The following is a 57,671-nucleotide window of genomic DNA, read 5'->3' on the forward strand; positions in this document are numbered from 1 at the left end:
ATCGCAGATATAACTCAAGATACAACAATATAGCGAAACAAAAGCATAACTTTAAACCGCCCAACCAAGTTGTAGAGGATTATTTTAGAATATTAGATAGCGATTCGGCTGCATAAAGGACTATATAAAAGGAAAAAGATTTGACAACGAGCCTCCGTAAGGAGCGCACCTTGAATCACCTGCCAGGAGTAATGGCGGTGCTGGACTATCTTAAGCTCCTTACGCTCATTGTCAAATCGTAGCACGTTTTAACCATACGTTAGCTGGAACAAAATTAAACAGGGTTCTATTCGTGTAACAAATGTTTGTGGTTTCTAGAGTTTAATGCTGCTAGTTCTAACAACTATATTGAGTGGTTATCATCTTTATGTTAGAATGAGAATAAAGTTTAGGAAAGCGTAGACAATATATGAATAATCATAAAAGTGAATCATTAGAACGCTGGACAGAAGAAATCATGCAATATCATTTTCCGCGATGGGAAGATCTACCCGATATAGACTTATATATGGATCAAGTTTTAACATTGATCGATAAATATCTACATATTTTTCAAACGAATGAAGAAAAGAATATTCTTACTTCTTCTATGATCAATAATTACGTTAAACTCAAGATGATCCCAAAGCCCATTAAAAAACGCTATACAAAAAAGCATCTTGCTTATTTGATTGCCATTACTGTTTTAAAACAGGTTTTAACCATACCTGAAATAAAAAAAGGCATTCTTTTGCAAGCAAATGTCAATGGTATGCGAGAAGCCTACAATTTGTTTTGTACAGAACAAGAGTATGCATTAAAAGCTATTGCCAGCACCATCTCAGAAGAAAAAAAATGGCCTTTGATCCAAGAGGATACAAACAAAGATAATCGGATTGTACGTAATGCCGCTTTAGCGGTGGCAGCGAAAATCGTGACCGAAAAAATACTTTCCGTTATGCCTGTAGAAGAAAATGGAAAAGAAGAAAATCGGATTTAACGGAGGAGAGAAAGTTGAACAAACAAAAAATTGCTTTTTTAGTTGATTCAGGTTCAGATGTACCAGAAGAAGTAATCAAAAAATATAATATGCATGTGATCCCCTTGAAAATTATTTTTAAAGATCAAGAATATATAGATAAAGTCGATATATCTGCTCAAGGAGTTTATGATCGGTTAGATGAAGAAATCCCAAAGACTTCTCTTCCTGATGGTGAAACTATAAAAAATATGCTGTTGAAAATAAAGGAAGAAGGCTATGATAAAGTCATCGCTGTGACGATCTCCAGTGGGCTGAGCGGAACCAATAATATGGTACGCTTAATGTCAGAAGAGGTAGAAGATTTAGATGTCTTTGTCCTAGATACAAAAAATATCGGAATTGGAAGTGGCTTTTTGGCTATTCGTGCTGCTTCTTACATTGAAAAAGGTTTTAACTGGGAAGAAATTCAAGAAAAATTGAAAAAAAGTGTCGAAAAGACGAAGGTTTTTTTCCATGTTCCTACGCTTGAATACCTGCATAAAGGTGGGAGAATTGGTTTAGTGTCTTCTGTAGTCGGAAACATGTTGAACCTGAAACCTGTTATTTCATGTAATGAAGATGGGATCTATCATACGGTAGCTAAAGTACGTGGAAATAAAAAGAGTATACAAAAAACGATTGATCTTGCTGTAGCATTTGCAGGCGAAGCAAAAAAATATGATATTGCGTTAGCTTATGGAGGCAATGAAGCGGAAAAATCAATGAAATCAATACGAGAAGCTATCCAAGATAGATTACCAAAAATCCAACATATCTATGAAGGACCAATTAGTCCTGCTTTGGGTGTTCACACCGGTCCTGGCTTAATTGGGATTGGCGTTAGCATTCTTGATGACGAAGATGAAAAGAAAAGCGTTTAATACATTTCAATTGTACAATGATTAACGCTGATTAGTAAAAAGTCGCTTCTTTTTTATGCAAAAACGGATAGAAATACATTTATTTATCAATGTCAAAAGATGAAGAACCTACATTTCTTATGAGTCGAATTGATTTTCGGCTCATTTTTTTGTGGCTCTACAATATTTAACGTTAGTCAGTAAAATATCCATTTTGTTAATGCTAAACCCGTTAGAATCCTATTTATAGAAATTTCAGTAGCCCATCGATCAGAGGGAATTTCTTTATAAACATTAAAAGAGGAAGAACCTTTTTTGTGCGAATAAAGGGATATCTTGATCAAACCAAAAAAACAGAATCATTCGGTTCGCAAGAGAGACATGAACTATCTCATGAAGAGAAAATTTGCTATAATAACAGAGTTGGGAGTGAAAAAGTTGATTAAATCTCATAAAGAATGGCATTCGGCCATGGAACAATATGACGAAGAAAAAATAACTCAATTGAGTCAGCAATTACAGTATTCTCCACTTTTTATTTCTCTTTGTCTGCAAAGAGGACTAGATTCGGAAGAGAAAATTAAGCAATTTGTTTGTCCTGATGATACAAAAACAATAAATGATCCTTTTTTGATGCATGATATGCAGAATGCAGTAGAACGAATTCACCAAGCAATCGAAATGGGAGAAAGAGTGACAGTTTACGGAGATTATGACGCGGGTGCGACACGTTCGCAAGTGAAAAGCTTGCGCACCTCTTTTTAAAAAAATAGGGAGAACTGATCAAGTAAAAGCTGGAATGATGGCGTAACGTCCTGAAACAGCTTCCCTGATCCTCCGATATGCGATTGAAAGGTAAAATTCAAACGTATAAAGCTCGGTAAAGTCAGCTGAGAGAAGCCGTAAATAAAGAATACTTCTTTATACGAAAAAGATCTAGGTCTCGCTTCCTATAGGCTGGGGGTCTCATAAATTATCTAAGGCTAGTATGTTTCTTTGTAGAAACTGACGAATCTTTGAATGTACAGGTCGATAAGTAAAAGATGCAGAAATGCATGGTTGGGATCGATGAAAAAAGATCCTTTTGCACGTGGCGGAGTAAAATTGCGCGTTATGAAATGCCATATCGTTTCATGGGAGCGATCAAGTGCAACGGTCTATAGAAGAAGCCTAAGGATATATAGCAGTAGATAACTTGATTGGAACGTGGAAAGCTTGGAATGCAGATATCATTACCGATAAATGAAGCAGTTTAGACGAAAAAACCAGTAGGGTACAATAAGCTAATTGATCCAAGTGAAAGTAGAGCCACAGTACCGTTGAAGCTGTGATAATAAACAGTGGAGGGATAGGCTCGAGTCGAACCTTGATTTTATTCGAGAAATAGCTCATTTAAAAGCAAATAGATTCGATAGAACGCCGTGTGAGATGAAAGTCTCCTGCACGGTGTGGAGCGGGGGAAAATCTGGAGATTATTTCAAAAGATTACCTATCGCTATACGGTGTAACAAGTACAGCTGTCTTAGTGGAGACACTAGAAATGATGGGTGCAGACGTCCATTTTTACATTCCTAATCGTTTTACAGACGGTTATGGACCAAATATTGAAGCCTTCAAAAAAATCATTGAAGAAGGAACGAATTTAATCGTGACTTGTGATAACGGGGTTTCTGGGCATGACGCCATTCAAGAGGCGACAAAAATGGGTGTAGAAGTTATTGTGACAGATCACCACGAAATGCCCGAAGTTTTACCTGAAGCTTATGCTATTGTACATCCTCGTCATCCTGAAGGACAATATCCTTTTGGAGACCTAGCGGGAGTGGGGGTTGCTTTTAAACTAGCAACAGCTTTGTTGGGAGAAGCCCCAATCGAATGTATGGATCTCGTTGCAATTGGTACGATTGCTGACCTCGTATCACTAAGAGAAGAAAACCGTGCTTTAGTGATTCACGGATTAGAAGTGTTAAGGAATACGGAACGTGTTGGTTTGGATGCTTTATATAAATCAGCAGGAGTCAAAAAGAACGAAATAGATGAAGGGTCTATTGGTTTTGCAGTTGCTCCTAGATTAAATGCTGTAGGTAGGCTGGGAGACGCTTCCCCAGCTGTTCAATTGTTAACCACTTTTGATCAGGCGAAAGCAGAACAAACAGCTCATCTCATCGAACAAAAAAATCACGACCGAAAAAAATATGTGAAAGAAATAACAGCTGAAGTTTTGGAAATGATCGAAAAAGGACCAGAAGAACAAGCAGTATATGTTTTAGCTAAGGAAAATTGGCATGAGGGCGTTTTAGGGATCGTAGCTAGTAAAGTAGTAGAAAAAACTGGAAAGCCGGCAATCATTTTAAACATCGATAAAGAAAAAGGAGTAGCTAAAGGGTCTGGAAGAAGTGTATCATCGCTTCATCTTTATCAAGCTTTAGACTCGATCCGTTCATTAATGGAAGCTTTTGGCGGACATCACATGGCGGCAGGGCTATCTATTCAACCTGAAAATATTGATCTCTTGCGACAACAGTTAAATGAATATGCTGCTTCCAATGGAATGGCAGATCAAAGGAAAGAAGAAGTAGAAATAACGGCTTTATTAAAACCAGAAGAATGTACGATTCAAACTGTTGAAGAAATCAAAAAACTGGCTCCATTTGGAACGGATAATCCTTTTCCAAACTTTCTAATACAAGATGCAACAGTAAATGAAATAAGACAAATAGGTGCAGACCGAACGCATCTTAAGATGACACTGCAATATGGCGATAAGACATTAGACACCATTGGTTTTGGTTTTGGAAATTATGGAGAATGGATCAACCAAAATACAACCTTGTCTCTTATAGGACAATTGACGATCAACGAGTGGAGAGGCGTTAAAAAGGTTCAAATAAGGTTGGAAGATCTGAAAGTTGAAGAGTTGCAGTATTTTGATTTCAGGGGAGGACACGTTCCAGACAACATTTGGAAACTATCGCACACTGGATATTTATTTTTTGATCCAACTATTGCTCAACAATTGGCTTTTAAAATTTCTTCAGAAAACAATATGTATCTTGTTGAGAAAAATAGTGATGTCGAAACCTTGCCAATAAATGAATTTGAACGTTTCGTATTGGTCGATTGTCCGCCAACGTTGGACCTTCTTCAACAAACATTGCAGAAAATCAATGCAAATAATATTCTCTATATTTTTCATTCGCAAAAAAATGCCTATTTAGAAGGAATACCCAGCAGAGAACAATTTGCAACAGTCTATAAATTCTTGGCTTCTCATCGTAATATCGATGTACGTAATCAGCTGAAGTTACTGGCAAAAACATTAAAAGTGAAAGAAAAGCGTTTAATTTTTATTATTTCGGTGTTTTTTGAAGTGGGATTTGTTAAAATAGAAGACGGCATCTTAAACTATCGAAAGGATGCACCAAAAACAGATTTAACAACATCACATACTTATCAAAAAAGACAGCTGCAGATCGAAACAGAAGAAGCACTGCTATTTAGTCATTCCTCTGATGTAGAAGGCTGGTTAGATCATCAGATGAATGGTATGGAAAATTGAACGGAGGAAAAAAACCAAATGAATTTAAAAGATTATATCGCTGATGTGCCAGATTTTCCTGAGAAAGGGATCATTTTTCGTGATATTTCACCTTTGATGGCAGATGGCGAAGCCTATCAGCATGCGACGAATGAAATCGTTGCTTATGCTAAGGAAAAAGGGGCAGAAATGATCGTTGGCCCAGAAGCACGCGGTTTTATCGTTGGCTGTCCAGTGGCATATGAGATGGGGATCGGATTTGCTCCCGCACGAAAAAAAGGAAAACTTCCTCGTGAAACAGTTGAAGTAAACTATGGGTTAGAATATGGTAGTGACACTCTTCAGTTGCACAAAGATGCTATCAAAAAAGGGCAAAAAGTACTTGTCTGTGATGACCTATTAGCAACAGGCGGAACCATTGCTTCTACGATCAAACTTATTGAATCGTTAGGTGGAGAAGTAGTGGGGACAGCTTTTATTGTAGAATTAAAAGACTTGCATGGAAGAGATAAAATAGAAGGCTATGATATTTTAACTTTAGTTGAATATTAATTGAGTCATGCTTTAAAAGTGAAAATTTAATGCTTTAGGTTTTAAATGGTGGTTTGGTTAGGAGATAAGTTGGATCGAATCGCAAACAGATAAAAAAGGTTCTACAATATTTAACGTTGGTCTGTAAAAAATCATTTTTTTAATGCTAAGCTCGTTAGAAAACTATTTCTTTACCAACGTTAAAATAGGAAGAACCTAAAAAAACATACAAAAAGGAACTGGTTTTGAATATAACCAGTTCCTTTTTGTATGTAACTGAAAAGATCAAAAAATATGACTGCGATATAAACCGACAACTTTTCCTAAAATGGAAACTGTATCTAGGAGAATAGGTTCTAGAGCATCGTTTTCAGGCTGCAGACGAAAATAATTTTTTTCTTTATAGAATCGTTTACAGGTTGCTTCATTTTCAGCAGTCATGGCGATAACGATATCCCCGTTATTCGCACTTGATTGTTTTCGAACGATCACTTCATCGCCATCAAGAATGCCAGCATTGATCATACTTTCCCCACGAATCGTCAGCATAAAAAGACTTTCATTCTCATACTCAAAATTTGGCGGAAGTGGAAAAAAGTCCGTTGCTTCTTCAACTGCCAAAATGGGTTCTCCAGCTGTTACCGTACCTAATAAAGGAATTTTGTCTAAGCCGATTCCTAACTTTTGCAATCCTGCTGTTGTAAGTTCAATTGTTCTCGGCTTGCTTGGGTCTCGACGAATAAAACCATTCTTCTCCAGTCTTGATAAGTGACCATGTACAGTGGAAGTAGATGAAAGAGAAACTGCTTCACCGATCTCACGTACAGTTGGAGGGAAGCCATTTTCTTTGACACGGTCATAAATACACTGCAAAACTTGAATTTGTCTTGATTCATGAACCTTTTTCATAAAGGACACCTCTTAAATTATTGTTTTTTAACTCATTAAAAACAAATGCTTAGTAAATACTTTCTACACCTAAAGAATAGCATAAAAATAAAATGAATTCAAACAAACGTTCGCATTTTTTAGAAGTTTAGACTTAGAAAAATGGCTCAAAGATGTGCAAGAGAATAGCTTATCTATTTTTTTTCTTTCATTTTTGGTATATTAAGAGTGCAATCAAGAAAGGGTGAGATACATGCTATCAAAAGATAAAATTGAACGCATCAATGCTTTGGCTAAAAAATCAAAAGCTGAAGGATTGACGATGAGCGAACAAAAAGAACAAAAAGAATTAAGAGAAGCTTATTTAGCCGCTTTTCGAGGTGGAATGCGCAATCATATTGAGGGAATGAAAGTTGTAGATGAAGAAGGTAATGATGTAACACCAGAAAAATTGAAAAATATCCAAAAAGAAAAAGGACTTCATGGTCGCTAAGTTATGAATAAATAAGGGATACTTTTTGTGAAAAAAATGATATGATAGAGTGGTAATGAAAGCAGTTTATACGCTGATAAATGAAAGGATGATTTATTTGTTTGACAAGACAGATCAACTTGCAGTAGATACGATTCGTATGCTGAGTATCGAGGGCGTACAAAAAGCCAATTCTGGACATCCTGGTTTACCGATGGGCGCAGCCCCTATGGCTTATGCTTTATGGAGCAGGCAATTGAAAGCTAATCCAAAGCATTCTCATTGGTTCGATCGTGACCGTTTTGTGTTGTCTGCTGGCCACGGCTCGATGTTATTATACAGTTTACTGCATTTATCGGGTTATGACGTTTCAATCGAAGATTTAAAACATTTTCGTCAATGGGAAAGCAAAACACCTGGACACCCTGAAGTCCATTATACAGACGGTGTGGAAGCGACCACCGGACCTCTAGGACAAGGGATCGCCAACAGTGTCGGCATGGCGATGGCAGAAGCTCACTTGGCGGCTACTTACAACCGTCCAGGTCATCAAATCGTTGACCACTACACCTATGCGCTATGCGGCGACGGAGACTTGATGGAAGGGATCTCCGCTGAAGCAGCCAGCTTGGCTGGACATTTGAAGTTAGGCAAGCTGATCCTATTATATGATTCGAACGACATTTCTCTCGATGGTCCGACGTCTAAAGCCTTTACTGAAAATGTCGGCAAACGGTTCGAAGCTTATGGCTGGGAACACATCTTAGTCAAAGACGGCAACGACCTCGAAACGATCAATGAAGCGATCGAAAAAGCAAAAGCGAACACAGAACAACCGACCTTGATCGAAGTCAAAACGGTGATCGGTTTTGGTGCGCCGAATGCCGGAACGCATAAAGTCCATGGGGCTCCATTGGGCGAAGAAGGGATCACTGCGGCGAAAAAAGCTTATGGTTGGGAAAATGAAGCCTTCTTCGTACCAGAAGAAGTAGCCGAACGTTTCCGCGAAACGATGGTGGAAGCTGGCGAAAAAGCAGAAGCTGAGTGGAAAGAAGCAATGGCCGCTTACCGGGAAGCATACCCAGAATTAGCTGTTCAATTCGAATCAGCTTTAGCTGGCAAACTGCCGGTTGATTGGGACAGTGCCTTACCGACTTTTGATGTTGCAGATAAAGCAGCGGCTTCTCGTAAGACGAGCAGCCAAGTGTTGAACGCGATCGCAGCAAAAGTACCTTACTTGTGGGGCGGTTCAGCTGATTTGTCTTCTTCTAACAATACGATGATCGACGACGTCAAAGATTTTCAGCCTGGTCAATACGAAGGCCGTAATATTTGGTATGGCGTACGAGAATTCGCGATGACAGCTGCGGCCAACGGGATCGCTTTACACGGCGGTTCGAAAACGTATGTCGGTACGTTCTTTGTGTTCACGGATTACTTGCGGGCAGCTATTCGGCTAGCTGCGATCTCTCACTTGCCAGTGACGTATGTCTTTACACATGATTCCGTTGCGGTCGGAGAAGACGGTCCAACGCATGAACCAGTCGAACATTTATCCAGCTTGCGTGGGATGCCGAATCTATCGGTGATCCGTCCAGCAGATGGTAATGAAGTAGCCGCGGCTTGGGAATTGGCGTTGAATTCCGCAGATCATCCAACGATCTTAGTGTTGAGCCGTCAAGACTTGCCTGTATTACCAGGGACGAAAGAAAAAGCCAGAAGCGAAGTGCAAAAAGGGGCTTATGTTCTTTCTCCGCAAGAAGGCGAACAACCAGAAGGCATCTTGATCGCAACTGGTTCAGAAGTTCAATTAGCGATCGAAGCACAAAAAGAACTCAGGGCACAAGGCAAAGACGTTTCCGTCGTCTCTATGCCAAGTTTTGATTTGTTCGAACAGCAAGATGTGACGTACCAAGAAAGCGTATTGCCAAAAGCAGTGCGTAAACGCGTCTCGATTGAGATGGGTGCCACATTCGGTTGGGAACGCTATGTCGGTTTAGATGGTGCTATGATCGGGATCGACAAATTCGGTGCCAGCGCTCCAGGAACAGAAGTCATTGAAAACTATGGATTTACAACTGAAAAAGTGGTAGAAACGTACAATACTTTAGCTTAGTCCATTGAATCTAAATGATCCAGGCATTGAGAATACTTCTCTTGCTTGGGTCAATTTTTTTGTTGTCTTATCGAAAGGGAAAATGATAGAGGTTAAATGAAGACTGGAAACATAAAAAAGATCAGCCTTTCCTTTTCAATGATGTGAAACTAAAAGATCTTGCTGTTTATTTTTGTAAAAAACTTTAGTACAATATTGTTATGTAAGGTTTTGAAAGGAGTGAAGATAGAATGATGAGCACAGGTTTAGCTGTATTTTTAATTATTTTAGCATTATTAGCCGGTTTAGCAGGCGGTTTCTTTATTGCCAGAAAATATATGATGGACTATTTCAAAAAAAATCCACCAGTCAATGAAGACATGTTAAGAATGATGATGATGCAAATGGGACAAAAACCATCTGAAAAGAAAATCAAACAGATGATGACTTCTATGAAAGTTCAGTCTGAAAAACAAACCAAAAAGAAATAATTGTTTTTTCTAGAAAAACAGTTTTTAAAGATTTTTTTCAAAAGGCGAGCAGAAGATGTTTCTGTTCGTCTTTTTGTATAAACGCTGAATCAGGTATTTTCTTTTGTTGAAAGAAAGATCTAAAGAAGAGATCCTGAGTCAAAGAAAAACAGTTTCTATGCAGTTAGCAATAGAAACTGTTTTTCTTTGAGTTCTTTTCTTTATTTGTAATCATAATGAAAGTTAGGATCGATTTCTTGATCAAGCTGGTCGAAAGCTGATTGAATCTGATGATCGATCTTTGTTAGATTTTCTTTATTTAATTTTGTTTTGCGTTCTACATATAAAGGATCACCAAAACGAACCGATACACGTTTACGCTTTAACAAGTCTTTAACAGTGAGAGGGCCTTGGTAAACAGCTGGAATAATGGGAACGCCGCTTAATTTAGCGATCGTTGCTGCACCGCCTTTTAATTCTGAAGAATGTCTTGTTCCAGTAGGAAAAATGATCAAACTTAATTTCCCGTCTTTTAAAATTTTTACTGGTTTTTTTATTGCACTCGGTCCTGGGTTTTCCCGATCAACAGGAAAGGCATTCAAGTGTCGAATCAGCCAACTGAGAAAAGGATTTTCGAAGAGTTCTTTTTTTGCCATAAAAGAAAATTGCCTTGGCTGTGCTGCTAAAGCCAAGTAAACAGGATCGATCCAAGTTCTGTGAGGCGCTACAATAATATAATTTTGATCTTTTGGCAACTTTTCCCTATTTTGATAGTGATGATTCCCATTTAATAAAAAAAGTAAAAAGCGTACAATGGCTAATACAATGCGATAAAACAAGCCTACTCAACCTTTCTTTGCTTTTTGTTCATACTGCTCAATGTTACAAGCTCTAGTATGAGTGATTCTGTGCTATTTCGCAACCATTTTTTGACGCAAAGGACAGACATCTTCGTTTTGTTAGGAAGATTTGTTATAATTGAAAGGATGAAGAGGTTAGTGAAGGTGAGATGGTAAGATGAAATTTTTACATACTGCTGATTGGCATATTGGAAAAAAATTACATGGATTTTCTTTACTGAATGAACAAAAAGAAGTTTTTGAACAGTTGTTGACGGTTGCTCAAAAGGAAAAGGTTGACGCGATCGTCATTGCTGGTGATTTATATGATCGATCCGTTCCGCCAGCTGAAGCGGTGCGTTTATTGAATGAAATGTTCTATCAATTAAATATTCAGCACAAATTTCCTATTTTAAGTATTTCTGGTAACCACGACTCTGCTACAAGACTGGAGACTGGAACCCCATGGTATCAAGAAATGAATTTTCACTTGCAAACCACGTTAAATAAAGCTCTTTTCGAAGGCATCAAGTTAAAGGATGTTCAGTTTTTCCTGCTTCCTTATTTTGAGCCGGTCGATGCACGAATTTTCTTTGAAGACGAAACCCTTAAAACGCATGATGAAGCTGTCCAAAGAACGATTGAAGAAATGAAAAAAAACTTTGACCCTTCTTTTAAGCAAGTACTGGTTTCACATTTTTTCGTTGCCGGCAGTCAGAGAACAGACTCTGAAACAGAGGTGACAGTAGGGGGATTAGATAATGTTTCTTCCCACCATTTTAAGGACTTTCATTATGTTGCATTAGGACATCTGCATCATCCTAATGCTTCAAAGCATCTCTTAATTCAGTATTCAGGAAGTCTTTTAAAATACTCAACTTCTGAGGCAAAGCAAGATAAAGGATTTCGTTTGATCGACATTGCAAAAGATGGAGCTGTACAAAATCAATTTGTTTCTGTGCACCCTTCAAAAGATCTGCTTGTCCTCGAAAATGACTTCTCGACACTGCTTGACCCTCAATATTATCAGACGATCAAAAAAGATCAATATATTTTTGCTCGCTTGACAGATACGAGAATGATCCCGAACGCAATGGATCGACTCAGAGAAGTATACCCAAATATCATTGGAATGGAACGACTCAATCGTGCAGGATTAATGAATCATATTCAGCAACTTAAACATAAGGATCAACAGTTGTTAGCGCCAGATAAGTTGTTTGCAGTCTTTTATGAAGGCGTGACTGGCAAGACGTTGTCGCAAAAACAAGAAGAAATCGTAACGGAAACGATGGAATCCATTCAAAAGGAGGAAGAGTAACATGCGTCCCTTATCATTAGCTTTAACAGCCTTTGGTCCCTATATGGATGCAACGGTTGATTTTTCTTCATTTTATGACAACCACATTTTCTTGATCGCAGGAAAAACAGGAGCAGGAAAAACAACGCTATTTGATGCGATCAGTTTTGCTTTATTTGGCAAAAGCAATGGTTCAAATCGTGAACCTAGAGAAATGCGTTCAACTTTTGCGGACGGTTCCATTCAAACGAGTGTCACGTTTACTTTTATGGCGCATCAGAAAAAATACGAAATCGTCCGCAGTCCTGCACAAGTACTTCCTAAAGTGAAGGGAGAAGGAGTAAGAAACGTTCCCGCTAGAGCTTCTATTCGTATTATGGATGAATTAGGCAATGAACTGGAACATTATTCCAAAATAACTGAAGTTGATTCTTGTATCGAAGAGTTGATTCAATTAAATCATGATCAATTCAGACAAATTGTGATGATTCCTCAAGGAGAATTCAGAGATTTTTTGAATGCAAGCAGTGTAGACAAAGAAAACATTTTGCGACGTTTATTTAACACTGATCTTTATCAAGTGTTCAGTGAACGATTAAAAGAAAAAAACAAAAAAGCTTTTTCTCAAATTCAAGAAAAGGAAAAAATGCTGGAAACGCTCATGAGTCGTGCAAGATGGGTCGAAGCATTGGAAATAGAAGAAAGTGGTCATACTAAGAATATACTTGCTTTTCAACAATTGGGTAAACAGCAAAAACAATTAAAAGAAAAGAGCAGTGAAGCTAAAAAAGAATTAACCATTCTTGAAGCGCAGATCAAAGAAGCTGAACAACAGTTGGAAAGTGAGAAAGCACTGGATCAGTTGCATGAGCAAAAACAAGACCTAAATGAACAGCGAAAAATGCTGGCGCAGCAAAAAGAGACTATTGCAGAGAAAAAAAGAACGGTGCAGTGGATCAAAGAAGCGATAAATAATAGACCATTGTATGAACAGGTACAACAAAAAGAACAAGAAAAAGAAGTACTCAGCAAAAAAGTCATCAGCATTCAAAAAAATAGAGAATTGAGAGCCGTAGAAGAGCAGGAAGCATTAGCAGCATTGCAAAAAATGAAAGAAGCGATACCGGAGCAAGAACAGAGGAAAGCAGAAAAAATCAAATTAGAGCATTTAAAAGGAAACATAGAGGATTATCAAGCCTTGTTAAATGATACTGAAAAAAAGAAAAGCTACTTTCACACAAAAGAAAAAGAGCTTCAAGAATATTCGGATAAACAACTTGAAAAGCAAAAAGAAATCAAAAAAATTGAAGCGTATTTGACTGCATATGAAAATGAAGAAAAAAATTATCATTATTTGAAGGAACAGTCTTCTGTTCATGCTTTGCACTTACACCAATTAGAAGAATTGATGACGTTAGAGGAACAGATCAAAAAAGCCGAGCAAGAGTGCAAAGATCTGGATAATAAAACAACAACTGAAAAGCTTATTCTAGAGGAGATCAGTCAACAACATCAAAAAGCAAAAAGCGATTGGGCCAGAGTGCAAATTCAACGGTTATCAGAAGACCTGATTGATGGAGAACCTTGTCCAGTATGCGGTGCTACAGATCATCCCTATCAACATCAACAACAAGATGAAACAGAGAAACAGTCAGCAATTGAAGTAGAAAAAAGGTTAGAAGAAGCTGAACAATCACAATCTAAGCAATTTGGACGTTTGGAGCAGATAAAGGCCAAAAGAAACGAACGAAATGAGCAGTATCTATCCTTAAAAGAAACTTTTCAACATAAAAAGGCTGCTACGTCTTTCATTCAACAAGATGGAGATCTTGCTTTTCAATACAAAGAACTGAAGAAAGAAGAGCAAAAAAATAGTCAGCAAATCGCTGCTTTTGAAGAAAAACAGAAAGAAAAAGAAGCAAATGAAAAGCAACTCTTGCAACATCAAAAAAACATGCAAGAATGGTCGAATCAGATTGAAAGTCTAAAGACTCAAATGCAAAAAGAAAAAGATGCATTGAGTGAGCTAAAAGGTGAAAGTGTGCAATTAGAAAAATTGATTCCTGCTGTTTACTTAGATATAGCGGTCTATCAAGAAAAACTAGCAAATTTGACAGAAGAAGTCCAAAGATGGCAAGAAGCGTATGCTGTGTGTGAGCAGCAGCATAGCCTTAAAGAAAAACATGTTGAGAAGTTGTTGGGAGAGGAAAGCTATACACAAGATTCACTCGAACAAATAAAACAACAATTGAATGAGTTGCAAGCTCGATTTGATTTGGTTATTCAATCTTCTAGTTTTGAAAATCTGTCGTCTTTCTTTGTTTATATAGAAAAAGCGGACCAGCTTGGAACGCTAGAAACGGAAATACAGCAATATGAACAAAACTATTTTAGTGTGGAGCAGCAGCTTTTAAATATTGAAATCAAACTAAAAGGGACCGAACAGCCAAAAACTGCAGAAGTACAAGACAAAGTTGTTAAACTGGATGCAAAGCGATTCGAACTGGTCGAAAAAAAAGTGCGTCTTCAAAACGATATTGATCAAAACAGCCATATTATTAAGGAAGCTGAACAGCTATTGGATCAGCATCAGAAAGAGATGGATACTTTCTTAGAGCTCAATGCATTGTCTTCTGTTGCAAATGGTGACAGCGAACAGAGCAAATTAGGATTTGAACGTTATGTATTATCTTATTTCTTAGAAGAAGTACTCACAATTGCCAATGAACGTCTTCAACAATTGTCTCATCACCGTTACTTATTTGATTTAAGACGCGAAGAAGGCACTTATAAGAAAAGTACCGGCCTAGAGATCAATATTTATGATGATCATGCAGGAGGAATTAGAAATGTCGGAACTCTTTCAGGAGGAGAAAGCTTTATCGCTGCTCTGTCTTTGGCTCTTTCTTTATCTGAAGTCGTGCAACAGTATGCTGGCGGAAATCAAATCGAAGCAGTTTTCATTGACGAAGGATTTGGTTCTCTAGATGAAGATGCACTGGAACAAGCGATAGAGGCGCTCATGCAGATCGACGGGAATGGAAGACTAGTGGGGATTATTAGTCACGTTAAAGAATTAAAAGAACAAATTCCCGATAAAATAGTGGTGCATTCTAAGGGAACTGGAAAAAGTTCTCTTTCTGTTCAACATGCCTAAACGAACGATAAGCAAAAAAGGCAGATTTGCTTTTATCAAGAAATATCGTAAAATGAAAGGATAGACATTTTTAAGTTTGCGAAACAGCAAAATGAGAAGTTCAGGAAAGTAGGTTGGGGTATGAAGTGGAGTATACCGGAACGAATCATTGAGCAAGGCCGAAAATTAGTAGACGATAAGCGGGTCTTGTCCATTCATTCTATTTTGGAAAAGAGGATTTGGACAGCAGAAGTTTTAGAAGATGATGTGTATCAAGTGGAATTAGATGGCACGACGAAAGAAGAAGATTTTTGCAGCTGTGACTACTGGAAAAACCATGGACATTGTAAACATACAGTTGCAGTTGAATTAGCTTTAAGAGATCGAGGCATCAGCCGAGTAATGACGCCTGATAATGCCGAAGAAGTTGAAATCGAAATGCCGGATCCTGGAAAAGAACTGACTAAGACATTCTCAAGAGTCTTTTTTAATGAGCAATTAATAAATGATACAGCGCCAAGCCAACAGCAAACAAACCTTCAAATTGAATATAAATTGGAACATAAACCAGATAATGCTGCTTTATTACGAAATCCTAATGAAGTGCTGGTGATTAGTTTACGAGCTGGAACGGATAAATTATATGTCGTCAAAGATTTAATGGCTTTTCTTGAATCTTTTATCAGACATGAAACGTTCGAACTCAATGCGCATGAAGAAATCGACTTTAAGACGGTTTCTATTACAGAAGAAGATCACCAAAGTTTAGTGTTCATGTATCAAGAAGCAGCATCTAATCAGTTTATTCGAGGTCAATATAACGAACCAAAATCAATTTTTAATAATAAGCGTTTTTTAGTGTTGAGTCCTTCTCATGCGGAAAATCTCATTAATTGTATACAAAAAACGGAACACATGATTTTTCAATCTGAAACAGGAAAGTATCCACATGTTCGCTTTATTCAAGATGAAGTTCCGATGCTTTTTGAAATGGATTATCAGGATAACGCTGTTGTTTTCTCTATCCAAGATCTCAAAGAAGCAGACTTAAAGCATTATCATTGGTTTATAAAGGACAACCTTTTTTATATTCCTTCATGGAAACAACTAGAAACGATAAAGCCTCTGCGCACTTTTTTAGCAAAGTATAAAGGAGATCAAATCCTGATCCATCCAGAAGAAATGCCAGATTTTACGGCTTATGTTTTACCGCTTGTTTCAACATTAGGAGAAGTAAGAATGTCTGAACAAATGAAGCAATCTTTTGTTCAGGAACCATTAAAAAGTTGTATTTATTTTTCTTATCGTCACGAGAAATTAGAGGCGGTAGTCGAATTCAACTATCGTCATATGGTTTTGTCAACAGATCCTAAGGAAACTCAGCTTCCGGATGAAAATATTCAGGTCATTCGTGAAAGTCAAAAAGAGATCCACTTGCTGAACTTATTGAAACAGCTGGGATATGAAAGAGAAGAAACCAGTTATACAAAAAGAGTGGTACGTGATGAAGGCTTTTATACCTTCTTTACTAAAGAAATCTCTCTGCTTGAAGAAGAGGCTGAGGTTTATGTAGATGATGTTTTAGACCAATTGTTTTTAAATGAATTAGATACAGTTACAAAAGTTGATGTAGCTGAAAGCGGAAGTTTCCTTGATGTTCATTTTGATATCAAAGGTATTACCGACAATGAGGTTGATGCCGTACTCAGCAGTTTAATGGCTAGAAAAAAATTCCATACATTAAACAACGGTAAAATCCTTTCTTTAGAAACAGATGACTTTCATGAAATCAGCACAGTATTAAGAGAATTGCGCGCTTCGAAAGATTTTCAAAATGGCAGTGTACAGGTGCCAAGTTATCGTGGATTAGAATTAGAATCTGTTTTAGATAAAGAAAAAGGGAGCAAGCGAGATCTGTCGAAGAGCTTTCAGGATATGGTTTTTTACTTGAATGATCCTGAAACATTTGCAGTGGATGTACCAAAACAACTTCAAGGCACGTTAAGACCTTATCAAATGACTGGCTTCAAGTGGCTGAGTATGCTTTCAACATATGGCTTCGGCGGTATTTTAGCTGATGATATGGGATTAGGAAAAACGATCCAAATGATCACCTATATCTTGTCCGAAGTTGAAAAAAATGAAAAAGCACCTTTCCTTATTATCGCGCCCGCATCCTTGACTTATAATTGGTTCCACGAGATGAAAAAATTTGCACCTTCTATTGAATGCCAAGTTGTATCTGGCAGCATTGAAGAAAGAAAAACAAAAATCCAAGAGGTCAAACCGAATACGGTATTAATTACTTCGTATCAAAGTTTTAGACAAGATGCTGAGGTCTATAAGACGCAACAATTTAGCACACTCATATTGGACGAATCACAAATGGTCAAGAATTATCATACGAAAACATCAAAGGCATTACGAGATCTTCCTGTACCTCAAAAATTTGCTTTAAGCGGAACACCAATTGAAAATAAAATTGATGAGTTATGGTCGATCTTTCAATTGATCATGCCGGGATTTTTTCCTAGTATCAAAAAGTTTCGCTCTCTACCAAATGAAAGGATCGCAAAAATGATCCAGCCATTCGTATTGAGACGAGTGAAAAAAGATGTACTCAAAGAATTGCCAAAAAAAATCGAGACCAATTTGTACAGTTCATTGTCAAAAGAGCAAAAGACAATTTATCTTGCTTATCTGCAGCAGATCCAAGAAAGTGTTCTTAATATGAGCGGCGATGAATTTAAACGTCATCGCATTGAAATTTTGTCAGGACTGACACGTTTACGGCAGATTTGTTGCGACCCGCGTTTATTTATGGATGACTATGAAGGCGAATCAGGAAAACTTGAGCAGTTGAAAGAAATGGTAGCAAACGGGCTGGAAAATGGTAAAAGGATGCTGATTTTTTCTCAATTCACCTCCATGCTCGATATCATTCAAAAAGAATTGGCCGCTCAAGAGATTGAAAGCTTCTATTTAAGCGGAAAAACAAAGCCAGTGGAGCGAATTGAAATGGTCAATCAGTTTAATCAAGGAGAAAAATCTATTTTCCTTATTTCTTTAAAAGCTGGCGGAACAGGGTTAAACCTTACAGGTGCGGATACTGTTATCCTGTATGATCTATGGTGGAATCCAGCTGTTGAAGAACAAGCAGCGGGACGTGCACATCGTATCGGACAGAAAAACGTCGTTGAAGTTTGGCGGATGATAGCAGAAGGTACGATAGAAGAAAAAATCAATGCACTTCAAAAAGAAAAAAAATCTTTATTCGATCAGATCATTACAGAAGAACATGCCGATACGAAGCTGCAAAAGCAACTGACAGAAGAAGATATCCGAGAAATTTTAAGTATCGGTGGAGTGACCGAATAAAAATAAAAACAAAGGCAGTGATAAAATGAATAAAGTAGTGGTTCATGTTGATCAACTGGCTAACTGGTCATTAGCTTTAGGAAATGTGCGTAATTTAGTAAAAGGCATGGAACAACTGAAAGTAGAAGTTGTAGCAAATGCAGAAGCTGTTAAAGGATTTTTAGATGATACATCATTAGAAGATATGCGGCCATTAGCTGAACAAGGCGTTCAGTTTGTTGCTTGTTCAACAGCAATGAAATCATACGACTTATCAGAAGAACAACTAGAGGACTTTATCAACACTGTACCCTCGGGCGTCGTAGAACTCGTTGAAAAACAAGCTGAAGACTATGCTTACCTCAAACCATAACAAACAAAGGATGCGGAGCTAGGCCGATAGAGTCGACAGGAAAATGAAAAAGCGCGACACAGAGCATCCCGCGCATGTGAGCGACTTTTGAATTTTACCCGAGACTCTGCCTCGCGCAGCTCAACTAAAAGGATGCGGAGCTAGGCCGATAGAGTCAACAAAAACAACAAGCAAGAGTTGGTTTCAAAAAACTCTTGCTTTTTAACTGAACAACAAGTATAATATTAAACGGTGCTAAAACACCGAATATTTCACACCTCAAAGGATGTAAAGGTTGGTGCTTAGGCAAGTGCTTAAGTCTCCTTGCAGATGAATTTGGGGGAGGGATAAAATACAAACCAAATGGAGGAAACAAATTATGGCAGTCATTTCAATGAAACAATTGCTAGAAGCAGGAGTTCATTTTGGTCACCAGACTCGTCGCTGGAATCCAAAAATGAAACGTTATATTTTTCAAGAAAGAAACGGTATCTACATCATTGATTTACAAAAAACCGTTAAGTTAGCAGATGCAGCTTACAACTACATGAGAGAAGTTGCTGAAGACGGTGGCGTTGTTTTATTCGTAGGAACGAAGAAACAAGCACAAGAAACAATCAAAGAAGAAGCAATCCGTTCAGGTCAATACTATGTTAACCATCGTTGGTTAGGTGGAACATTGACAAACTGGGATACTATTCAAAAACGTATCAAACGCTTGAAAGATATTGAAAAAATGGAAGAAGATGGAACATTTGATGTTCTACCTAAAAAAGAAGTAGGTCTATTGATCAAAGAACGTGACCGCTTAGAAAAATTCTTGGGCGGTATCAAAGATATGCCAAGAATCCCTGATGTGATGTTTGTTGTAGACCCTCGTAAAGAGCGTATTGCAATCCAAGAAGCTCACAAATTGAACATTCCAATCGTTGCAATGGTTGATACAAACTGTGACCCAGATGAAATCGATGTAATCATTCCATCAAATGATGATGCTATCCGTGCTGTTAAATTGATCACTTCAAAAATGGCTGATGCAATCATCGAAGGTAACCAAGGCGAAGATGAAGAAGTTTCTGAAGAGTCTTTTGAACAAAATGCAGAAACAGCTTCAGACTCAATGGAAGATATCGTTGAAGTAGTCGAAGGCGACAACGAGTAAAAAGTGAGCAGCTGATTTTAATAAAAGATCAGTTTGTCCTATAAAATTGAAAATTGATCAAAGGCTGTCTCGAGTAAACGGAGAAGTGAGAAGCGACTTTTTTACAAAGCGGCATCATTTCATATTTGAGACAGCTTTTTTTAAAAGATAAATTTTTAACGAAACAATCATGAAATTAGGAGGAAGTATTAAGATGGCAAAAGTAACAGCTGCATTAGTAAAAGAATTACGTGATATGACAGGCGTCGGCATGATGGATGCTAAAAAAGCATTGGTTGCTACAGATGGCGACATGGAAGCTGCCGTTGATCATTTAAGAGAAAAAGGAATGGCAAAAGCTGCTAAAAAAGCTGACCGTGTAGCGGCTGAAGGTTTAGCAGGTGTTGTAACTGAAGGAAACGTTGCTGCTATCTCAGAAATCAACTCTGAAACAGACTTTGTTTCTAAAAATGCCCAATTCCAAAACTTAGTAAAAGATATTACAAAAACAATTGCTGAAAATGATGTATCTTCTTTAGAAGAAGCTCAAAAATTAGGCCTGGGCGAAGGTACGATCGAATCTGAAATCATTTCAGCAACAACAACGATTGGAGAAAAAATCAGCCTACGTCGTTTCGAACGCTTTGAAAAAACAGATAACGATGTATTTGGCACTTACATCCATATGGGTGGACGTATCGCTGTATTAGTCCAATTAGAAGGAACAGACAATGAAGAAGTAGCTCGTGATATCGCGATGCACGTTGCTGCAATCAATCCATTGTATGTCAGCCGTGATGAAGTACCTTCAGAAAAATTTGAACATGAAAAGAAAATTTTAACTGAACAATCATTAAACGAAGGCAAACCAGAGAAAATCGTTGAAAAAATGGTTATCGGTCGTTTAAACAAATGGTTAGGTGAAATCAGCTTAGTTGACCAACCATTTGTAAAAGATCCAGATCAAAAAGTTAGCGATTATCTAAAAGCCAATGGCGCTTCTGTTAAGAGATTTGTTCGTTATGAAGTCGGCGAAGGAATTGAAAAACGTGAAGAAAACTTTGCAGACGAAGTAATGAACCAAGTCAAAAAATAAAGTTTAATGAAATCTGAAAGGGAGGCATCTTTGCTTCCCTTTTTTGCTGTTTAGCTACATAAAAAAGAAACCTTTGTTCATTTCGATGATTTTCAATGAAGTTTAAGGAAGAGTATGATAAAATAGTTTAGGAAAGCGCAATGGAGGGAAATAATAATGAACGAACCTAAGTATAAACGAATCGTGTTGAAATTAAGTGGTGAAGCTTTAGCAGGAGACTCTGGTTTTGGGATCCAACCACCGACTATCCAACAGATTTGTAAAGAAATCAAAGAAGTCCATGACCTTGGAATAGAGATTGCTATTGTTGTAGGCGGCGGTAACATCTGGCGCGGACAAGTCGGTTCTGAGATGGGGATGGAACGTGCACAAGCTGATTACATGGGCATGCTGGCAACAGTGATGAATGCATTGGCTTTGCAAGACTGTCTTGAAAACGAAGGCGTACCGACGCGTGTACAAACTTCCATTGAAATGAGACAAATCGCTGAACCTTATATCAGAAGAAAAGCGATGCGCCACCTAGAAAAAGGGAGAGTCGTTATTTTTGCAGGCGGAACAGGGAATCCTTATTTCTCTACAGATACTACTTCTGCTTTGCGTGCGGCTGAAATTGATGCAGATGTGATTTTAATGGCAAAAAATAATGTGGATGGTATTTATTCTGCTGATCCAAAAGTGGACAAAGAAGCCATTAAATTTGATGAATTGACACACCTTGAAATCATTAATAAGGGACTTCAAGTAATGGATACAACAGCGAGTTCTTTAAGCATGGACAACGATATTCCGCTTGTTGTGTTCAATTTGAATGAACCTGGAAACATCAAACGAGTTGCATTAGGAGAAACGATTGGGACAACTGTTAGGGGGAAAGCAAAATGAGTGAACAATTATTAAAAGAAACAAAAGAAAGAATGCAAAAAACAGAACTAGCTTTACAGCGGGAATTGGGCGCTATTCGTGCTGGAAGAGCAAATGCTAGCTTATTAGACCGTATCCAAGTTGAATACTATGGAGCTCCGACACCTTTGAACCAGCTGGCACAAATTTCTATACCTGAACCAAGAATGTTGATGATCACACCTTATGACAAATCATCTATCAAAGAAATTGAAAGAGCGATTTTGCAAAGCGATATCGGAATCAGCCCATCTAGTGATGGAAATGTGGTTCGTTTAGTGATTCCTCAATTGACGACTGAAAGACGTAAAGAATTAGCCAAAGAAGTAGGCAAAGATTCTGAAAACGCAAAAATTTCTATTCGTAATATTCGTCGAGATGCAATGGATGCATTGAAAAAATCAGAGAAAAACGGAGACATTACAGAAGATGACCTGCGTCACTATGAATCTGATGTTCAAGATTTAACAAACAAAAGTGTTGCGAATATCGATGCTATTTCAGCTGAAAAAGAAAAAGAAATTTTGGATGTTTAATCCCATTATCCAAACAGATGAAGGTCTTTTTCAATAAGGAAAGATAGAGATAACAATATTTTAAGCAAACCCAAAAATATACATCCTTTACCGAAACGGCAGAAGTGTCTATGCTATAAAAAGAGTTGGAGCTGGGATCAACATTCCCAGCTCTTTCTTTTTGATGTCACTGATTCAGCTATTTCAAAAGAAGGGGCTGTGGTCATTTAATGTCTATCCTCAAAAACTGTTTAGGATAAAAAAGATTCAGCTGAACGAGCAAAGCTACATATTTTCGAAAAAATATAAGCAGCATTCTAGGATAGATCTAAAAAATGAAGCTTCCTTTACTTTACCTAAAATAAAATTTTCCTTAAATAAATAGGTTTTTAGTCAGCGATTTGCTACAATAGTTTCAGTAAGTTCGAATGGAAGGACGGTATGTATTAAAGTGAAGGAGATCAATAACATAGAAAGCCGAACAGAGGATGCAAAAGAATATTTTGATGCAACTGGGCTGATTCCTGAACACGTTGCTATCATCATGGATGGCAACGGACGTTGGGCTAAGAAAAGACAATTAAAGCGGTCAGCGGGCCATAAAGCGGGAATGGATCAGGTGAAAACAATCGCTAAACATGCCTCAAAGAGAGGCGTAAAAGTGCTGACGCTATATGCTTTCTCAACTGAAAATTGGAAAAGACCTTTAAATGAAGTCAATTATTTAATGCAATTACCTGTTGATTTCTTTAGCTCTTTCATGCCAGAGATCATGGAAGCTGACATTAAAGTGATGATGATCGGTCATCCGTCTGATTTGCCTAAAAAAACGCGAAAAGTGATGGAAAAGGCAATAGAAGAAACAAAAGACAACAATGGAATGGTTTTAAACTTTGCAGTCAACTATGGGGGACGCAAAGAGATTTTAGATGCTGTCAAAGAAATTGCGATCATGGTAGAAAAAGGCGCATTAAAAGCCGATAAAATCAATGAAAAAGTTTTTGAAGAACATTTGATGACTTCTTCGCTCAGTGAGCAGCAAAATGTTGATTTGATGATCCGGACAAGCGGAGAAGAAAGATTAAGCAACTTTTTGTTATGGCAAAATGCTTATAGTGAATTTCATTTCTCTTCTCTTCTATGGCCAGATTTTGGTGAAGTTGACTTTGATGAAGCTTTAAGGATTTATCAAAAGCGAAACAGAAGATTTGGCGGTTTGTAAGATAGGAAATGAGGAGGATATGTAATTGAAACAAAGAGTGATCACAGCTCTTGTTATGGCTGCAATTTTTATACCGGTAGTCTATGCAGGTTCATGGCTGTTAGAGATCGTCATGGTTCTATTAGCTATTGTCGGCTTATTTGAACTATATAGAATGAAAGAACAAAAATTATTTTCAGTAGAAGGGGTATTATCGATAGCAGCATTATTAGTGATGTTGCTGCCTGAATTTTTTGATCGTTTTTTACCTAAACAATTTACAACTGTTATGGTGGTCTATTTATTAGCCATTGTATTATTGATCTGTACGGTTTTTTCAAAAAATCGTTTCTCTTTTGATCATGCCGGATTTTCAGTTTTAAGCGTTATTTATGTTGGTTTTGGCTTCAGGTCTCTTTTACTGACAAGAGAAACAGGTCTACAGCTGTTGATCCTAGTTCTGATTACGATTTGGACAACTGATATCTGTGCGTATCTTTTTGGAAGAAAAATCGGGAAACATAAGTTAGCACCAAATATCAGTCCTAATAAAACAATAGAAGGTTTTGTAAGTGGAACGATGATGGCAGTGATCATAGCATCGATTTACTTAATGTATTTTCCACTTGATCAATCTTTTCTTTTTTCTATTTTTATCATGGCTATAATTTCGGTTATTGGTCAACTTGGAGACTTAGTTGAATCTGCTTTTAAACGTTACTATGGTGTAAAAGATTCGGGAAATATTTTCCCAGGCCATGGTGGCGTATTAGATCGTTTCGATAGTCTGCTTTTTGTTTCTCCTATTCTATATTTAGTAGGATTGATTTAACAAAAAACAATACGTATATTTTTTATAATGAACAAGACAGGTTTTTGTTTTAGGTACCAGCCTGTCTTTTTTTCATGCCTTATGAGGCCAAGCTATCTAGTCATAGAAGTCTGGGTATGTTAGAATAGTTTGTATTGAAAAAGACAAAGAGCGGGAAATAAGTAAGGGGTAAAGAAATGATTAAAACAATTCTGACGTTTTTGATTGTCTTTAGTATTTTAGTGATTTTTCATGAATTTGGACACTATTACTTTGCAAAAAAATCAGGGATACTGGTCAGAGAATTTGCGTTAGGGATGGGTCCTAAACTTTTTTCTTACCGAAAAAATCAAACGACTTTTACCGTTAGGATGTTACCACTAGGCGGTTATGTCCGAATGGCAGGTTATGAAGAAGAAAGCGAATTACGTCCAGGAACACCGGTTGGTTTAGTGTTAAATGATCAAAATGAAGTGATCAAAATCAACTTAAACCAGAAAAAGCCGCTACTGAATGCAGCTCCATTAGAAGTTACTTCAGCTGATTTAGAAAAAACATTGGTAATAGAAGGATATTTAGCAGGAAACAATGATGATTTTGTTCGTTACAACGTTAAGAAAGATGCTTTGATCATTGAAGAAGATGGTACAGAAGTCCAAATTGCTCCAATAGACGTGCAATTCCAATCAGCCAGCTTACCACAAAGGATGATGACAAACTTTGCAGGTCCGATGAACAATCTGATTTTAGCAATCGTGGTTTTTATCATCTTTGCTTTTGTACAAGGCGGTGTTTATTCTTCAGATAGTCAGATAGGAGAAGTGATGCCAAATAGTCCTGCAGAAGAAGTCGGATTAACAAAAGGCGATCTCGTTACGGCAATTAATGGAACCGAAGTGGGAGATTGGCAAAAAATGGTTTCTATAATCCAAAAAAATCCTGATAAGGAAATCACATTATCTGTCGAGCACGAATCAGGAGAGATGGAAGAAGTGCAGATCACACCTGAAGCCGGACAAACAACGGACGGTGAAAAAACAGGTATGATTGGTGTCCAAGCAATGATGAAAACGGGATTTTTCGATAAAATCGTTTTTGGTTTTTCTCAAACTTGGATGGTCATTACGTCGATTCTATCTGTTTTAGGATCAATGTTTACAAAAGGATTTTCAGTTGATATGTTTGGCGGACCAGTGGCGATTTACGCTACCACAGAAACAGTTGTCTCAGCTGGATTGTTAGGGATCTTAAACTGGATGGCCTTTTTGAGTATCAACTTGGGAATCGTCAACCTTTTGCCTATACCGGCATTAGATGGCGGAAAACTAGTGTTAAATGTCATTGAAGGCGTAAGAGGTAAACCATTAAGTGAAGAAAAAGAAGGATTGGTGACCTTAATCGGAGCTGGCTTGTTAGTCGTTCTAATGGTTTTGGTTACTTGGAATGACATCCAAAGATACTTCTTTTAAGAAAGCAGTAAGAGAGTCAAAGCATGGAAAGAAAGGAGTAGAAGGAGTTCAAACAAGTTGTCACTGCTTGTCTGTACTCCTTTTATTCTTTTGAAAAGGAAGGGAGCCGTTTATGAGTTTAAATCAGGAAGAAATGTTTCAACGCTTGCTTGAGCAAATCGGCTTGAATCATCACGAAACACATGGGTCTTATTTAGAAAAGGGAAAAGTCCAAAAAGTAACGGTGCACAAACAATCTAAAGTTTGGCAATTTGCATTGGAGTTTCCCGATATATTGCCTTTTGAGGTCTACCAAAACTTATCACAGCATTTACAGATGGCATTTAAATCCATTGCTGCAGTAGATACAGTCATTCAAGCTGATCAACCAGAAATCACAGTTGAGAAAATTGAACAGTATTGGTCTTCGGCCGTTAAGAGGAGTGGTGTATCTTCGCCTATTTGCGATAAGCCATTTCGAGATCAATTTCCTATTGTTGATCAACATAAAATCAAGTTCTATGTAGAAAACGATGTCGTTCAGCATCACCTAAAGAACCAATATCTTCCGCCAGTTGAAAAAGCTTATCAAGACTTTGGGTTTCCTCGTTTTACAATCGATCCAATCATAGATGAAGCAACTTATACTCAAAAAATGACAGAGTTTCAGGCTAAGAAGGAAGAAGCCGAATTACTACTAGCCAAACAAGCTAGCGAAAACATTCAAAAAGCTGAACTAGAAAGAAAAGCAGCACCGGAAACAGAAGCTTTTTCTGGTCCAGTCGTCTTAGGAAGAAAAATAGCTGCAAATGAAGAAATCAAACAAATGGCCGATATTATAGAAGAAGAAAGAAGAGTCACGATCGAAGGATATGTTTTTGATGTAGAAGTAAGAGATTTACGTTCCGGCAGACAGATTCTAGTCATGAAAATCACTGATTATACATCTTCTTTTTCGATCAAAAAGTTTTCTAATTCGCCAGAAGACGAAGCCGCATTTGCAGCGATCAAAAAAGGTATGTGGTTCAAAGTAAGAGGCAGTATTCAAGAAGATACGTATATGCGTGATCTCGTTATGAATGTTCAAGACATGACTGAAGTAAGCCATGAAGAACGCAAAGACAATATGCCTGGGGATAGTAAGAGAGTTGAGTTGCATACACATAGTAATATGAGTCAAATGGATGCTACAAATACGATTACCGACTTAGTTTCTCAAGCTGCTAGATGGGGCCATCCTGCTATTGCGATCACTGATCATGCTGGTGCACAAGCATTTCCTGAAGCCTACCAAGCTGGCCAATCAAATGGGATCAAAGTGCTTTATGGGATTGAAGCAAATGTGGTCGATGATGGTGTTCCAATCGCTTATCAACCAAAACATCTCTTATTAGATGAAGCAACTTATGTGGTTTTTGACGTTGAAACAACTGGTCTTTCAGCTGTTTATGATAAGATCATTGAATTGTCGGCTGTAAAGATGTATAAAGGGAACATCACAGAACAATTTGAAGAATTTATTGATCCTGGTCACCCATTGTCCCAAACGACGATCAATTTGACTGGCATTACGGATGAAATGGTTAGAGGATCTAAAACAGAGCAAGAAGTCTTGCAAGCTTTTAAGAAATTCGCAGAAGGTTCTGTTTTGGTTGCTCATAACGCAAGTTTTGATATGGGATTTTTAAACACAGGAAACATCCGACATGGTATGCCGGAAGCTGAAAACCCAGTTATCGATACCTTAGAATTATCCCGATTTTTACATCCTCAGTTCAAGAGCCATCGTTTGAACACTTTGGCCAAACGATATAATATCACACTGGAGCAACATCACCGAGCCATTTTTGACTCCGAGACCACTGCACAGCTTTGCTGGGTATTTTTGAAGGAAGCAAATGAAGATCATGGCATCACTTATCATGATCAACTAAACGATTATATGGGCGAAGGGGATGCTTATAAAAAAGCGCGCCCTTTTCATGCTACGATCATGGCCACAACTCAAGCAGGTTTAAAAAACTTATTCAAGCTTATTTCTCTATCTAATGTTCAATATTTTTACAGAGCTCCTCGCATTCCGCGTTCAGAGTTAAATCATTACCGAGAAGGTTTGATCATTGGTTCTGCTTGCAGTAGTGGAGAAGTTTTTGAAGCAATGATGCAAAAAGGGTATGAAGAAGCTAAGAAAAAAGCAAAGTTCTATGACTATATCGAAATTATGCCTAAACCTGTTTATGCCCCTTTAATTGAACAAGAATTGGTGAAAAATGAAAAAGATTTGGAAGAAATCATTCAAAATCTGATTCAAATTGGAGAAGAATTAGATATCCCGGTAACTGCTACTGGTAACGTCCATTACTTAAATCCTGAAGATAGTATTTACCGCAAAGTTCTGGTCAATTCTTTAGGAGGAGCTTCCGAATTGAATCGGGCATCTTTGCCAAAAGTTCATTTCAGAACAACAGATGAAATGTTGGAAGAGTTTAGCTTTTTAGATGAAGAGAAAGCTTTTGAAGTGGTTGTAAAAAACACACAAAAAGTTGCTGAAATGATCAATGGTGAAATAACGCCTGTCAAAACAGACTTGTATACGCCAAAAATTGAAGGATCAGAAGAAGAAATCAAACAGTTAAGCTATGATGAAGCCCACCGTCTTTATGGAGATCCATTGCCGGAAATCATCGAAAAACGTCTGGAAAAAGAATTGAACAGTATTATTGGGAACGGGTTCTCAGTTATTTACTTGATTTCGCAAAAATTGGTGCACAAGAGCGTATCAGATGGGTACTTAGTTGGTTCTCGAGGATCTGTGGGTTCGAGCCTGGTCGCAACTATGACAGGGATCACAGAAGTTAATCCTATGCCGCCTCATTATCGCTGTCCTGATTGCAAATATTCGGAGTTCTTTACAGACGGATCTGTGGGATCAGGCTTTGATCTTCCAGACAAGGAATGCCCAAAGTGCGGCGCACCGCTGTATAAAGATGGGCATGATATTCCGTTTGAAACCTTTTTAGGCTTTAATGGAGACAAGGTTCCCGATATCGATCTAAACTTTTCGGGAGATTACCAGGCAAACGCACATAATTATACAAAAGTGCTATTTGGAGAAGAGTATGTTTATCGTGCGGGAACCATCAGTACGGTAGCCGATCGAACAGCTTTTGGCTACGTCAAAGGTTATGAGCGTGACTACAATTTAAATCTACGCGCTGCAGAGATTGATCGTCTCGCCAAAGGTTCTTCTGGTGTTAAAAAGACAACTGGCCAACATCCGGGCGGAATCATCGTTATTCCTGATTATATGGATGTTTACGACTTTACACCGGTGCAGTTCCCAGCAGATGATCAAGCAGCTGAATGGAAAACAACTCATTTTGATTTCCATTCTATTCACGATAATATCTTAAAACTTGATATTCTAGGCCATGATGACCCTACTGTGATTCGGATGCTGCAAGACTTATCAGGTATCGATCCAAAAACAATTCCTACTGATGATCCTGAAGTGATGAAAATTTTTCAAGGTACTGAAGTATTGGGGGTCACTGCTGATCAAATCCAATCTAACACCGGTACTTTAGGGATCCCTGAATTTGGAACACGTTTTGTCCGAGGTATGTTGGAACAAACACGACCAAATACCTTTGCTGAGCTGCTGCAAATTTCGGGCTTATCCCATGGAACAGACGTCTGGTTAGGCAATGCTGAAGAGTTGATTCGAGAACGAGATATTCCTCTTTCTGAAGTAATCGGTTGTCGGGATGATATAATGGTCTATCTTATCCATAATGGTTTGGAGAGCAGCCTAGCATTTAAGATCATGGAACATGTTCGTAAAGGAAAAGGGATACCGGATGATTGGCAAGTTGAGATGCGGAATGAACAGATTCCTGAGTGGTATATTGAATCTTGTTTGAAAATTAAATATATGTTCCCTAAAGCCCACGCTGCAGCGTATGTTTTGATGGCCTTGCGGGTCGCTTATTTTAAAGTTCATTTTCCTATCCTATACTATTGTGCCTACTTCTCTGTTCGTGCTAATGATTTTGACTTAGTAGCGATGGTAAAAGGAAAAGAAAGTATCAAAGCTAGAATGAAAGAAATAAATGATAAGGGCCTTGATGCTTCTACGAAAGAAAAAAATATGCTGACTGTTCTGGAATTGGCTAATGAGATGGTTGAACGCGGGTTTGAATTTAAAATGATCGACCTTGAAAAATCAGATGCAAGGAACTTTGTTATTGAGGGACGTTCTTTGATTGCCCCATTTAGAGCTGTTCCGAGTCTTGGGCAAAACGTAGCAAATCAAATTGTAGCTGCACGTGAAGATCAATCTTTTCTTTCGAAAGAAGATTTAGCCAAAAGAGGGAAAGTATCAAAAACGGTGATTGAATACATGAGCGAGAATGGTGTACTGGATGGGATGCCAGATGAAAACCAACTTTCTTTATTTGATATGCTTTAACCTAAAAGCAAATTCATTCTTCATTTGACAATTTTCCAACAACGAAGTGACATGATTACCAACCTACGTTTATTTGCGTATCCTTGCATTTTATGTTAAACTTTTTACTGTAATCAGATAATCGAAGGGGGAGTGAGCGGCAACGCTCACTCTTTTTAAGGCATAAAATTCGAGCATCTATTAAGGAGGGGTTCAACTTGAGCAGTATCGTTGAGAAAGTAAGTGAAGTTGTGGAGCCGATCACTACAGAAATGCATTACGAGTTAGTAGATATTGAATATGTAAAAGAAGGGAAAAACTGGTTTTTACGTGTATATATTGACAAACCGAGTGGCATTACTTTAGAAGATTGTGCTGAAGTGAGTGAAAAAGTGAGTGAAAAACTAGATCAAATCAAACCTGATCCTTTTCCGCATGCTTACTTTTTAGAGGTTTCTTCACCAGGAGCAGAAAGACCATTAAAGAAAGAAGAAGATTATCAGAATGCTCTTGGAAAAACGATCAATATTTCTTTATATGAACCTGTAGAAGGTGAGAAAATCTACGAAGGGGTACTTGAAGAAATAACGGAAAGCTCGCTTACTTTAAGTATTCGTATAAAAACAAGAACAAAAGAAATGACGTTTGATCGTAAAAAAATCGCAAAAGCCCGATTGGCTATTGTATTTTAGAAAACTAAAATTGAATAGGGGAGAAAAAGAATGAGCAAAGAAATGCTGCATGCTCTTGACGAATTAGAAAAAGAAAAAGGAATCTCTAAAGAAGTAGTCATCGATGCATTGGAAGCTGCATTAGTATCTGCTTACAAACGGAACTATGGACAAGCTCAAAACGTGGAAGTTCAGTTCGATCCTAAAAAAGGAAATATCCATGTCTATGCAGTAAAAGAAGTTGTTGATGTTGTCTATGATTCTCGTTTAGAAGTTGATATCAAAGATGCTTTAGAGTTAAACAAAGCATACGAAATTGGAGACATGATCCGATTCGAAGTTACACCAAAAAACTTCGGACGTATTGCTGCTCAAACTGCAAAACAAGTCATTATGCAACGGGTACGTGAAGCTGAAAGAAACATTATTTATAATGAGTACATCCAGTATGAAAATGATATTATGCAAGGAATCGTTGAACGACAAGATAACCGCTATATTTATGTCAACTTAGGCAAAATCGAAGCAGTGTTGTCCAAACAAGAACAGATTCCTAATGAAGTTTATCATCCACATGATAGAATAAAGGTGTATGTAACAAAGGTAGAAAACACGTCTAAAGGTCCTCAAGTGTTTGTTAGCCGTAGCCATCCGAACTTATTAAAACGATTGTTTGAACAAGAAGTTCCTGAAATTTATGATGGTATCGTTGAAATCATATCTGTTGCTCGTGAAGCAGGCGATCGGGCAAAAGTCGCAGTAACTTCGCGTGATCCAAATGTTGACCCTGTTGGAACTTGTGTTGGACCAAAAGGGCAACGTGTACAGGCGATCGTTAACGAGTTGAAGGGCGAAAATATGGATATCGTTGAATGGAGCGAAGATCCGGCAGCTTATATCGCTAATGCCCTAAACCCTGCAAAAGTTGTAGATGTTACTTTTAATGAAGAAGCAGGAAGCTGCTTAGTTGTTGTGCCTGACTACCAATTATCTCTAGCCATTGGTAAAAGAGGACAAAATGCTCGTCTAGCTGCAAAATTGACTGGCTATAAAGTGGATATCAAATCTGAATCAGATATGGAAGATACTCAAGCTGTCGATTCAGAATTAGAAACGTTAGCAGCACAACATACAGAAGACTATGTTGCAGATGTTGAAGAAATCAGAGATATGGAAAATACGATAGATATTGAACAAATTCCTCAAGAATTAGAAGACCAAATGCGCCAACCTGGTGATCCAGTGATGGATGCTGATTATGAAGAAGGAGAACTTTCTTCCGAAGATGTGGAAGAAGAAATTGAGTCAGCTGAAGAAAGAGACGCTAAAAACGAATAGTGAGGTGACTTCAATGGCAAAACGAAAAATTCCTATGCGTAAATGTGTTGTTTCAAATGAAATGAAACCAAAAAAAGAAATGCTTAGAATCGTAAAAGATAAAGAAGGAAACGTTCAAATGGATCCTTCAGGAAAACTGCCGGGAAGAGGCGCTTATGTATCGATCGAACCGGAAGTTGTTCAGAAAGCATGGGATAACAAAACATTGGACAAAGTATTTGGAACAACACTGGATGATGAATTTTATCAACAGTTATTGGATTATGTCGCCCATCAAAAGGCGCGGATGAGCTTATGAACAATCAACAAAAAGTTTTGAATCTTCTAGGCCTAGCTACAAGAGCTGGCAAGTGTATAACAGGAGAAGAACTTACATTAAAAAAAGTTCGTTCTAAAGAAGCAAAAATTGTTTTTATTGCTTCAGATGCAAGCAGCAATACAAACAAAAAAATTTCGGATAAATGTCATTATTACGACATACCCTATTTTTCTGATTTCAGCCAAAGCGAACTGAGTCAGGCCATAGGTAAAAAACGAACGATTGTCAGTATCATAGATAATGGCTTTGCGAAAAAAATCCGAGAATTATTATCAATTTAACGGAGGGTGATTGCATGGCTAAAAAAAGAGTATATGAATATGCGAAAGAGAAAAATATCTCAAGTAAAGATGTCATCAATGAAGCAAAAAAAATGGATATCCATTTTAATACCCATATGTCTGCAATGGAAGACAATCAAATTTCAGCATTAAACAACGTTTTTTCTTCCAACAAACAAGCAGAAACGAAAAAAGTACCAGAAAAAAATACGTCTGTTTCTCATCAAAATGAAAAGCAGAAAAATAAAGGAGATCATCACATAGATAACGCAAAAAAACAATCCAGAACAAACCAGTCTCATCAAAAAGGAAAAGCAGTCAATAACGAAAAAAAATCTACTTCCACAAACGGAAAAAATAGACAAGCTCAAAACCATAAGCAAAATCAACCTAACAAACAGGCTGATAACAATGGAAGCCGTACGACAAAACAACAAACAAAATCGACTAAACCTGCAAGAGAAAAACGTTCAACTGATCCAACTGTATCAGTAGGAACAGATAAGAAAAAAGCAGGGAACAAACCGTTCCGCAACCGTGGAAGCATGGGAACTCATGGTGGATATAACAAGCGAAAGAAAAAAGGAAAGAAAAATGAATCAAGACCAGTTACACCGCCAGTTCCAAGAAAACAAAGAGAATTACCAGAAACACTTGTTTATTCAGAAGGAATGACCGTTGCTGAAATTGCGAAAAAATTACATCGTGAACCAGCTGAATTGATTAAAAAACTTTTCATGATAGGTGTCGTAGCTACTCAAAACCAAAGTTTAAGCAAAGATGCAATCGAACTATTAGCAGCTGAATATGGTATCGAATCCGAAGAAAAAGTGGAAGTAGATATTTCTGATTTAGATGTTTATTTCAATCAAGAAGTGGATGAATCCAAGCTGGTTGAAAGACCGGCTGTTGTGACGATCATGGGACACGTTGACCATGGGAAAACAACTTTACTTGATACTTTGAGAAATACTAAAGTCAGTGAAGGCGAAGCTGGCGGGATCACTCAACATATCGGTGCTTACCAAATCGAAAAAGATGGTAAAAAAATTACCTTCTTAGACACGCCCGGACATGCTGCTTTTACAACTATGCGTGCTCGTGGTGCGAATGTCACAGATATTGCGATTATTGTCGTTGCTGCTGACGATGGTGTCATGCCGCAAACAGTCGAAGCTATCAATCATGCTAAAGCGGCTGATGTGCCGATTATCGTTGCTGTCAATAAAGTTGACAAACCTAGTGCCAACCCTGATCGTGTGATGCAAGAATTGACAGAATATGGTTTGATTCCTGAAGCTTGGGGCGGAGATACTATTTTTGTTAACATCTCAGCTAAGTTTGGACAAAACCTAGAAGAGTTATTAGAAATGATCTTGCTAGTTGCGGAAGTACAAGAGCTAAAAGCAGATCCTGATCGACTAGCGTTAGGTTCTGTTGTAGAAGCTCGCTTAGACAAGTCAAAAGGACCAATTGCGACTGTTTTGATTCAAGAAGGAACTTTGCGTGTAGGTGACCCAGTCGTTGTGGGAACCACTCATGGTCGTATTCGTGTTATGGTCAATGAAAAAGGTCGTCGTTTGAAGACAGCCGGCCCTTCAACACCTGTTGAAATCACAGGTTTAAATACAGCACCATTAGCTGGAGACCAGCTGGTTGCTTTTGAAGATGAAAAAACGGCTCGTTCTGTGGGAGAAGCCCGTGAAAAACAAGCCATGGCTGAACAACGGACTGCTACTCATCGCGTAACGTTAGATAACTTATTCTCCAGTTTGCAAGAGGGAGAATTGAAAGAAGTTAACGTGATCATCAAAGCAGACGTTCAAGGATCTGTTGAAGCTTTAGCTTCTAGTTTGAATAAAATCGAAGTTGAAGGTGTGCGTATCAAGATCATTCACACAGGAGTAGGGGCCATCAACGAAAGTGATGTAACCTTAGCTGCAGCAAGTAATGCAATCATGATCGGCTTTAACGTACGTCCGACTCCGCAAGCTAAAGTTCAAGCTGATCAAAACGAAGTAGATATTCGTTTGCATCGTATTATCTATAATGTTATCGATGAAATTGAAACGGCTATGAAAGGCATGCTTGACCCTGAATATGAAGAAAAAGTCATCGGTCAAGTTGTTGTTCGTGAAACCTTCACTGTGTCTAAAGTTGGAACGATCGCAGGTGGCTTTGTCACAGATGGTGTGATCAGACGAAATAGCGGCGTTCGATTGATTAGAGATAACATTGTGATCTATGAAGGCGAATTGGCTAGTTTGAAACGATTTAAAGATGATGTAAAAGAAGTTAAGAATGGTTTCGAATGTGGATTAATGATAAAAGACTACAATGATATTAAAGTTGATGATGTCATAGAAGCATACGAAATGGTTGAAATCAAGCGATAATAATGAAAGCAGGGATGACAAATGGCAAATTATAGAACAGGTAGAGTTGCCCATGAAATCCAAAAAGAAGTTAATGACATTATGCGTAAACGCGTACGGGATCCTCGAGTTCAAGATGTGAATATCACGGATGTACGTGTAACAGGCGACCTACAGCAGGCAACGATTTTTTACAGCTTACTTTCTGATAAGGAAGAAGATATTGAAAAAGCACAACTTGGTTTAGAAAAAGCTAAAGGGCTGATTCGTAGGGAGTTAGGACAACGCCTGTCTATTTATAAAACACCTGAGTTAATCTTTGAAAGAGATGCATCAGTTGCTTACGGAAATAGAATAGACGAATTGTTGAGAGACTTAAACAAAGAATAAAAAGAAAAGCTGAGAAGAAAAATTTTACTATCTCAGCTCTTTTTAAATTGTCTAAGAAAATCGTTGTAAATGAAGAGTGGCTAGCTTTCGTCGAAAAGACTTTTTCGATTCATTTTTCTTTTATCTCTAAGTAGCTTAAATGGAAAAGAAGGATAAAGGATGAAATATATGCTTGATTCAATAGCAGAATTTTTTCAAAACATAGAAAAAGATGTCCACTCAAAAGATCTTTTTTTTAGTGGATGGGAAAGCTTGTTACGTGTCATATTGACTACGGTCATGACTTATTTGCTGCTGCTGATTATTTTAAAGTCTTTTGGCAGCCGCAGTGTTTCAAGTTTCAGTGTCTATGATTTAATTACCACGATCACGATCGGTTCAACCATATCTTCAATTTTGGTTTTTGAAGAAGTGACTTTGATCAACGGGATAATAGCTATATTGCTTTTGTTGTTGATTCAATTGATCATCTCAAAACTGACTACTCACTGGCCTAATTTGGCCAATGTGATCAGTCCTTCTCCAAAAGTCGTTTTTCTCAGGGGAGATTTTCTAGAAGAAAACATGAAAAAAGCTCACATCAATAAAGAAGAAATCTTGGCTGCGATACGTTCAGAAGCACAAACGACTTCAGATAAAGTTTATGCCGTTGTTCTAGAAGTTGATGGGACCCTCTCTGTTGTGATGAGCGCAACACCTTCCTATGAAGATGAGATCACTAAGTATTTGAAATAAAAAAAACAGAACTGGTTTTTTTCCAGTTCTGTTTTTTTGGTTCTATCATATTTAACATTGGTCAGTAAAAAACATTTTTTACTGCTAAACTCGTTAGAATCTTATTTCTAGAAATTTCAGTAGCCCATCGACCGGAAGAACTTTATTTACCAATGTTAGAAGAGAAAGAACTGTTTTTTGTAAATCGTTTTGATAATAATTTCATTTACGATCAAAAATTTTCTTTTTTTTAGAAAGCAATAGAAAGAAAAAAACATTTAAATAAACTAAAGACTGACCTACCACGTCAAACAGCACAATAAGATATGGCAAAAGCTTCTTTACCGGCATGAGACATGAGAGTCGGGCTAGCATAGTCAATATAAGAATCAGCTTGCGGAAAGTTTTCTTTTAATTGGGCAATGATTTTTTCGATAAAGGGTGTTAATCCTACATGAGTCACACCAATTTCTTTAACGGAAGATGTTTTCATATGATCTATGAGTGCGTCTACTTTTTTTTGCAGTGTTTTGAGTCCTCTTCCTTTTGTTTCGAGTTCTAACCCAGTATTAGTAACTCTTAACATTAGTTTCATATTGAGCATGGTTGACACTCTTCCCATTACTTTTCCAATTCTTCCACCTTTGATGAGATTTTCTAGGTGTACGATGCCAACATATAATTCACTATTGCTTTTGATGTTTTTGATCGCATGTAGGATTTCTTCAGCAGATTGGCCTTTATTTGCAAGCTCAGCTGCTTTCAGTACTTGAAAGGACAGCGCGCGATCCACTGTACCGCTATCTATCACTGTTACATCAGCTGAAGTCAGTTGGCTAGCTTGTTGAGCTGCCTGAAAAGTTCCGCTTAAATAGCTAGCTGCTAAGATCGCTATAAATAGGACTGCCATCGAATCCGATCTCATTAAACGTTTCTACAAATCGTCCAATAGCAGGTTGCGAAGTTTTAGGCAAGCTTTCACTTTCGCTCATTTTTTGTAAGAATTCAGTTTTATTGATGGTTTCGCCATCATAAAAAATCGTGTTTTCTAACATCACTGATAATGGAACAACAGTGATCTGGTACTGTTCTTGTTCCTCTTTTGAAAGCTGTACAGTTGAATCTGTTAGGATTTTGATCATTGTCATGAATGCCTCCTTCAATTGCTTAAGTCTATCTTTATTTTATCAGAATGATAGGAGAAAAAGTATTTTAAAAAACAACATAACAAAAAATGTTGAAAAAGAAAGAGCAATTAGTTTCTTTTCGTTTAAAGGAATTATGTTATACTAAAAAAGAATGTATTGCCTAGAAATAGCGAAGAACACGTCGTTTTTTGAAACGACTATCCCTATGCAAAGCGATCGATAAAATAGAAGAACGATTAAAGAAGGTAGTGGAACAAATGGAAGGTATTCTCCCGTTATGGAAAGAACGCGGCATGACGAGTCATGATTGTGTTTTTAAATTAAGAAAAATATTGAAGACAAAGAAAGTTGGACATACGGGTACTTTAGATCCAAATGTGGATGGGGTTTTGCCGATCTGTATCGGAAAAGCTACGAAAGTTGCTGAGTATTTAACGAACAGTGGTAAATCGTATATCGGCGAAATCACCATTGGATTTAGCACAACGACTGAAGACAACAGTGGAGATCAAGTAGAACGAAAAGAAGTGTTAGAGGCTCCATCAATTGAGACAGTAGATAAAATGATGATGGAGTTGACTGGCGAGATCGTTCAAGTTCCTCCTCTTTATTCCGCAGTAAAAGTCAACGGAAAAAGACTATATGAATACGCTCGAGCAGGAGAATCAGTTGAACGGCCAGAGCGACGCGCTCATATCTATCGTTTTAAACGTGTTTCTCCCATTCGGTATGATGAAAAAAATAGAACAGCTTCCTGGAGGTTTGAAGTCGATTGCGGCAAAGGAACTTATGTCCGGACATTGGCTGTTGATTTAGGCAGAAAACTCGGCTACCCAGCTCATATGTCTGACTTGACGCGAGTAAAAAGCGGAAGGTTTAATGCAGCTGACTGCTTAACGCTAGAACAAGTTTCTGAGAAAGCATCGGACGGAAATATGGAAGCAGCTTTATTTCCTTTGGAGTATGCTTTAGAAAACATGGAAAGAATCGATATCTCAGCTCAAATGTGGGAAAAAGTAAAAAATGGTGCAGTTTTCTCCATTAACGATTTCATGAGTGGATCATCTTTTCCTTGTGTTTTGTTTTATCAAAATCAAGCCGTCAGCATATATGACAAACACCCTTCGAAAGAAGGTCTCATTAAACCAACAAAAGTTTTACGGACTCAGGTAGAGGAGCAAGAAAATGAACATTATTAAAATGCATCACCCTTATAAAAAAGCAGATATACCAAAGGGAGATATTGTTTTGGCATTAGGTTTCTTTGATGGAGTGCACAAAGGGCATCAACAAGTCATCAAAACAGCTAAGAAGATCGCAAATGAAAAGCAGCTTAAATTGGCGGTCATGACCTTTAATCAACATCCATCTATTGTTTTTAAAAAAGTTCATCCAGAAGAAATCAAATACTTGTCAACGATCGAACGGAAAGAAGAATTGATCGCTGAGTTAGGTGTTGATATTTTATATGAAGTTGATTTTACTTCTTCATTTGCAAGTCTTTCTCCGCAACAATTTGTTGACCAGTATATTGTTGGCCTCCGCGCAAAAGTTGCAGTTGCGGGATTTGATTATACTTTTGGCAAGAAAGAAGTTGCTTCTATGGAACACCTGCCAAGTTATGCACACAACCGCTTTGAAGTTGTAACGGTTGGAGAATTGACAGATCAAGATAAAAAAATCAGTTCAACACGGATTCGTGAAGCAATGGATCAAGGAAGAATGTCTCAGGTCAATGAATTATTGGGATATACGTATGCCGTCCCTGGAGTGGTTATTCATGGTGATGCTCGCGGAAGAACATTAGGTTATCCAACAGCTAATATTGATATTGATTCTAGTATTCGACTGCCAAAAACAGGGGTATACGCAGTAGAAATCAAGATCGGTCAACAATGGCATACAGGAATGGCTTCGATCGGCTACAACATTACATTTGAAACAAATCGCCAACTGACGGTTGAAATAAATATTTTTGATTTTAAAAAAGATATTTATGGTGAACAAGTCATGGTCAAGTGGTATAAGCGGTTAAGGGATGAAAAAAAATTTCCTTCTGTTTCAGCTTTGATCGAGCAGTTAAAGCAGGATGAAAAAGAAACACGACACTTTTTTGAACATTGTCATTAATAGATCAAGATCAAGCGGTAATCAAGAGAGCGTTATTTCTTTTTCTGGATACATTTTTCTTTCACCTAGAAAAATAGTACTCATTGCAGCTGAAGATGATCAGTCTGCTGTATTTGTTAAAACAAAGATGAGAGAACTAAACAAAACAGTTGAAAAATAAAAGTCAATATTAGTCAGAAATATCCTCTTCCGTTATTGACAAGCTAGAGGATATCTGGTAGATTAATAATTGTGTTAGCACTCAATGGCAACAAGTGCTAAAAAGAGGTGATACAATATGTTGACTGAAAGACAGATTTCGATATTAAAATCGATCATCCATCTTTATACAAAGTATGGACAACCGGTTGGGTCGAAAACACTGATTCAGGAATCGAAAATCGCTGCCAGTTCAGCTACCATACGAAACGAAATGGTTCACTTAGAAGAAATGGGCTTTTTAAAAAAGACACATTCTTCTTCTGGAAGAATTCCTTCTATTACTGGTTACCGTTACTACGTTGATTACCTGGTTCATCCGCATAAAGTTGATCCAGAAGACTTAGCCAGCATAAAACAAGCCTTAGAAAACCCTTTTAAGCAAATCGATGAAATCGTGATGACATCTGCAGAAGTTCTTTCTCATTTGACGAGCTACACAGCGATTTCTTTAGGACCTGAGATAAAAGATAGTAAACTGACTGGCTTTCGTTTTGTTCCTTTGAATGAACGTCAATTGATGGTGATCTTGGTCACTGATAAAGGTCATGTAGAAAGTCAAAATTTTACGCTTCCTCAGCAAATGAATCCGTATGAGTTGGAAAAAGTGGTTCGCTTGTTTAATGAAGAGCTAGTAGGAAAGTCATTGATTGAGGTTTTCCGTAGTTTGAAAACGGATGTTCCTGAATTGATTCGTCAACACATCCGAACGGCTGAAAATATGATTGGGCTGTTTGATGATCTGTTTCTAAAAGCAGCAACAGACCGTATTCATATCGAAGGTCGAATGAATATGTTAGACTATTCAAATGACTTAAATATTGAGCAGTTTAAATCTATTTATAGCTTGATGGATGGCAAGCATGACTTGCCGATGCTGCTGGGCAGCAAGCAGGAAGGTATAACGGTTCAAATCGGAAAAGAATTGGACAATGAATTGTTTGAACAGTTCAGTTTGATTTCAGCAGCTTATGAGGTGGAAAATCTCGGTACTGGCGTCATTGCTTTATTAGGGCCAACCAGTATGCCTTATTCAAAAATGATCAGTTTGGTAGGAGTTTTTCAAAAAGAACTATCAAAAAAATTAGAAGCCTATTATCATGATATTGATGATAATAAGTAAAGGAGTTTTGTGCTGTGTCAGATAAAGAAAAAGATCTAGCGGAAGAGCAGATCGAAGAAAAAGATCTGGATCAGAATACTGAAACAGATGAACAAGCAACAGCTGCTTCTGAAGAAGATATTTCTTCAACGGAAACAAAAAACGCAGAAATAGAAGACTTGAAACACGCTTTAGAAGAAAAAGAAGATGCTTATTTGCGTTTGCAAGCTGAGTTGGCTAACATCCAAAAAAGAAATCGCAAAGAGAGAGAAGACGCTGCAAAGTATCGTTCTCAATCATTAGCAAAAGAACTCTTACCTGTTATTGATAATTTGGAAAGAGCTTTGATGATCGAAGTGGATGATGAACAAGGAAAAAGCTTAAAAGCAGGACTGGAAATGGTCATGGAAAGTTTCAAAACTGCTTTGAACAACGAAGGAATCGAAGTTATTGACCCCCTTCATGAGCCATTTGATCCAAACTTCCATCAAGCAGTACAAACGATTCCAACTGAAGAAGACCAGGAAGCTGATACAGTTGTAATGGTCCATCAAAAGGGTTATGCTTTACACGGACGTGTGTTAAGACCTGCGATGGTGGCTGTCGCTCAGTAACAGGATAGAAACAAGCAAGAAAGATTCAAACAAAACGAAAAAAATTAAAAAATGAGGGATTTTAGATGAGTAAAATAATTGGTATTGACTTAGGAACAACAAACTCTGCAGTTGCTGTATTAGAAGGCGGAGAAGCAAAAATTATTGCCAATCCAGAAGGTAACCGTACAACTCCTTCTGTAGTTGCTTTTAAAAATGGTGAAATACAAGTTGGTGAAGTAGCAAAACGCCAAGCAATCACTAACTCAAACACGATTGGTTCAATCAAACGTCACATGGGTGAAGATTACAAAGTTGAAGTAGAAGGCAAAAACTACACACCTCAAGAAATTTCAGCTTACGTTCTTCAATATATCAAAAATTATGCAGAAAGCTATTTAGGCGAAAAAGTAACACAAGCGGTTATTACTGTTCCAGCTTACTTTAATGATGCACAACGTCAAGCAACAAAAGATGCTGGTAAAATTGCTGGTTTAGAAGTAGAACGTATTGTGAATGAACCAACTGCTGCTGCTCTAGCATATGGTTTAGATAAAACAGACAAAGAAGAAAAAATCCTTGTCTTTGACTTAGGTGGCGGTACATTTGACGTATCTATCCTTGAGTTAGGTGACGGAGTATTCGATGTTTTATCAACAGCTGGAGACAATAACCTTGGTGGAGATGACTTTGACAATAAAGTTATTGACTACCTTGTTAGTGAATTCAAAAAAGAAAACGGCATTGACCTTTCAACAGATAAAATGGCTATGCAACGTTTGAAAGACGCTGCAGAAAAAGCGAAAAAAGATTTGTCAGGTGTAACATCTACTCAAATCAGCTTACCGTTTATTACAGCAGGCGAAGCAGGTCCGTTGCACTTAGAAATGAACTTGACACGTGCAAAATTCGACGAATTGACTTATGACTTGGTTGAACGTACAAAACAACCTGTACGTCAAGCTTTGAAAGATGCTGGCGTTTCTCAATCTGAAATTGATGAAGTTATTCTAGTTGGTGGATCTACTCGTATTCCTGCAGTAGTAGAAGCCGTACGTAAAGAAACAGGTAAAGAACCAAACAAATCAGTTAACCCTGACGAAGTTGTTGCAATGGGAGCAGCTATCCAAGGTGGTGTCATTTCTGGTGATGTTAAAGATATCGTCTTGCTAGACGTTACTCCTTTATCATTAGGAATCGAAACAATGGGCGGCGTATTCACAAAATTGATCGACCGCAATACAACGATTCCTACAAGTAAATCACAAGTATTTTCAACAGCTGCAGATAACCAACCTGCCGTTGATGTGCACGTATTACAAGGTGAACGTCCAATGGCTGCTGACAATAAAACATTAGGTCGTTTCCAATTAACGGATATTCCTGCAGCACCACGCGGTGTACCTCAAATCGAAGTAAAATTTGATATCGACAAAAACGGTATTGTAAACGTTAGTGCAAAAGACTTAGGAACGAACAAAGAACAAACGATCACGATCAAATCTTCTTCAGGTCTATCTGATGATGAAATCGATCGTATGGTAAAAGATGCTGAAGCAAATGCTGAAGCAGACAAAGAACGCAAGGAAGAAGTAGAATTACGGAATGAAGTTGACCAATTATTGTTCCAAGTCGACAAGACTTTGGAAGAATTAAAAGGTAAAGTTGACGAAGAAGAAGTTAAAAAAGCAGAAAATGCTCGCGATGAATTGAAAGCTGCTGTTGAAGCTAACAACATTGAAGACATGAAAGCTAAACGTGACGCATTGAATGAAATCGTTCAAGAATTAACCGTTAAGCTTTATGAACAAGCTGCAGCTGCTCAACAACAAGCAGGCGCTTCAGATGAAGCAACAAGTGCAGAAACAGGCAATGATGACTCAGTAGATGCTGATTTTGAAGAAGTAGATGACGACAAATAAGAATCACTTGAAAGACGATGAGTAAAGAAATAGAAGTAAGAAGAAAAAGGCGAGGCACTTGTCCCAGCCTTTTTCTTCACGATATGGCCTGTCTGAATAATAGAATAAGCGTTAGCAATAGTCATTTATGCAGACATTCAGCAGCTACGGAGGGAAATTATGGCAAAAAGAGATTACTATGAAGTTCTTGGTGTTTCTAAGAGCGCTACGGATGATGAGATAAAAAAAGCGTATCGTAAGCTATCTAAAAAATACCACCCTGATATCAATAAAGATCCTGATGCCGATGAAAAGTTTAAAGAGATTGCAGAAGCATATGAAGTGTTGAGCGATTCAAATAAACGTGCTGCTTATGACCAATATGGTCATGCCAGTACTGATCCTAACTTTGGCGCGGGTGGCGGATTTGGTGGTGGCTTCGGCGGAGGCGGCGGATTTGGTGGCTTCGATGATATCTTCGATTCTTTCTTTGGCGGAGGTGGACGCAGCAGTAATCCAAATGCTCCTCGCCAAGGGGACGATTTGCAATATTCATTAGATTTAGAGTTTGAAGAAGCTATTTTCGGGAAAGAAACCACTATTCGCTATAATCGCGAAGAAGAATGTGGCACCTGCCACGGTTCTGGCGCAAAACCAGGAACTGAGCCTGTTACTTGTTCTAAATGTCATGGTGCAGGATCAATCAATGTTGAAGTCAATACACCTTTAGGTCGCGTGATGACCAGAAAAACTTGTGATGTTTGTCATGGTACTGGAAAAGAAATCAAAGAAAAATGTCCAACTTGTCATGGGTCTGGTCATGTCAAAGATCGTCATTCAGTCAAAGTAACCGTTCCAGCCGGAGTAGAAGACGGCAATCAAATGCGCTTGAATGGTCAAGGTGAAGCTGGAATCAATGGCGGCCCTTATGGAGATCTTTATGTTGTATTCCGTGTGAAACCAAGTAAAACTTTTGAACGGAATGGCGCAGAAATTTATTATGAATTGCTTATCAATTTTGTTCAAGCAACATTGGGAGATGAAGTTCAAGTTCCGACCGTTCATGGAAATGTAAAACTTAAAATCCCTGCTGGAACTCAAACGGGTACTAACTTCCGCCTTAAAGGAAAGGGAGCACCAAGACTGCGTGGTGCTGGCAACGGAGATCAACATGTGAAAGTGAAATTGGAAACGCCAAAACAATTAAATCACAAACAAGCAGAGTTATTGAGACAATTTGCTAAAGAGAGCAACATATCTATCAAAGAACAAGGAGACGGTTCTTTCTTTAACAAAGTAAAAGATGTCTTTAAACAAGATAAAAAGTAAGAGAGAATGGAAATAAGGAGCTGAGAATGTTAGGATCTCAACTCCTTATTTTATTCGTGTGTTCATAAAAATAGTGTTTTCCAGCTAGACGAGAGTGCGAGAATATATAGGAGAATGATTGTTTTTATCACTTCAGGCTGTTATAATTCACTAGAATACGCAAGGATCATGAATAAAGGTAGGAATTTAAATGATAAATAAAGAAGAATTAATGGAGAAGCAAGCTAAAACGCGGAATTTTTCAATTATTGCGCATATTGATCATGGGAAATCAACATTAGCAGACCGCATTCTTCAAATGACACATACGATAGCAGACCGCGAAATGCAAGACCAATTATTAGATTCCATGGATTTAGAACGAGAACGCGGAATCACGATTAAACTGAACGCAGTAGAATTGCACTATACAGCAAAAGATGGCGAAACGTACACCTTTCATCTCATTGATACCCCGGGACATGTTGACTTTACGTATGAAGTCTCTAGAAGCTTGGCAGCATGTGAAGGTGCAATCTTGGTCGTTGATGCTGCTCAGGGAATCGAAGCTCAGACGATGGCGAATGTTTATCTTGCATTAGACAACGACTTAGAGATCCTGCCCGTAATCAATAAGATCGATTTGCCGGCTGCTGATCCCAAACGGGTCCAGAGTGAAATAGAAGATGTCATTGGTATCGATGCCAGTGAAGCTGTCTATGCCAGTGCTAAGTCAGGTATCGGTGTAGAAGAGATTTTAGAACAAATCGTTGAAAAAGTTCCTGCACCAACTGGTGACATTGAGCGTCCTTTGAAAGCGATGATTTTTGACTCCGCTTATGATGCTTATCGAGGTGTAGTACTAAATATTCGTGTCATGGACGGCATACTTAAACCGGGCGATACGATGCAACTAATGAGTAATGGCAAAACCTTTGAAGTATCTGAAGTGGGTGTCTTTTCACCTAAACCGATCAAGAAAGACTTTTTAATGGTTGGCGATGTTGGGTACGTTACGGCTAACATCAAGACAGTTCAAGACACACGTGTTGGAGACACGATCACTTTAGCGGATAATCCAGCCTCAGAGCCTTTAAAAGGTTACCGTAAGATGACGCCGATGGTTTTTTGTGGAATGTATCCAACTGATTCTTCACGTTTTGGAGACTTAAGAGAAGCACTAGAAAAACTTGAATTAAATGATGCAGCGTTACAATTTGAATCAGAAACATCGCAAGCTTTAGGCTTTGGCTTCCGCTGCGGCTTTTTAGGTATGCTGCATATGGATGTCGTCCAAGAAAGATTGGAAAGAGAATTCAACTTAGACTTGATCACCACAGCGCCTTCTGTTATTTACCATGTTCATTTAACAGATGGTAATGAAATTGAAGTCTCAAATCCAGCTGAAATGCCAGAACCAGAACTCATTTCTTCTATTGAAGAACCTTATGTTAAAGCTTCGATTATGGTGCCGAATGACTACGTAGGAGCAGTAATGGAAATCTGCCAAAGAAAGCGCGGAAACTTTTTAACTATGGAGTACTTAGACGATAATCGGGTGAATGTCATTTATGAAATTCCTTTATCTGAAATCGTTTTTGATTTCTTTGATAAGTTGAAGTCTAGTACAAAAGGTTATGCTTCATTGGATTATGAGATCATTGGCTATAGAGAAAGCAAATTGTCAAAAATGGATATTTTACTGAATGGCGAAAAAGTAGATGCATTGAGCTTTATTGTGCATAAAGATTTTGCTTATAACCGCGGGAAAGCTATCGTAGAACAATTAAAAACGACTATTCCTCGTCAAATGTTCGAAATTCCTGTTCAGGCAGCTATCGGACATAAAATCGTTGCTCGGTCTACAATCAAAGCTTTCAGAAAAGATGTCACTGCAAAACTGTACGGAGGAGATCCAACTAGACGTCAGAAACTGCTGAACAAACAAAAAGCAGGGAAGAAACGGATGAAGCAAGTTGGTTCTGTAGAAATCCCTCAAGAAGCCTTCATGTCCGTGCTTAACTTGGACGAAGACTAAAAGAAGACGTCGAGTTTTACTTTCTAAGTCATAGAACAAATGATAAAATAAAACACAAACTAAATAACAAAGTAAAATTGGATAAGGGGGAACACCAATAAATGGACGGTGACAGTATTAGGTTACTCATTGGGATCATTTTAACCGTTGCTGCCGTGCTTTGGATCACTGTTACAGAAAAGCTTCTGAAAAATGGATGGTCATCTAAAAGCGAGCAAGAGGAGAAAAAAGCGCAGAAAAAGCTATTTGAGAAACCGGAAGACCGCTTAGCGAGCCTTTCGTTTATCAAGATGTTAATGTTGATTGTTTTAGGGAGTCTTCAAACAATTTTTCTAGAACGTTTTGCAGAAGGTTTTTTGTTGTGGTTCTATTTAGTTATCTGCGCGATGGTTTATTGGCTGACAGCTGAAGGACTATTGAAAATGGTGGCTACAACAAATTATAATAAATGGTTTAGTCGATCAAGATGGTTGGTGAATTTACTTGTCATGATCTGCAAACCAATCAACCGCTTAAAAGAAAAAAGTTTACAAATCATGAACTTATCTTCAAGTGATATCGATCAGGATAACGAAATCTTGTCTTTACTAGACAGCATTAGAGTTGAAAGTGACTTATCAGATCAGGAATATCAGCTGATCCAGTCTGCAATCCACTTTAAAGATCTTGAAGCGAATGATATCTTGACCCCTCGTGTAGACGTGATTGCAGCAGAACTACAGGCTGATCATGATGAAATCGAAGACTTGTTTTATGAGCATGGCTATTCGCGTATATTGATCTATGATGATACGATCGATCATGTTGTTGGTGTTCTTCATCAAAAAGATTTTATTCAGTTTATGAAAAAGGCTTATCTTTACAATAAAAATATTTCACTGACTTCTATTTTAAAACCTACTGTAGTAGCCCCGCCAAATATGAAAATAGCGGTTCTGCTTAAAATGCTACAAGAAAAGAAAACACATATGGCTGTTATCACGGATGAATATGGCATTACTTCTGGGATCGTTACCCTTGAAGACATCGTGGAAGAGCTGGTAGGTGAGATATGGGACGAGCATGATGAAATCGAAGAGGAAATGATTGCTCTAGATAATCAAACTTACCGTGTGCTTGCTCATGCCAATATTGATAAAGTATTGCGTTTATTTGATATAGAAGATGAGTTTACCTCAAATACAGTAAGTGGTTTTGTGATCGAAGCTATGGGAAAAATGCCTGCTGAAGGAGATTCTTTCTTTTACCATCAGCTCAAAATAACAGTCTTGAAACTAGGCTTTCACAGAATCCATGAAGTTTTGATCGAGTGCACCGAAGAAGAACAAGAGGACGATCTTTTGATAGATGATTTTGTTCGTTCTTTTGAAATTGAAGCGAATGAAAAGGAAATTCTTTTTTAACCGAGTGGCAAAAGAGGCTATTTCTGAAGAAGCGTTTTTGTCTTCGTTATTTCTTTAGACGGTTAAAGTTTGTTGCAGGTCATATTTTTGATCAAAATGCTTTTGAATAAGTTAGAAATGATTCAAACTTCTAGAAACAGGTCCCATTCCTTGTTTTTAGAAGTTTTTTTCTGTTTATTTTGATAAAATATTGTATACTGGAAAAAGGAATACAGAATAGAATTGAGTGAATAAAGATGAACTTTTGGTTTGATACCAGTTTAACTACACAAGATGTCGCACAACAACTACTCGGTTGCTTACTGATCAAAGAAACGGAAGAAGGTTTGACTTCTGGCTTTATTGTTGAGACAGAAGCCTACTTAGGTGAAATAGATAAAGCAGCTCATAGCTACGGGCTGCGTAGAACACCGCGTTTAGTGCCAATGTATCAATCAGCTGGAACGATATATATCTACACGATGCACACGCATCATATGTTGAATATTATTACAAAAGAACCCGATAATCCTCAAGGAGTCTTAGTTCGTGCTATAGAACCTTTTCAAGGGATTTCATTAATGGAGGAAAGAAGAGGGCGTTTTGGAGTTGAACTGACAAACGGACCCGGCAAGTTGACTAAAGCAATGAATATCAACAAAGAAGACAACGGTACATCTATTGGCGCATCGCCTTTATATTTATCATCGAAAGAGCGAAAAATGCCTAAAAAAATCTTATCGACACCGAGGATCGGCATTCCTAATAAAGGAAAATGGACGGAGGAGCCGCTTCGCTATATTGTTGAAGGCAATCCCTATACTACGAAAGCAAAAAAGAAAGCAGTATCTAATTCTGGCTGGATATGATCCTTTCCTATAAAAACTGAAATGAGGGAATAACATGACGAAAGAAACGATCATTACGTATCTTGAAAACATTTTAGAAGAACAATTATTTGGCTTTGAATGGCATGTGAACTGGCAGCAGCGGCAGCATTTGATTGAAGTAGCGGTTGTTTTATATGCAGAAGCACATGGAGAACTTGTGACAAGTGATGTAGATGGGACAGTGAATGAACCTCATCTGATTCAATTTGAAGATAGTATTTGTTTTTATGATCCGCATAAATCAAAGATTTTACCAGATGATTACTTAAAGACGATTCCATTTGATTCAAAAGCAGGAATCGAAAAAGGATTATTAGATGCTGTTATCAAAGTACTGCGTATTACCGCACAAGAAGGACAGAGCAATCTTATTGAATTTGTTAAAGACCCAGCCATAGAAACGTTTGAACTGGTATGGAATGAAACAAATCTTGAAAACACGATCAATACATTGAAAAGTATCGATCGATATAATAAACAACGTGTACCTTATCCAAAATATTAGTACAACATAAGGAGTAAAAAAATGAAGTGGAATGAAGTGAGCGTCCATACAACGAATGAAGCTGTTGAAGCTGTTTCGAATATTTTAATTGAAATGGGATCAGGAGGAGTGGCCATTGAGAATATTCAAGACTTTCTCAACTTGCCAGATGATGGCTTTGGCGAAATCAAAGTCGTCAATGAAGCGGATGTAGAAAAAGGTGTGCGCGTAAAAGCCTATTATCCCGAAACACTCTTTTTAAATGAATTGCTGCCAGAGATCAAACATCGCATCAATGATCTGCAGTATGTCGGTTTGTCGATCGAGCCAAATGAAATCCAAGTGAACGAGGTTGAAGAAGAAAATTGGGCAACAGCTTGGAAAAAATATTATCATCCTCAACACATTACACGTTTCCTAACTGTAGCTCCTCAATGGGAAACGTATGAACCAATGATAGAAGGCGAAAAAGTGATTCGTCTTGACCCAGGGTTAGCATTTGGAACTGGAACACATCCAACAACTCGTTTATCCATGCAAGCATTAGAAACTTATATTCGAGAAAATGATACAATTTTAGATGTCGGTACAGGATCAGGAGTCCTTAGTATTGCCAGCAAAGCTTTGGGAGCTGGAGAAGTTTATGCTTTTGATTTAGACGAGGTGGCTGTTCGATCAGCAAAGGAAAACGTTAAGCTAAACGTTTACGCACAGGATGTCCATGTTGCTGCCAATGACTTGTTAAAAGGGATCTCGACAGAAGCAGATCTTATCGTAGCCAATATCCTTGCCGAAATTATTCTTCCGTTGATCCCTGATGCTTGGCGTTTAGTGAAAACGAATGGTTACTTTATTACTTCAGGAATTATCGAATCTAAAAAAGATCGTGTTCAACAAGCTTTGAACCAACAAGGCTTTGAAATTCTTCAAATTTTACAGATGAAAGATTGGTTTGCTATTGTGGCGCAAAAGCCGGAGGAGGACTAGCCGTGCAGCGTTATTTTCTTGACGAAACAGTAGCGGATTATCGTGAAAGTCCAATTCTGATGGCAGGTGAACAATATCATCATATGATACGAGTCATGCGGATGAAAGTAGGAGAAAAAGTATATCTTGTTTTCCCTAACCAAACATCCTTTGTTGCAGAAATCACTGAAATCGGTGAAGAACAGCTTTCGCTGAAATGGATAGAGGATGAACAAAAAGAAAAAGAACTGCCGCTTTCTGTAACGATTGCCAGTGGTCTGCCTAAAGGGGACAAGCTTGAATGGATCGTGCAAAAAGGGACTGAGTTAGGGGCTGCACGTTTTATTCCATTTGAAGGAGAGTTTTCTATTGCGAAATGGAATGGAAAAAAGTCTCTCAAAAAAATTGAACGATTAAATAAAATTGCACAAGAAGCTGCTGAACAATCTCATCGCGTATCTGTTCCGGAAGTCTGTTCGTTACACACATTTGACCAACTGCTTGAGGCTAGTAAGCACTATGATGCTTGCCTAGTCGCTTATGAAGAAAGTGCGAAGAACGGTGAAAAAGGAAACCTGCTGAGAACATTGAAAAAGTTGGAACCAGGAGATACTTTATTGGTTTTATTTGGCCCAGAAGGCGGTTTATCGAAGATTGAGATCGATCAACTTACTGAAAACGGCTTTTTGCCATGCGCTTTAGGTCCAAGGATATTGAGAACAGAAACAGCACCACTTTATGTTTTGTCTGCTATTTCCTATGAATTTGAATTAGATAGTTGAATACTGGTTTGTTTCCTAAAAAAGATACGTTATAATAAAAGCGAACAAAAAAAATGGGAAGAAGGTTAAAAAAAATGGAACAATTAAATAAAATGATCGATCACACTTTATTGAAAGCAGATGCAACGGAAGAACAAATAAAAGTTTTATGCGAACAAGCTGCAGCTCATCATTTTATGTCGGTTTGTATCAATCCAACATGGGTAAAAAAAGCAGCTGCTTATTTAAATCATTCAGATGTAAAAATTTGTACAGTAATTGGTTTTCCTTTAGGCGCATCTACTTCTGAAGTGAAAGCTTTTGAAGCTGCCGACGCTATCCGCGATGGAGCGGATGAGATAGATATGGTCATCAATATCGGTGCTGTGAAAGATCGTGATACAGAATTGATCGAACGTGATATTCATAGTGTCGTAAATGCAGCAAAAGGTAAAGCATTAACAAAAGTCATCATTGAGACAAGTCTTTTAACCGATGAAGAAAAAGTGCTTGCTTGTGAAGTTGCAAAAAAAGCTGGAGCAGATTTTGTTAAAACATCTACCGGTTTTTCTACTGGCGGTGCTACCGTTGAAGATATCAAATTGATGCGCAGTGCTGTTGGACCAGAGATGGGTGTAAAGGCAAGCGGCGGTGTACGGACACGTCAAGATGCAATAGATATGATCCAAGCAGGAGCAACTCGGTTAGGTACCTCAAACGGCGTTGCCTTACTAGAAAAATAATTGATTTTCGATTCACTATAACGTTTATAGCAGAACTTTTTTATGTTGGTGGGATAAGCTGGTGCAAAATGCTTGCCCTGCGACTATCTTCACTCATTTAAAAAAAGTAAAAAAATAGAAAACATTGCCAACATAAGAGCAAAAAAAGTTTTTCAGCAATTAACGGACAAGATTTTCTTGCTTAAACAAGTTGAACAATCTGTTGCAAAAAGGTATAATAAACGTTAACCATTTTCCTTTAAAAGAGGATGAACAAACGAATACGATACAGCCTAAATACTTTCAATTAAGCATGGCTAATGAGAAGGTCTGGAACAAGTTCCCCAGACCCTTTTTCTCATTCTTGCCTTATATCACATTTAATGATCAATGACTATTCTAAGAAAAGAAGGTGGCAAAATGCCCAAAAATAAAAACTATACGGCGCAGGAGGTTATCGCTCTTTGTCTGACGTATATGAATAGTAATCATGTGGCTTTTGTCAAGAAAGCAAGTGACTTTGCTGCTAAAGCGCATGAAGGGCAATTCCGAAAATCAGGGGAGCCCTATATTATTCATCCCATTCAAGTTGCGGGCATTCTTGCTGAATTAAAAATGGATCCTGTGACTGTTGCAACGGGATTTTTGCATGATGTTGTTGAAGATACGCCTTATACATTTGAAGATATTGCAGAAGAATTTACGCAAGAAGTTGCTGAACTTGTTGACGGGGTTACAAAATTAGGGAAGATCCAATTCAAGTCTCATGAAGAACAGCAAGCAGAGAATCACCGCAAAATGCTTTTGGCGATGGCTAATGACTTGCGTGTTATCATGGTCAAGTTGGCAGATCGATTGCACAACTTGCGGACCTTAAAGTTCCATAGACCAGATAAACAACGTAGGATCGCAAATGAAACACTAGAGATATATGCGCCTTTAGCCGATCGTTTAGGGATCAGCAGAATCAAATGGGAGCTTGAAGATACTTCTTTGCGTTATTTAAACCCACAACAGTATTATCGTATTGTCCATTTGATGAATTCCAAGCGCGAACAACGAGAAGCGTATATTTTAAAAGCCATCGATGAAATCCAAGATTCTGTTGATGAATTGAACGTCAAAGCAGAAATTACAGGCAGACCTAAACATATCTATTCTGTTTATCGCAAAATGAAAGACCAAAAGAAACAGTTTAATGAGATTTACGATCTGCTTGCTATCAGAGTGATCGTGGATTCTATTAGAGATTGTTATGCTGTACTTGGAGCGATCCATACCAAATGGAAACCGATGCCTGGCCGTTTCAAAGACTATATTGCCATGCCAAAAGCTAACATGTATCAGTCCTTGCATACAACTGTTATAGGTCCTAAAGGAAGTCCGCTTGAAGTTCAAATCAGAACAAAAGAGATGCACCAAGTAGCAGAATATGGGGTAGCGGCACATTGGGCTTATAAAGAAGGCATTACGAAAAAAGTTGAAGATGGCAATATGGGAAACAAGTTATCTTGGTTTAAAGACATTATTGAATTACAAGATGAATCCAGTAATGCTAGTGACTTTATGGAAAGCGTAAAAGAAGATATCTTTAGAGATAAAGTATATGTTTTTACACCAAAAGGAGATGTAAGTGAACTGCCTTCTGGATCAGGACCTCTAGATTTTGCTTACCATATTCATACAGAAATCGGCAATAAGACCGTTGGTGCCAAAATAAATGGCAAAATCGTTCCTTTGAGTTATAAGCTAAAAACGGGCGACATTATTGAAATTTTAACCTCAACAAATTCATATGGTCCAAGTAAAGATTGGTTGAATTTCGTTTCGACCAGTAAGGCACGCAATAAGATCAAACGTTTTTTTAAACTTCAAGATAGAGAAAAGAATATTGAAAAAGGACGTTCAATGGTCGAAAAGCAGCTCCAAGAAATGCAATTTTTACCAAAAGAATTTTTAACAAAAAGCAGTATCAAACAACTTTTGGAAAGATTTAATTTTAGTGATGAAGATGATCTCTTTGCAGCTGTCGGATATGGTGAACTAACTGCTTTAGTCGTGGCGAATCGTTTGACAGAGAAAGAACGGCGTGAACGTAAAAACGAAGAAAAACAAAAAGAAATCGAACAAATTGAATTAAAAGCTAAAAAATCTGAACCTGAAAAAATGAAAATCAAACATGAAGGCGGAATCGTTATTCAGGGGATAGATAATTTATTGATTCGCTTAAGTCGTTGTTGTAATCCAGTCCCAGGAGATGAAATCGTGGGATATATTACGAAGGGGCGAGGTGTTTCCATTCATCGAAAAGATTGTCCCAACGTCACAGAAACAGCAGCTGACAATAATCGCTTGATCGAAGTGGAATGGGAAGATACGACGCTTGAAGGACAAGAATATGATGCTGAACTTCAAGTGGAAGGCTTTAACCGTTCTGGTTTGCTGAATGAGATCTTGCAAGTTGTTAATGCCCATTCTAAAAATTTGAATAATGTAAATGGAAAAGTCGACAACAACAAAATGGTTGTGATCACATTGACGATCGGCATTCAAAATCTTCATCAATTAGAAAAAATGGCAGATAAAATAAAATCGATTCCTGACGTTTATTCCGTACGGCGCATCACTTCATAACCGAAAAAGCAAGAAAGACAAAAAACAAATCAAATGGACAATCAACAGCTTTGCATTGTCATCAGATCCGATGTTGTTGCAAATCAAAAATGTGGATCAACAAAAGGATACTTTTAAAATCGGATGATTTATATTTTGCGCATGAAGAACAGCCTTTTTGTCGAAAACAGCCAACTCAGTGCTTTTTGGTCTGCTTTCTATAAAAAGGCTGTTTTTAAGTTAAAATATTTAGAAGAAAGGGAGATAAATGAGTGAAAATCGTCATACAAAGAACTAAAGATGCTAAGGTAACAGTAGAAGGGAAAACAGTAGGACACATCTCTCATGGTTTTGTTTTGCTCGTAGGGATCTCAACTGAAGATACTCAAGAAGATGTAGATTACTTAGTAAAAAAAATCAGCAAATTACGTATTTTTGAAGATCAAGCTGGAAAAATGAATCTATCCATTAAAGAAACAGAAGGAGAGATCCTATCTATTTCACAGTTCACCCTTTTAGCAGATACAAAGAAAGGAAATCGTCCAAGTTTCACCCAAGCTGCTAGACCGGAACAATCTATTCCTCTTTACGAATCTTTCAACCAAGGATTACGTCAAGAAGGATTAAAAGTAGAAACAGGTATTTTCGGTGCAGATATGCAAGTAACCCTTACCAACGACGGTCCAGTAACGATCGTTATAGACAGTAAAAACAAATAAATATCATTCCTAAGCTACTATATCAGAAGCAAAAATTAACCATTAGATGTGATGGGCGATGTCGGAAAAAAAATAATAGATACAAGAGCTCCATCCTCACATGTCTTTCAAATATTAGAAGAGGAAGAATCTATCTTTTTAAATCAAAAACAGGAAAGAACTCAAGTTTCAAAGTTCTTTCCTGCTTTTTTGATGATTTTTATTTTTTGGTAAAATTGATTTTCAAGATTAAGGTGTAAAGTACTGGTTCAAAGCCTGATAAACACTTTCAACTACATGAGAGCGATAATTCTTGCTGTTGACTACTTGGCTGTCCGTGTCATTATTCAAATAACCAAGTTCTAATAAGATCGCTGGTCGAGAATTTTCACGCAGTACGAAGTAATTGCCTTTTCGAACCCCATTATTAGACAATGGTACGTTTTGTTTTAAGTAGCGATTAACGGTTTTAGCCAATTCAGTGTCTTTTTCATGGTAGTAATAAGAAGTCGTTCCGCTGATTTCATTTCTTTTCTCTGTAGAATCGTAGTGAAGACTAATAAAGACATCAGCTTTTGCTTGATGGGCTTTATACACGCGGTCATTCAAAGAAATAAAGGTATCATCTGAACGGGTTAGAATGACATTTGAACCTGCCGATCTCAAACGATCAGCTAGCGCTCGCGCTGTTTTCAACGTAGCTTCTTTTTCGTAGAAATTAGGAGCTGAAGCACCAGGGTCTTTTCCACCATGACCAGCGTCAATCACGATCGTAGCTTCTGAGAGAGAATTGACCCTAGCAGTCGGTGCAGCTTTCTTGTTTGCTGAAAGGTCTACTACCCAGTTGGCAACATAACCTTTAGAACCATTGGATAATTTGATTTTATACCAATCACCTTCTGTACCTAGATAGGAGAAGCTCTCGCCTTTATCAGCTTTTTGTATAACTTCACCTTCTAAAGAAGGTTTTTGACGAATATTCGTACCAGACGACCGGATCGTGATAGTCTGAATAGGTGCTGCTGCGTTTTTTTCAGTTGCTACAGTAGTTGCAGCTTTTTCTTTTTTCCCTTGCGCTGTTACTTTGATATAGTCTGAACTGACCCAAGCGACTTGATTTAGGTACTGTACTTGAGTCCAACCGCCTTGTTGAAATAGAACAGTTAGTTGGGTACCTTTTTCAACAGAACCAATAATAGATGAGGATGTGCTGTTTTCGCTGCGCACGTTAACTTTCTTTCCTGTAATCGTTCCAATTTGATTAGTAGCTGCACTGATCTCAGTGTTATCTACTAGCCAACTCGCGATCCATCCAACATGGTCTCCGCTGATACGGACTTTATACCACTCATTTTCTTCTTCCAGTACATTCAATTGTTCTCCTTCAACAACTTGAGACATGATTGAATAGGAGAGTCCAGGACCTGTTCGAACGTTTACAGCACGTGCATTCACTTTGACTGTATTGGAATTGGCCAACGCAACTGTGGCATACGCAGTCAATGCTATAAACAAGAAGAGAATGATAAATAATATTCTTTTTTTTGGCCGTTTAAAGCGCAAAGTTTTCTCCATTAACCGATCACTACTTTCTCATTACCCGATATATGTAATAAATAAAATACTATAAGATATTATAACAATGGAATAGAACGTAAAGCAAACAAAATTAAGAAAAATTTGAAAAGGGTTTCCTTTTTTCCTTTGCTTGACAATTGTTTGACTTTCTTGTACCCTTGAACTAATTTAAAAGAAGTACCCTGTGAAAGAAAGAGTAGGTATGTTTCCGTATAGAAGAGAAAATTTCCTTGGCTGAAAGAAATTTTACGTTGATTCATATTGAATGACATTCTGGAGGGTCAGTAATGAAAAGTTACTGCGTATCGAGCGTTAATCGTTAAGGAAAGTGAGAACTTTCAAAACAAGGTGGTACCACGTGTAGAAATCTACTCGTCCTTATTCTTTTGCAAGAATAAGGACGCTTTTTTTATTTCTGACGCATATCATCTTTCCTTATAGAAACAGCTATTAAAAGTAAAACAGAGGAGAGTTAAAAATGGCATTTCAAAGACCAAAAGGCACTGCTGATATTTTACCGATTGACTCTGCTAAATGGCAATATGTAGAAGAAATTGCACGTGTTGTCTTTAGCGATTATCAATTCAAAGAAATTCGTACACCAATATTTGAAAATTATGATTTATTTTCACGCAGCGTAGGAGAAACAAGCGATATTGTTTCGAAAG

The 57,671-nt window shown here is 37.8% G+C and carries 48 protein-coding genes and 1 other annotated feature (1 of these 49 running past the window's edge); of the genes, 43 read left to right on the forward strand and 5 right to left on the reverse strand.

Annotated features, from left to right (window positions below):
* The first annotated feature begins 409 nt into the window (after positions 1-409).
* From BM057_RS05295 to BM057_RS05315, 5 genes are all read left to right on the forward strand, one after another.
* Positions 410-979, forward strand: coding sequence for a DUF1836 domain-containing protein (locus BM057_RS05295; RefSeq protein ID WP_047391643.1), 570 nt, complete (start codon positions 410-412; stop codon positions 977-979).
* 14 nt (positions 980-993) lie between these two features.
* Positions 994-1,881: a DegV family protein gene (locus tag BM057_RS05300; RefSeq protein WP_047391646.1), complete on the forward strand. Its 888-nt coding sequence runs from the start codon at positions 994-996 to the stop codon at positions 1,879-1,881.
* A gap of 417 nt (positions 1,882-2,298) precedes the next feature.
* Entirely contained in the window at positions 2,299-2,625 is a 327-nt protein-coding gene (locus BM057_RS05305; RefSeq protein ID WP_245741812.1) for a single-stranded DNA exonuclease RecJ, read from the forward strand.
* Positions 2,626-3,334: 709 nt separating this feature from the next.
* Complete coding sequence (gene recJ / locus BM057_RS05310) at positions 3,335-5,419, forward strand: single-stranded-DNA-specific exonuclease RecJ (RefSeq protein WP_281246059.1); 2,085 nt, start codon at positions 3,335-3,337, stop codon at positions 5,417-5,419.
* Between the two features lie 18 nt (positions 5,420-5,437).
* Positions 5,438-5,950, forward strand: coding sequence for an adenine phosphoribosyltransferase (locus tag BM057_RS05315; protein ID WP_047391650.1), 513 nt, complete (start codon positions 5,438-5,440; stop codon positions 5,948-5,950).
* Positions 5,951-6,214: 264 nt separating this feature from the next.
* On the opposite strand, the gene lexA is transcribed toward BM057_RS05315, so the two are convergent.
* Positions 6,215-6,838 (reverse strand): transcriptional repressor LexA, encoded by a 624-nt coding sequence (gene lexA, locus BM057_RS05320; protein ID WP_092091995.1) that lies wholly within the window; start codon positions 6,836-6,838, stop codon positions 6,215-6,217.
* Between the two features lie 232 nt (positions 6,839-7,070).
* On the opposite strand from lexA, the gene BM057_RS05325 reads away from it, so the two are divergent.
* The 3 genes from BM057_RS05325 (at position 7,071) to BM057_RS05335 (ending at position 9,875) form a co-directional block, all read left to right on the forward strand.
* Positions 7,071-7,310: a DUF896 family protein gene (locus BM057_RS05325; protein WP_047391656.1), complete on the forward strand. Its 240-nt coding sequence runs from the start codon at positions 7,071-7,073 to the stop codon at positions 7,308-7,310.
* 97 nt (positions 7,311-7,407) lie between these two features.
* Entirely contained in the window at positions 7,408-9,405 is a 1,998-nt protein-coding gene (tkt, locus tag BM057_RS05330) for a transketolase (RefSeq protein WP_092092056.1), read from the forward strand.
* A 230-nt stretch (positions 9,406-9,635) separates the two neighbouring features.
* On the forward strand, positions 9,636-9,875 hold the full coding sequence (locus tag BM057_RS05335; RefSeq protein WP_218147450.1) for a YneF family protein: 240 nt from the start codon (positions 9,636-9,638) through the stop codon (positions 9,873-9,875).
* Positions 9,876-10,075: 200 nt separating this feature from the next.
* On the opposite strand, the gene BM057_RS05340 is transcribed toward BM057_RS05335, so the two are convergent.
* Positions 10,076-10,693 carry a lysophospholipid acyltransferase family protein gene (locus BM057_RS05340; protein WP_047391659.1) on the reverse strand — a complete coding sequence of 206 codons (618 nt, stop codon included), beginning with the start codon at positions 10,691-10,693 and terminating at the stop codon, positions 10,076-10,078.
* 178 nt (positions 10,694-10,871) lie between these two features.
* Between BM057_RS05340 and BM057_RS05345 the strand changes: the two genes are divergently transcribed.
* The 19 genes from BM057_RS05345 to BM057_RS05440 all read left to right on the forward strand — a co-directional run bounded on the left by BM057_RS05345 (position 10,872) and on the right by BM057_RS05440 (position 36,512).
* Positions 10,872-12,014, forward strand: a complete 1,143-nt coding sequence (locus tag BM057_RS05345; protein ID WP_092091997.1) for an exonuclease SbcCD subunit D — start codon at positions 10,872-10,874, stop codon at positions 12,012-12,014.
* 1 nt (position 12,015) lies between these two features.
* Positions 12,016-15,150 carry an AAA family ATPase gene (locus BM057_RS05350; protein WP_092091999.1) on the forward strand — a complete coding sequence of 1,045 codons (3,135 nt, stop codon included), beginning with the start codon at positions 12,016-12,018 and terminating at the stop codon, positions 15,148-15,150.
* A 120-nt stretch (positions 15,151-15,270) separates the two neighbouring features.
* Positions 15,271-18,507, forward strand: a complete 3,237-nt coding sequence (locus tag BM057_RS05355; RefSeq protein WP_092092001.1) for a DEAD/DEAH box helicase — start codon at positions 15,271-15,273, stop codon at positions 18,505-18,507.
* A 25-nt stretch (positions 18,508-18,532) separates the two neighbouring features.
* Positions 18,533-18,859: a DsrE family protein gene (locus BM057_RS05360; RefSeq protein WP_047391669.1), complete on the forward strand. Its 327-nt coding sequence runs from the start codon at positions 18,533-18,535 to the stop codon at positions 18,857-18,859.
* A gap of 358 nt (positions 18,860-19,217) precedes the next feature.
* A complete protein-coding gene (gene rpsB / locus BM057_RS05365) occupies positions 19,218-20,000 on the forward strand; it encodes a 30S ribosomal protein S2 (RefSeq protein WP_047389966.1) in 783 nt (260 codons plus the stop codon).
* A gap of 193 nt (positions 20,001-20,193) precedes the next feature.
* Positions 20,194-21,075 (forward strand): translation elongation factor Ts, encoded by an 882-nt coding sequence (gene tsf, locus BM057_RS05370; protein ID WP_047389965.1) that lies wholly within the window; start codon positions 20,194-20,196, stop codon positions 21,073-21,075.
* 156 nt (positions 21,076-21,231) lie between these two features.
* Positions 21,232-21,960 carry a UMP kinase gene (gene pyrH / locus BM057_RS05375; RefSeq protein ID WP_047389964.1) on the forward strand — a complete coding sequence of 243 codons (729 nt, stop codon included), beginning with the start codon at positions 21,232-21,234 and terminating at the stop codon, positions 21,958-21,960.
* Positions 21,957-22,514 carry a ribosome recycling factor gene (frr, locus tag BM057_RS05380; protein WP_092092003.1) on the forward strand — a complete coding sequence of 186 codons (558 nt, stop codon included), beginning with the start codon at positions 21,957-21,959 and terminating at the stop codon, positions 22,512-22,514. Before pyrH ends, frr begins: the two co-directional genes overlap by 4 nt.
* Positions 22,515-22,953: 439 nt before the next feature.
* The gene (locus BM057_RS05390; RefSeq protein WP_245741818.1) at positions 22,954-23,715 is read left to right on the forward strand and encodes an undecaprenyl pyrophosphate synthase; all 762 of its coding nucleotides are present in this window, start codon (positions 22,954-22,956) and stop codon (positions 23,713-23,715) included.
* A 25-nt stretch (positions 23,716-23,740) separates the two neighbouring features.
* Positions 23,741-24,526 (forward strand): phosphatidate cytidylyltransferase, encoded by a 786-nt coding sequence (locus BM057_RS05395; RefSeq protein WP_047389960.1) that lies wholly within the window; start codon positions 23,741-23,743, stop codon positions 24,524-24,526.
* Positions 24,527-24,705: 179 nt separating this feature from the next.
* Positions 24,706-25,974 (forward strand): RIP metalloprotease RseP, encoded by a 1,269-nt coding sequence (gene rseP / locus BM057_RS05400; protein WP_245741820.1) that lies wholly within the window; start codon positions 24,706-24,708, stop codon positions 25,972-25,974.
* Between the two features lie 112 nt (positions 25,975-26,086).
* Positions 26,087-30,424, forward strand: a complete 4,338-nt coding sequence (locus tag BM057_RS05405; RefSeq protein ID WP_092092007.1) for a PolC-type DNA polymerase III — start codon at positions 26,087-26,089, stop codon at positions 30,422-30,424.
* Between the two features lie 197 nt (positions 30,425-30,621).
* Positions 30,622-31,095 (forward strand): ribosome maturation factor RimP, encoded by a 474-nt coding sequence (gene rimP, locus BM057_RS05410; RefSeq protein WP_047389957.1) that lies wholly within the window; start codon positions 30,622-30,624, stop codon positions 31,093-31,095.
* Positions 31,096-31,125: 30 nt separating this feature from the next.
* Positions 31,126-32,412 carry a transcription termination factor NusA gene (gene nusA, locus BM057_RS05415; RefSeq protein WP_047389956.1) on the forward strand — a complete coding sequence of 429 codons (1,287 nt, stop codon included), beginning with the start codon at positions 31,126-31,128 and terminating at the stop codon, positions 32,410-32,412.
* Positions 32,413-32,425: 13 nt separating this feature from the next.
* Complete coding sequence (rnpM, locus tag BM057_RS05420; RefSeq protein WP_047389955.1) at positions 32,426-32,710, forward strand: RNase P modulator RnpM; 285 nt, start codon at positions 32,426-32,428, stop codon at positions 32,708-32,710.
* Complete coding sequence (locus BM057_RS05425) at positions 32,707-33,012, forward strand: YlxQ-related RNA-binding protein (protein ID WP_047389954.1); 306 nt, start codon at positions 32,707-32,709, stop codon at positions 33,010-33,012. The genes rnpM and BM057_RS05425 overlap by 4 nt, the downstream gene beginning before the upstream one ends.
* 14 nt (positions 33,013-33,026) lie before the next feature.
* Positions 33,027-35,408: a translation initiation factor IF-2 gene (infB, locus tag BM057_RS05430; RefSeq protein ID WP_092092009.1), complete on the forward strand. Its 2,382-nt coding sequence runs from the start codon at positions 33,027-33,029 to the stop codon at positions 35,406-35,408.
* Between the two features lie 21 nt (positions 35,409-35,429).
* Positions 35,430-35,777 carry a 30S ribosome-binding factor RbfA gene (gene rbfA, locus BM057_RS05435; RefSeq protein WP_047389952.1) on the forward strand — a complete coding sequence of 116 codons (348 nt, stop codon included), beginning with the start codon at positions 35,430-35,432 and terminating at the stop codon, positions 35,775-35,777.
* Between the two features lie 159 nt (positions 35,778-35,936).
* Positions 35,937-36,512 (forward strand): YetF domain-containing protein, encoded by a 576-nt coding sequence (locus BM057_RS05440; protein WP_047389951.1) that lies wholly within the window; start codon positions 35,937-35,939, stop codon positions 36,510-36,512.
* A gap of 286 nt (positions 36,513-36,798) precedes the next feature.
* On the opposite strand, the gene BM057_RS05445 is transcribed toward BM057_RS05440, so the two are convergent.
* Both BM057_RS05445 and BM057_RS12030 read right to left on the reverse strand, forming a co-directional pair.
* The gene (locus tag BM057_RS05445) at positions 36,799-37,401 is read right to left on the reverse strand and encodes a DegV family protein (RefSeq protein WP_281246057.1); all 603 of its coding nucleotides are present in this window, start codon (positions 37,399-37,401) and stop codon (positions 36,799-36,801) included.
* Complete coding sequence (locus tag BM057_RS12030; RefSeq protein ID WP_281246058.1) at positions 37,367-37,639, reverse strand: DegV family protein; 273 nt, start codon at positions 37,637-37,639, stop codon at positions 37,367-37,369. The genes BM057_RS05445 and BM057_RS12030 overlap by 35 nt, the downstream gene beginning before the upstream one ends.
* 257 nt (positions 37,640-37,896) lie before the next feature.
* Here BM057_RS12030 and truB point away from each other — a divergent pair, with 257 nt between their 5' ends.
* The 15 genes from truB to dtd all read left to right on the forward strand — a co-directional run bounded on the left by truB (position 37,897) and on the right by dtd (position 55,446).
* Complete coding sequence (gene truB, locus BM057_RS05450) at positions 37,897-38,838, forward strand: tRNA pseudouridine(55) synthase TruB (RefSeq protein WP_092092011.1); 942 nt, start codon at positions 37,897-37,899, stop codon at positions 38,836-38,838.
* Positions 38,825-39,769, forward strand: coding sequence for a riboflavin biosynthesis protein RibF (gene ribF / locus BM057_RS05455; RefSeq protein WP_092092013.1), 945 nt, complete (start codon positions 38,825-38,827; stop codon positions 39,767-39,769). The genes truB and ribF overlap by 14 nt, the downstream gene beginning before the upstream one ends.
* A gap of 277 nt (positions 39,770-40,046) precedes the next feature.
* The gene (gene hrcA / locus BM057_RS05460; protein ID WP_092092015.1) at positions 40,047-41,090 is read left to right on the forward strand and encodes a heat-inducible transcriptional repressor HrcA; all 1,044 of its coding nucleotides are present in this window, start codon (positions 40,047-40,049) and stop codon (positions 41,088-41,090) included.
* Between the two features lie 14 nt (positions 41,091-41,104).
* Entirely contained in the window at positions 41,105-41,683 is a 579-nt protein-coding gene (gene grpE, locus BM057_RS05465; protein ID WP_092092017.1) for a nucleotide exchange factor GrpE, read from the forward strand.
* A 65-nt stretch (positions 41,684-41,748) separates the two neighbouring features.
* Entirely contained in the window at positions 41,749-43,584 is a 1,836-nt protein-coding gene (gene dnaK, locus BM057_RS05470) for a molecular chaperone DnaK (protein ID WP_092092019.1), read from the forward strand.
* A 156-nt stretch (positions 43,585-43,740) separates the two neighbouring features.
* Entirely contained in the window at positions 43,741-44,892 is a 1,152-nt protein-coding gene (gene dnaJ / locus BM057_RS05475; protein WP_092092021.1) for a molecular chaperone DnaJ, read from the forward strand.
* Between the two features lie 190 nt (positions 44,893-45,082).
* Entirely contained in the window at positions 45,083-46,909 is a 1,827-nt protein-coding gene (gene lepA / locus BM057_RS05480) for a translation elongation factor 4 (RefSeq protein WP_425439020.1), read from the forward strand.
* A gap of 101 nt (positions 46,910-47,010) precedes the next feature.
* Positions 47,011-48,312 (forward strand): hemolysin family protein, encoded by a 1,302-nt coding sequence (locus BM057_RS05485; RefSeq protein ID WP_092092023.1) that lies wholly within the window; start codon positions 47,011-47,013, stop codon positions 48,310-48,312.
* Between the two features lie 236 nt (positions 48,313-48,548).
* On the forward strand, positions 48,549-49,160 hold the full coding sequence (locus tag BM057_RS05490; protein WP_092092025.1) for a DNA-3-methyladenine glycosylase: 612 nt from the start codon (positions 48,549-48,551) through the stop codon (positions 49,158-49,160).
* A gap of 34 nt (positions 49,161-49,194) precedes the next feature.
* Positions 49,195-49,686, forward strand: a complete 492-nt coding sequence (locus BM057_RS05495; protein ID WP_092092027.1) for a DUF3013 family protein — start codon at positions 49,195-49,197, stop codon at positions 49,684-49,686.
* A gap of 21 nt (positions 49,687-49,707) precedes the next feature.
* A complete protein-coding gene (prmA, locus tag BM057_RS05500) occupies positions 49,708-50,652 on the forward strand; it encodes a 50S ribosomal protein L11 methyltransferase (protein ID WP_092092029.1) in 945 nt (314 codons plus the stop codon).
* Between the two features lie 2 nt (positions 50,653-50,654).
* Complete coding sequence (locus BM057_RS05505) at positions 50,655-51,413, forward strand: 16S rRNA (uracil(1498)-N(3))-methyltransferase (protein ID WP_092092031.1); 759 nt, start codon at positions 50,655-50,657, stop codon at positions 51,411-51,413.
* Between the two features lie 74 nt (positions 51,414-51,487).
* The gene (gene deoC / locus BM057_RS05510; RefSeq protein WP_092092033.1) at positions 51,488-52,135 is read left to right on the forward strand and encodes a deoxyribose-phosphate aldolase; all 648 of its coding nucleotides are present in this window, start codon (positions 51,488-51,490) and stop codon (positions 52,133-52,135) included.
* 399 nt (positions 52,136-52,534) lie between these two features.
* On the forward strand, positions 52,535-54,748 hold the full coding sequence (locus BM057_RS05515; protein ID WP_092092035.1) for a RelA/SpoT family protein: 2,214 nt from the start codon (positions 52,535-52,537) through the stop codon (positions 54,746-54,748).
* Positions 54,749-54,999: 251 nt separating this feature from the next.
* Positions 55,000-55,446: a D-aminoacyl-tRNA deacylase gene (gene dtd, locus BM057_RS05520; RefSeq protein WP_092092037.1), complete on the forward strand. Its 447-nt coding sequence runs from the start codon at positions 55,000-55,002 to the stop codon at positions 55,444-55,446.
* A gap of 228 nt (positions 55,447-55,674) precedes the next feature.
* Here the strand turns inward: dtd and BM057_RS05525 are convergent, their stop codons facing one another.
* Entirely contained in the window at positions 55,675-57,000 is a 1,326-nt protein-coding gene (locus BM057_RS05525) for an N-acetylmuramoyl-L-alanine amidase family protein (RefSeq protein WP_092092040.1), read from the reverse strand.
* A gap of 178 nt (positions 57,001-57,178) precedes the next feature.
* Positions 57,179-57,386: a binding site (T-box leader), on the forward strand.
* A 95-nt stretch (positions 57,387-57,481) separates the two neighbouring features.
* Between BM057_RS05525 and hisS the strand changes: the two genes are divergently transcribed.
* Positions 57,482-57,671, forward strand: partial view of a histidine--tRNA ligase gene (hisS, locus tag BM057_RS05530; protein ID WP_092092042.1) — the beginning only. The gene runs 1,139 nt beyond the window's last position; the window shows 190 of its 1,329 coding nt (coding positions 1-190); it begins with the start codon at positions 57,482-57,484; its stop codon lies beyond the right edge, outside the window.

The sequence above is a fragment of the Pisciglobus halotolerans genome (assembly GCF_900113675.1).
Lineage (GTDB): Bacteria > Bacillota > Bacilli > Lactobacillales > Carnobacteriaceae > Pisciglobus > Pisciglobus halotolerans.

Excerpts from the sequence above, each read along its gene's own strand:
- BM057_RS05485 (WP_092092023.1), top strand. The coding sequence starts at position 47,011 with ATGGACGGTGACAGTATTAGGTTACTCATTGGGATCATTTTAACCGTT.
- frr (WP_092092003.1), top strand. The coding sequence starts at position 21,957 with ATGAGTGAACAATTATTAAAAGAAACAAAAGAAAGAATGCAAAAAACA.
- BM057_RS05495 (WP_092092027.1), top strand. The coding sequence starts at position 49,195 with ATGACGAAAGAAACGATCATTACGTATCTTGAAAACATTTTAGAAGAA.
- ribF (WP_092092013.1), top strand. The coding sequence starts at position 38,825 with ATGAACATTATTAAAATGCATCACCCTTATAAAAAAGCAGATATACCA.
- BM057_RS05315 (WP_047391650.1), top strand. The coding sequence starts at position 5,438 with ATGAATTTAAAAGATTATATCGCTGATGTGCCAGATTTTCCTGAGAAA.
- BM057_RS05360 (WP_047391669.1), top strand. The coding sequence starts at position 18,533 with ATGAATAAAGTAGTGGTTCATGTTGATCAACTGGCTAACTGGTCATTA.
- pyrH (WP_047389964.1), top strand. The coding sequence starts at position 21,232 with ATGAACGAACCTAAGTATAAACGAATCGTGTTGAAATTAAGTGGTGAA.
- lexA (WP_092091995.1), bottom strand. The coding sequence starts at position 6,838 with ATGAAAAAGGTTCATGAATCAAGACAAATTCAAGTTTTGCAGTGTATT.
- deoC (WP_092092033.1), top strand. The coding sequence starts at position 51,488 with ATGGAACAATTAAATAAAATGATCGATCACACTTTATTGAAAGCAGAT.
- infB (WP_092092009.1), top strand. The coding sequence starts at position 33,027 with ATGGCTAAAAAAAGAGTATATGAATATGCGAAAGAGAAAAATATCTCA.
- rpsB (WP_047389966.1), top strand. The coding sequence starts at position 19,218 with ATGGCAGTCATTTCAATGAAACAATTGCTAGAAGCAGGAGTTCATTTT.
- lepA (WP_425439020.1), top strand. The coding sequence starts at position 45,083 with ATGATAAATAAAGAAGAATTAATGGAGAAGCAAGCTAAAACGCGGAAT.
- dnaK (WP_092092019.1), top strand. The coding sequence starts at position 41,749 with ATGAGTAAAATAATTGGTATTGACTTAGGAACAACAAACTCTGCAGTT.
- BM057_RS05295 (WP_047391643.1), top strand. The coding sequence starts at position 410 with ATGAATAATCATAAAAGTGAATCATTAGAACGCTGGACAGAAGAAATC.
- BM057_RS05335 (WP_218147450.1), top strand. The coding sequence starts at position 9,636 with ATGATGAGCACAGGTTTAGCTGTATTTTTAATTATTTTAGCATTATTA.
- BM057_RS05325 (WP_047391656.1), top strand. The coding sequence starts at position 7,071 with ATGCTATCAAAAGATAAAATTGAACGCATCAATGCTTTGGCTAAAAAA.
- BM057_RS05490 (WP_092092025.1), top strand. The coding sequence starts at position 48,549 with ATGAACTTTTGGTTTGATACCAGTTTAACTACACAAGATGTCGCACAA.
- BM057_RS05350 (WP_092091999.1), top strand. The coding sequence starts at position 12,016 with ATGCGTCCCTTATCATTAGCTTTAACAGCCTTTGGTCCCTATATGGAT.
- BM057_RS05445 (WP_281246057.1), bottom strand. The coding sequence starts at position 37,401 with ATGGCAGTCCTATTTATAGCGATCTTAGCAGCTAGCTATTTAAGCGGA.
- BM057_RS12030 (WP_281246058.1), bottom strand. The coding sequence starts at position 37,639 with ATGACAATGATCAAAATCCTAACAGATTCAACTGTACAGCTTTCAAAA.
- rnpM (WP_047389955.1), top strand. The coding sequence starts at position 32,426 with ATGGCAAAACGAAAAATTCCTATGCGTAAATGTGTTGTTTCAAATGAA.
- BM057_RS05525 (WP_092092040.1), bottom strand. The coding sequence starts at position 57,000 with ATGGAGAAAACTTTGCGCTTTAAACGGCCAAAAAAAAGAATATTATTT.
- BM057_RS05515 (WP_092092035.1), top strand. The coding sequence starts at position 52,535 with ATGCCCAAAAATAAAAACTATACGGCGCAGGAGGTTATCGCTCTTTGT.
- tsf (WP_047389965.1), top strand. The coding sequence starts at position 20,194 with ATGGCAAAAGTAACAGCTGCATTAGTAAAAGAATTACGTGATATGACA.
- BM057_RS05345 (WP_092091997.1), top strand. The coding sequence starts at position 10,872 with ATGAAATTTTTACATACTGCTGATTGGCATATTGGAAAAAAATTACAT.
- nusA (WP_047389956.1), top strand. The coding sequence starts at position 31,126 with ATGAGCAAAGAAATGCTGCATGCTCTTGACGAATTAGAAAAAGAAAAA.
- prmA (WP_092092029.1), top strand. The coding sequence starts at position 49,708 with ATGAAGTGGAATGAAGTGAGCGTCCATACAACGAATGAAGCTGTTGAA.
- BM057_RS05425 (WP_047389954.1), top strand. The coding sequence starts at position 32,707 with ATGAACAATCAACAAAAAGTTTTGAATCTTCTAGGCCTAGCTACAAGA.
- truB (WP_092092011.1), top strand. The coding sequence starts at position 37,897 with ATGGAAGGTATTCTCCCGTTATGGAAAGAACGCGGCATGACGAGTCAT.
- BM057_RS05405 (WP_092092007.1), top strand. The coding sequence starts at position 26,087 with ATGAGTTTAAATCAGGAAGAAATGTTTCAACGCTTGCTTGAGCAAATC.
- rbfA (WP_047389952.1), top strand. The coding sequence starts at position 35,430 with ATGGCAAATTATAGAACAGGTAGAGTTGCCCATGAAATCCAAAAAGAA.
- BM057_RS05355 (WP_092092001.1), top strand. The coding sequence starts at position 15,271 with ATGAAGTGGAGTATACCGGAACGAATCATTGAGCAAGGCCGAAAATTA.
- BM057_RS05440 (WP_047389951.1), top strand. The coding sequence starts at position 35,937 with ATGAAATATATGCTTGATTCAATAGCAGAATTTTTTCAAAACATAGAA.
- hrcA (WP_092092015.1), top strand. The coding sequence starts at position 40,047 with ATGTTGACTGAAAGACAGATTTCGATATTAAAATCGATCATCCATCTT.